The sequence below is a fragment of the Streptomyces sp. NPDC055287 genome (assembly GCF_053646035.1).
In genome coordinates, this window is sequence record NZ_JBSHNE010000042.1 from 1 (window position 1) to 46,750 (window position 46,750).

At 67.9% G+C, this 46,750-nt stretch carries 43 protein-coding genes and 6 pseudogenes; 23 read left to right on the forward strand and 26 right to left on the reverse strand.

Annotated features, from left to right (window positions below; genetic code table 11):
• Positions 1-139: 139 nt before the first annotated feature.
• From ACWIHY_RS34285 to ACWIHY_RS34315, 7 genes and pseudogenes are all read left to right on the forward strand, one after another.
• Positions 140-1,002 (forward strand): annotated as a pseudogene (locus ACWIHY_RS34285) (transposase).
• Between the two features lie 384 nt (positions 1,003-1,386).
• The gene (locus ACWIHY_RS34290; RefSeq protein ID WP_454380307.1) at positions 1,387-2,502 is read left to right on the forward strand and encodes a tyrosine-type recombinase/integrase; all 1,116 of its coding nucleotides are present in this window, start codon (positions 1,387-1,389) and stop codon (positions 2,500-2,502) included.
• Complete coding sequence (locus tag ACWIHY_RS34295; protein ID WP_454380308.1) at positions 2,499-4,979, forward strand: tyrosine-type recombinase/integrase; 2,481 nt, start codon at positions 2,499-2,501, stop codon at positions 4,977-4,979. Before ACWIHY_RS34290 ends, ACWIHY_RS34295 begins: the two co-directional genes overlap by 4 nt.
• An 8-nt stretch (positions 4,980-4,987) precedes the next feature.
• Positions 4,988-5,518: a DUF6262 family protein gene (locus tag ACWIHY_RS34300; RefSeq protein WP_454380309.1), complete on the forward strand. Its 531-nt coding sequence runs from the start codon at positions 4,988-4,990 to the stop codon at positions 5,516-5,518.
• Positions 5,519-5,687: 169 nt separating this feature from the next.
• Positions 5,688-6,518 carry a cutinase family protein gene (locus tag ACWIHY_RS34305; RefSeq protein WP_454380310.1) on the forward strand — a complete coding sequence of 277 codons (831 nt, stop codon included), beginning with the start codon at positions 5,688-5,690 and terminating at the stop codon, positions 6,516-6,518.
• 144 nt (positions 6,519-6,662) lie between these two features.
• On the forward strand, positions 6,663-7,313 hold the full coding sequence (locus ACWIHY_RS34310; protein ID WP_454380311.1) for a hypothetical protein: 651 nt from the start codon (positions 6,663-6,665) through the stop codon (positions 7,311-7,313).
• Positions 7,314-7,555: 242 nt separating this feature from the next.
• The gene (locus tag ACWIHY_RS34315) at positions 7,556-7,939 is read left to right on the forward strand and encodes a hypothetical protein (protein WP_454380312.1); all 384 of its coding nucleotides are present in this window, start codon (positions 7,556-7,558) and stop codon (positions 7,937-7,939) included.
• Between the two features lie 130 nt (positions 7,940-8,069).
• On the opposite strand, the gene ACWIHY_RS34320 is transcribed toward ACWIHY_RS34315, so the two are convergent.
• The gene (locus tag ACWIHY_RS34320) at positions 8,070-8,510 is read right to left on the reverse strand and encodes a transposase (RefSeq protein ID WP_454380347.1); all 441 of its coding nucleotides are present in this window, start codon (positions 8,508-8,510) and stop codon (positions 8,070-8,072) included.
• A gap of 478 nt (positions 8,511-8,988) precedes the next feature.
• Complete coding sequence (locus tag ACWIHY_RS34325; protein ID WP_454380313.1) at positions 8,989-9,291, reverse strand: hypothetical protein; 303 nt, start codon at positions 9,289-9,291, stop codon at positions 8,989-8,991.
• A gap of 359 nt (positions 9,292-9,650) precedes the next feature.
• Here ACWIHY_RS34325 and ACWIHY_RS34330 point away from each other — a divergent pair, with 359 nt between their 5' ends.
• Positions 9,651-9,788 carry a hypothetical protein gene (locus tag ACWIHY_RS34330; RefSeq protein ID WP_454380314.1) on the forward strand — a complete coding sequence of 46 codons (138 nt, stop codon included), beginning with the start codon at positions 9,651-9,653 and terminating at the stop codon, positions 9,786-9,788.
• A gap of 330 nt (positions 9,789-10,118) precedes the next feature.
• On the opposite strand, the gene ACWIHY_RS34335 is transcribed toward ACWIHY_RS34330, so the two are convergent.
• On the reverse strand, positions 10,119-10,811 hold the full coding sequence (locus ACWIHY_RS34335; RefSeq protein WP_454380315.1) for a hypothetical protein: 693 nt from the start codon (positions 10,809-10,811) through the stop codon (positions 10,119-10,121).
• A gap of 237 nt (positions 10,812-11,048) precedes the next feature.
• A pseudogene (istB, locus tag ACWIHY_RS34340) lies at positions 11,049-11,812 on the reverse strand (IS21-like element helper ATPase IstB); the annotation flags it as partial.
• 58 nt (positions 11,813-11,870) lie between these two features.
• Here istB and ACWIHY_RS34345 point away from each other — a divergent pair.
• Positions 11,871-12,152 (forward strand): hypothetical protein, encoded by a 282-nt coding sequence (locus ACWIHY_RS34345; protein WP_454380348.1) that lies wholly within the window; start codon positions 11,871-11,873, stop codon positions 12,150-12,152.
• Positions 12,153-12,189: 37 nt separating this feature from the next.
• On the opposite strand, the gene ACWIHY_RS34350 is transcribed toward ACWIHY_RS34345, so the two are convergent.
• Positions 12,190-12,555 carry a hypothetical protein gene (locus ACWIHY_RS34350; protein WP_454380316.1) on the reverse strand — a complete coding sequence of 122 codons (366 nt, stop codon included), beginning with the start codon at positions 12,553-12,555 and terminating at the stop codon, positions 12,190-12,192.
• On the opposite strand from ACWIHY_RS34350, the gene ACWIHY_RS34355 reads away from it, so the two are divergent.
• From ACWIHY_RS34355 to ACWIHY_RS34375, 5 genes are all read left to right on the forward strand, one after another.
• Positions 12,548-12,691, forward strand: a complete 144-nt coding sequence (locus ACWIHY_RS34355; RefSeq protein WP_454380317.1) for a hypothetical protein — start codon at positions 12,548-12,550, stop codon at positions 12,689-12,691. The two genes, ACWIHY_RS34350 and ACWIHY_RS34355, sit on opposite strands and share 8 nt — an antisense overlap.
• Before the next feature lie 891 nt (positions 12,692-13,582).
• Positions 13,583-14,116 carry an EF-hand domain-containing protein gene (locus tag ACWIHY_RS34360; protein WP_454380318.1) on the forward strand — a complete coding sequence of 178 codons (534 nt, stop codon included), beginning with the start codon at positions 13,583-13,585 and terminating at the stop codon, positions 14,114-14,116.
• Positions 14,117-14,141: 25 nt separating this feature from the next.
• Positions 14,142-15,230, forward strand: coding sequence for an isocitrate/isopropylmalate family dehydrogenase (locus ACWIHY_RS34365; RefSeq protein WP_454380319.1), 1,089 nt, complete (start codon positions 14,142-14,144; stop codon positions 15,228-15,230).
• A complete protein-coding gene (locus tag ACWIHY_RS34370) occupies positions 15,227-15,892 on the forward strand; it encodes a cysteine hydrolase family protein (RefSeq protein WP_454380320.1) in 666 nt (221 codons plus the stop codon). The genes ACWIHY_RS34365 and ACWIHY_RS34370 overlap by 4 nt, the downstream gene beginning before the upstream one ends.
• Positions 15,841-16,734, forward strand: a complete 894-nt coding sequence (locus tag ACWIHY_RS34375) for a class I SAM-dependent methyltransferase (RefSeq protein ID WP_454380321.1) — start codon at positions 15,841-15,843, stop codon at positions 16,732-16,734. The genes ACWIHY_RS34370 and ACWIHY_RS34375 overlap by 52 nt, the downstream gene beginning before the upstream one ends.
• Before the next feature lie 142 nt (positions 16,735-16,876).
• Here the strand turns inward: ACWIHY_RS34375 and ACWIHY_RS34380 are convergent, their stop codons facing one another.
• A complete protein-coding gene (locus ACWIHY_RS34380) occupies positions 16,877-17,218 on the reverse strand; it encodes a helix-turn-helix domain-containing protein (protein ID WP_454380322.1) in 342 nt (113 codons plus the stop codon).
• Between the two features lie 808 nt (positions 17,219-18,026).
• Positions 18,027-18,671 (reverse strand): annotated as a pseudogene (locus tag ACWIHY_RS34385) (glucosylceramidase); the annotation flags it as partial.
• A 277-nt stretch (positions 18,672-18,948) separates the two neighbouring features.
• On the opposite strand from ACWIHY_RS34385, the gene ACWIHY_RS34390 reads away from it, so the two are divergent.
• The 3 genes from ACWIHY_RS34390 (at position 18,949) to ACWIHY_RS34400 (ending at position 24,458) form a co-directional block, all read left to right on the forward strand.
• On the forward strand, positions 18,949-19,929 hold the full coding sequence (locus ACWIHY_RS34390) for a LacI family DNA-binding transcriptional regulator (protein ID WP_454380323.1): 981 nt from the start codon (positions 18,949-18,951) through the stop codon (positions 19,927-19,929).
• 80 nt (positions 19,930-20,009) lie between these two features.
• Positions 20,010-23,087: a glycoside hydrolase family 3 protein gene (locus ACWIHY_RS34395; RefSeq protein WP_454380324.1), complete on the forward strand. Its 3,078-nt coding sequence runs from the start codon at positions 20,010-20,012 to the stop codon at positions 23,085-23,087.
• A 180-nt stretch (positions 23,088-23,267) separates the two neighbouring features.
• The gene (locus ACWIHY_RS34400) at positions 23,268-24,458 is read left to right on the forward strand and encodes an MFS transporter (RefSeq protein WP_454380325.1); all 1,191 of its coding nucleotides are present in this window, start codon (positions 23,268-23,270) and stop codon (positions 24,456-24,458) included.
• A 67-nt stretch (positions 24,459-24,525) separates the two neighbouring features.
• Here ACWIHY_RS34400 and ACWIHY_RS34405 read toward each other — a convergent pair whose 3' ends face one another.
• The 4 genes from ACWIHY_RS34405 to ACWIHY_RS34420 all read right to left on the reverse strand — a co-directional run bounded on the left by ACWIHY_RS34405 (position 24,526) and on the right by ACWIHY_RS34420 (position 28,661).
• Entirely contained in the window at positions 24,526-25,407 is an 882-nt protein-coding gene (locus ACWIHY_RS34405; RefSeq protein WP_454380326.1) for a GAF and ANTAR domain-containing protein, read from the reverse strand.
• A gap of 220 nt (positions 25,408-25,627) precedes the next feature.
• Entirely contained in the window at positions 25,628-25,936 is a 309-nt protein-coding gene (locus ACWIHY_RS34410; RefSeq protein WP_454380327.1) for a hypothetical protein, read from the reverse strand.
• Positions 25,937-26,066: 130 nt separating this feature from the next.
• Positions 26,067-26,540, reverse strand: coding sequence for a GNAT family N-acetyltransferase (locus tag ACWIHY_RS34415; protein ID WP_454380328.1), 474 nt, complete (start codon positions 26,538-26,540; stop codon positions 26,067-26,069).
• A gap of 27 nt (positions 26,541-26,567) precedes the next feature.
• Positions 26,568-28,661 carry a SpoIIE family protein phosphatase gene (locus tag ACWIHY_RS34420; protein ID WP_454380329.1) on the reverse strand — a complete coding sequence of 698 codons (2,094 nt, stop codon included), beginning with the start codon at positions 28,659-28,661 and terminating at the stop codon, positions 26,568-26,570.
• A 386-nt stretch (positions 28,662-29,047) separates the two neighbouring features.
• On the opposite strand from ACWIHY_RS34420, the gene ACWIHY_RS34425 reads away from it, so the two are divergent.
• On the forward strand, positions 29,048-29,458 hold the full coding sequence (locus ACWIHY_RS34425) for a cupin domain-containing protein (protein ID WP_454380330.1): 411 nt from the start codon (positions 29,048-29,050) through the stop codon (positions 29,456-29,458).
• A gap of 151 nt (positions 29,459-29,609) precedes the next feature.
• On the opposite strand, the gene ACWIHY_RS34430 is transcribed toward ACWIHY_RS34425, so the two are convergent.
• The 9 genes and pseudogenes from ACWIHY_RS34430 to ACWIHY_RS34470 all read right to left on the reverse strand — a co-directional run bounded on the left by ACWIHY_RS34430 (position 29,610) and on the right by ACWIHY_RS34470 (position 37,308).
• Complete coding sequence (locus tag ACWIHY_RS34430) at positions 29,610-29,951, reverse strand: DUF5713 family protein (protein ID WP_454380331.1); 342 nt, start codon at positions 29,949-29,951, stop codon at positions 29,610-29,612.
• A gap of 341 nt (positions 29,952-30,292) precedes the next feature.
• On the reverse strand, positions 30,293-30,547 hold the full coding sequence (locus ACWIHY_RS34435; protein WP_454380332.1) for a DUF6213 family protein: 255 nt from the start codon (positions 30,545-30,547) through the stop codon (positions 30,293-30,295).
• Positions 30,548-31,415: 868 nt separating this feature from the next.
• Positions 31,416-31,583: a hypothetical protein gene (locus tag ACWIHY_RS34440; RefSeq protein WP_454380333.1), complete on the reverse strand. Its 168-nt coding sequence runs from the start codon at positions 31,581-31,583 to the stop codon at positions 31,416-31,418.
• A gap of 48 nt (positions 31,584-31,631) precedes the next feature.
• Positions 31,632-32,621 (reverse strand): alpha/beta fold hydrolase, encoded by a 990-nt coding sequence (locus ACWIHY_RS34445; RefSeq protein WP_454380334.1) that lies wholly within the window; start codon positions 32,619-32,621, stop codon positions 31,632-31,634.
• Positions 32,622-32,783: 162 nt separating this feature from the next.
• Positions 32,784-33,269: a VOC family protein gene (locus ACWIHY_RS34450; RefSeq protein ID WP_454380335.1), complete on the reverse strand. Its 486-nt coding sequence runs from the start codon at positions 33,267-33,269 to the stop codon at positions 32,784-32,786.
• 13 nt (positions 33,270-33,282) lie between these two features.
• On the reverse strand, positions 33,283-33,474 hold the full coding sequence (locus tag ACWIHY_RS34455; protein WP_454380336.1) for a hypothetical protein: 192 nt from the start codon (positions 33,472-33,474) through the stop codon (positions 33,283-33,285).
• Between the two features lie 181 nt (positions 33,475-33,655).
• Positions 33,656-35,272 carry a phospholipase D family protein gene (locus tag ACWIHY_RS34460; RefSeq protein ID WP_454380337.1) on the reverse strand — a complete coding sequence of 539 codons (1,617 nt, stop codon included), beginning with the start codon at positions 35,270-35,272 and terminating at the stop codon, positions 33,656-33,658.
• Positions 35,273-35,717: 445 nt separating this feature from the next.
• Positions 35,718-36,002 (reverse strand): annotated as a pseudogene (locus tag ACWIHY_RS34465) (sigma factor); the annotation flags it as partial.
• 106 nt (positions 36,003-36,108) lie between these two features.
• Positions 36,109-37,308, reverse strand: coding sequence for an NAD(P)/FAD-dependent oxidoreductase (locus ACWIHY_RS34470; RefSeq protein WP_454380338.1), 1,200 nt, complete (start codon positions 37,306-37,308; stop codon positions 36,109-36,111).
• Positions 37,309-37,598: 290 nt separating this feature from the next.
• On the opposite strand from ACWIHY_RS34470, the gene ACWIHY_RS34475 reads away from it, so the two are divergent.
• A complete protein-coding gene (locus tag ACWIHY_RS34475; RefSeq protein ID WP_454380339.1) occupies positions 37,599-38,240 on the forward strand; it encodes a class I SAM-dependent methyltransferase in 642 nt (213 codons plus the stop codon).
• Positions 38,241-38,313: 73 nt separating this feature from the next.
• Here ACWIHY_RS34475 and ACWIHY_RS34480 read toward each other — a convergent pair whose 3' ends face one another.
• From ACWIHY_RS34480 to ACWIHY_RS34495, 4 genes and pseudogenes are all read right to left on the reverse strand, one after another.
• A complete protein-coding gene (locus ACWIHY_RS34480; RefSeq protein ID WP_454380340.1) occupies positions 38,314-38,616 on the reverse strand; it encodes a hypothetical protein in 303 nt (100 codons plus the stop codon).
• A 159-nt stretch (positions 38,617-38,775) separates the two neighbouring features.
• Positions 38,776-39,382 (reverse strand): annotated as a pseudogene (locus ACWIHY_RS34485) (alginate lyase family protein); the annotation flags it as partial.
• Between the two features lie 57 nt (positions 39,383-39,439).
• The gene (locus ACWIHY_RS34490) at positions 39,440-40,240 is read right to left on the reverse strand and encodes an SDR family oxidoreductase (RefSeq protein WP_454380341.1); all 801 of its coding nucleotides are present in this window, start codon (positions 40,238-40,240) and stop codon (positions 39,440-39,442) included.
• Between the two features lie 129 nt (positions 40,241-40,369).
• Positions 40,370-41,029, reverse strand: coding sequence for an NADPH-dependent FMN reductase (locus ACWIHY_RS34495; protein WP_454380342.1), 660 nt, complete (start codon positions 41,027-41,029; stop codon positions 40,370-40,372).
• 184 nt (positions 41,030-41,213) lie between these two features.
• Between ACWIHY_RS34495 and ACWIHY_RS34500 the strand changes: the two genes are divergently transcribed.
• Complete coding sequence (locus tag ACWIHY_RS34500) at positions 41,214-41,912, forward strand: 8-oxoguanine DNA glycosylase OGG fold protein (protein ID WP_454380343.1); 699 nt, start codon at positions 41,214-41,216, stop codon at positions 41,910-41,912.
• A 174-nt stretch (positions 41,913-42,086) separates the two neighbouring features.
• The gene (locus tag ACWIHY_RS34505; protein WP_454380344.1) at positions 42,087-42,419 is read left to right on the forward strand and encodes a DUF779 domain-containing protein; all 333 of its coding nucleotides are present in this window, start codon (positions 42,087-42,089) and stop codon (positions 42,417-42,419) included.
• A 47-nt stretch (positions 42,420-42,466) separates the two neighbouring features.
• On the opposite strand, the gene ACWIHY_RS34510 is transcribed toward ACWIHY_RS34505, so the two are convergent.
• Both ACWIHY_RS34510 and ACWIHY_RS34515 read right to left on the reverse strand, forming a co-directional pair.
• Positions 42,467-43,873: an FAD-binding oxidoreductase gene (locus ACWIHY_RS34510; protein ID WP_454380345.1), complete on the reverse strand. Its 1,407-nt coding sequence runs from the start codon at positions 43,871-43,873 to the stop codon at positions 42,467-42,469.
• Positions 43,874-44,094: 221 nt separating this feature from the next.
• Entirely contained in the window at positions 44,095-45,018 is a 924-nt protein-coding gene (locus ACWIHY_RS34515; RefSeq protein ID WP_454380346.1) for an alpha/beta fold hydrolase, read from the reverse strand.
• 246 nt (positions 45,019-45,264) lie between these two features.
• On the opposite strand from ACWIHY_RS34515, the gene ACWIHY_RS34520 reads away from it, so the two are divergent.
• A complete protein-coding gene (locus ACWIHY_RS34520) occupies positions 45,265-45,708 on the forward strand; it encodes a flavin reductase family protein (protein ID WP_454380349.1) in 444 nt (147 codons plus the stop codon).
• 260 nt (positions 45,709-45,968) lie between these two features.
• Positions 45,969-46,750: pseudogene (locus ACWIHY_RS34525) on the forward strand (Fe-S oxidoreductase); the annotation flags it as partial.

The following is a 46,750-nucleotide window of genomic DNA, read 5'->3' on the forward strand; positions in this document are numbered from 1 at the left end:
TCACAGCGAGTTGGTTACAAGTCTCGTCCGGAATGCTCATACCACACCAACGAGCTTCAGGACGGGAAGCAACACCTTGATTCCCTGCAAGCCCTAAGGGCTGTCCCGTAATGACTGATCTTGGTGTCATGATCTTGCCATGTCTGGTCTGATCACGTCGTCGGAACCATCCTGGACAGCCCCGTTCACCGGGCTGAACCCGCGTCAGTTCGGCAAGCTAGTCACTGCGATGCGGAGCGAAAGTACGGACCAGGTGCGCAAGGGTCGACCGTGGAGCCTGACTCTGGAGGACCGGATCCTGCTCGTAGCGGCTCACTGGCGTACGAACTTGACGCTGCGGCACCTCGCCCCACTGTTCGGGGTGTCGAGTCGGCCGCCAACCGCATCATCGGCCACCTCGGACCGTCCCTTGCGCTTCAGCCCCGTCAGCGGTTCCGTAAGGACGCCGTGCTGATCGTCGACGGCACCCTAGTGCCCACGCGGGATCATACGGTTGCCGAGCAGTCGAAGAACTACCGGTACTCGACCAACCACCAGGTCGTCATCGACGCCGATACCCGACTCGTCGTCGCCGTCGGCCGACCGGTCACGGGCAACCGCAATGATTGCAAGGCCTGGGAACCTTCCGGTGCGAAGGCCGCCGTCGGCCGGGCCACAGTCATCGCGGACGGCGGCTATCGGGGCACCGGCCTGCTCATCCCGCACCGCCGTGAACGCGGCCAGACCGAACTGCCAGCTTGGAAACAGGAGCACAACACCTCCCACCGCAAGGTCCGGGCCCGCGTCGAGCACGCCTTCGCGCGGATGAAGGCATGGAAGATCCTTCGTGACTGCCGTCTGAAAGGCGACGGCGTTCACACCGCCACGCAAGTGGCGCAAGCCACCCAGCGCCCGTCTGACTGCAGCCTGCGGCAGCACCGTCGGCACCTCTCCACCTCGGCAACAGCCCACTATCCGCACCGCCTTGAGACCACCGCTCTACCACCGAGACCACCTTCGTGATCGCGAGCGAAACGCAACAGTTCGCGAAATCGCCAGTAGTTGCTTGTGAAACTAAAGTGCGCAACGAGGAAGCGGTATGGTCACCGGTCCTGGGAGAGCTTGTACAGCTCGGCGAAGAGACCGCCGACATCAAGGAGTGTCTGGAAGTCGCCTTCTTCGAGCACGCCTGCGCCGTCGAGGACGACGACGCGATCGGCGCTACGGGCGTTCTCTGGGGGTTCTCGGGCTGTGGCGTGACGTCGTACGAAGCCTCCTCGTTGGGGAGGTTGCGACGGTTCTCAGGGGGTGCGGCTCTGCGGTGGATCGTTGGGATCGACTCGTGGAGTAGGGGTACCAGTGCGTGCATTCCCTGTACAGCTGCCGTCAGGCATCCGGTACTGGACTGTGCTAGACGACGAGTTGGAAGTGGTGGAGGAAACCGACCGCTTCCTGCGGGATCTGAGGCTGGCCCGGGGGCGGGCGGAGACAACGACGAAGGCGTACGCCGAGGCCGTCGTGCTGTTCCTGGTGTGGTGCGCTACCACCGGGCGGCAGTGGCGGACCGCCGCCCGGGACATTGGGCTGTTTATGCTCTGGCTGAAGTGGACCCCGGGGAACAGCGGTCAGCGGCGTGTGGTGGTGCCCGGGCCGGGTGCGAAGCCGGTCCGGGGCGAGCGCCGGATCAACAAGGTGCTGACTGCCGTCCGGATGTTCCTGGTACATGCCGTGGTGAACAAGGCAGCTCCCGCCTGGGTGTTGGAGCAGATCTACGAGCTCGGCGACGATCGCGACCTGCCTCAGGAGGCTCGCGGCGAGAGCGGTGCGATGCGGTATCGGATGCGGGCCCGCCACGGGCTCCAAGAGCCCGAGAACGCCATCGATCGGGCCAGTGACGAGGAGATTGTGGCCATGTTCCTGAAGTGCCGCTCCGCCCGCGACCGGCTCATCCTTTTGTTGTTGTCGCGGGTCGGACTACGCCCGGGGCAGGTCGCCGGCCTGCGCCGGTGTGATCCGCATCTGCTGATGGACTCCCGCTCGCTGGGCTGCGACGTCGAGGGCGCCCACGTCCACGTCATCCGGCGTGAGAACGAGAACCGCGCCTGGTCGAAGTCGAAGAAGTCCTGGGCCATGCCCGTCGACTTCCTCGTGGTGCAGGCATTCGACCAGTACGCGCTAGAACGGCACGAGCGCCTGGGCGCCGGTGGCAGCGACTTCCTGCTGGTCAACCTGTTCCGGCCGCCCTACGGGGCGCCGATGACGACCGACGCGATCGGCGAACTGTGTGAGTCGTTGTCCCGGCGGGCCGGGCTGGGCCGGAAGATCGGCCCTCGGATGTGTCGCCATGCGATGGCCAGCAATGTCGCCGATGCCGGCGGCAAACTGGACGAGGTCCAGGCCCTGCTCGGGCAGAAGAGCGCGGAATCGCCGCGACCCTACCTGCATCCCAAACCTTCGCGACTTCGCGAGGCCGTTGAGCGGGTGCCCCTTCCGCGTGTGAACACCAAGGAGGGCGATCGATGACGATCGCTCTGGTCGAGAACCTGCCAGCAGAGCTGGACGACGTCACCGACGCTCTCATGGGGGCAGTGACCACAGAATTCCAGCAGCTCATGAGCTGGGATCCAGAAGGTCGCCAACTGGTCTTCCCCCGTGATCACCCTCTGCTCGGCGGCCCGGAGTGCCCGGTGACGGGCTGCGACAAGGTCGTCTTCCACACGAAGGACCATGGGCTCTGTGTGGGCTGCGCGAAGCGTCTGAAGTCCAGCGGGCAGGGCTTCGAGGAGTTCGTGTCCACCGCCAAACGGCACTGGCGCTCGATCGGCGTCAGCAACTGCCGGGTCTCGGAGTGCGGGCGCCCGTCAAAGACATCACGCGTCGGGTTGTGCAGTGCCCACCTGGGCCAGAGGAAGTCGCTCGGCCTGTCGGTGGAGGAGTTCATCCGCCACCCGTCCGTCAAGCCTCTGCCCGGCTTCGGCCCCTGTGAGGTCGCTGCGTGTCCCCGATCCCGCGACGGGCACAGTCGCCGGTACTGCATGGCCCACTACCAGCGCCGTCTGCTGGAGGTAAATAAGGGCAGCACACTCGATGAGGAGATTTGGCGGCTGACGACCCCGGCCATCGCCCAGGCTGGCGTGGTGAGTCTGCTCGGCCTGCCCGACCGGGCTGTGGCCGAGATCCTCTACGGGCTCCAGGAACGCGTCGCTGCCGGCATCAGGCACAAGGACCACCACGTCCGGCCCTTCTGCGATCTCGTCCGAGCCCGGCAGATCGATTCTCTGGCCGAGTTCGACGTCTCCGGCCTGAGCAAGATGAACGCCGCGCTGGCGAAGGGGTTCCTCAAACACGTTCTTCGCTGGACCATGTCACCGGAGACCGAGCGACACAAGGACACTTGGAACGGCGCCGCGTTCGGCATGACCGGCTACCTCCACTTCGAGAAGATCAGCCAGCCGTGGCTGCGCAGAGCCACGCAGGACTGGGCCGTCGACGACGCTCCCCGGCACCGGGGCACCAACCCCCGCGGGGCGATGCAGACGCAGATCAACTGCATCGTCAGACTCTCCGAAAGCCTGCGGCTGAACCGGCCGGACAAGGGCATCGACCCACGGCTCTTGGGCCGCGACGACATCGTGGCCTTCCTCAACCGGATGCGATACCTGGTGCAGCAGGGAGAGGTCGCAGCCGCCCGCCACGTCACCGATGTCCGGCACTTGCGGCGCATGCTCCTACGCATGCGAAGCCTCGGGCTGACCCAGCCTGACCAGCCCCTGCACGGCCTGCCCGAGCGATTCACGCTCCGGCCCGAGGACATCCCGGACGACCCCGAGGACACCGCGGCCGGCCGCGATCTCCCGCCGGAGGTAATGCGCCAACTCTGCGAACACCTTGACGCCTTGGGCGCAGGCGGCCTGCAGGCCCGCACTGCCGTCGAGCTGCTCATGGACACCGGCCGCCGTCCCGACGAGATCTGCAAACTGCCCCTCGACTGCCTCGAACGGGACGGCGACGGCGAGCCCGTCCTCGTTTACGACAACCGCAAGGCGCTCAGAAACGGCCGACGGCTGCCGATCGCCAAGGCCACCGCAGCCCTCATCATCGAGCAGCAGCAGCGAGTCCGGGCCCGTTTTCCCGACACCCCGCCCAAAGACCTCGCACTACTGCCGACACCCGTCGCGAACCCTCACGGCACGAAGCCCCTGACCGCCAGCTGGCTCGGCGTCCGCCACCGAGCTTGGGTCGTCTCCCTGCCGGACCTTCTCGTCCCCGCCGTCGTCGAGGTCGCAGGCGAGCGCGTCACGAAGATGCTGCCCTTCGACAAGGCGATGATCTTCCCCTACGCCTACCGCCACACCTATGCACAGCGTCACGCAGATGCTGGCATCCCCGTCGACGCCCTCAGGGTTTTGATGGACCATCGCCAACTCGACACTACACAGCGTTACTACAGGGTCAGCGAGAAGCGCCAACGAGATGCGGTCGAGCGTGTCACAGCGATGCAGTTCGACCGGCACGGCAAACGAGTCTGGCGGCAGGTCAAGGCCGTCCTTGACTCCGAGCACGCCCGCCGGGCGATCGGCGAGACCCAGGTCCCCTACGGCACCTGCACAGAACCATCGAACGTCGCCGCCGGCGGTCATGACTGCCCGGTCCGGTTCCGCTGCGTCGGCTGCAGCCACTTTCGCACCGACGTGTCCTACCTGCCCGACCTGGAAGCCTACTTGGCCGATCTCCTGCGCAACCGCGAGCGCTTGGCCGCGTTCACCGACGCCGACGACTGGGCCAAGGGCGAGGCTATGCCCTCGGACGACGAGATCACCCGAGTGCGCCGTCTGGTCAAACGCGTTCGCGAGGAACTCGACGACCTCACCGACGAGGACCGGGCGCAGATCCAGCAGGCCGTCACCGTGGTCCGCAGAACGCGGGCGAACGTCGTCTCGCTCGGCATGCCGAAAGTGAGGCAACCCCTGCCCGACCTGCGTCCCGAGAGGACCGCATGACCCCCAGCATGATCGACGGCAAGCGAGCCGACTCCGCACGGCGCCGAGAGCGCGTGATCAAGGCCCTGGCCGCGGCCCTGCGGACCGAAGGCGACGTCACCGTCTCCGGCCTCGCCCGCGCCGCCCGAGTGGACCGCAGCTTCCTCTACCGTCACCGTGACCTGCTCGAACGCGTTCACGCCGCTGCCAACTCGCCTGTCGAGGATGGACGACTGGCTTCCGTCAGCCGAGCCTCCTTGCAGGCTGACCTGGCCAATGCGCTGGAGCGGAACACCCGTCTCGCCGCCCGAGTACGCCAGCTGGAGAAGCGGCTTTCCGAGCAGCTCGGCGAGCAGGCGTGGAACGAGTCAGGACTCGGAGCCCCAGCCGACATCGACCAACTCCAGCGACGTATCAGCATGTTGGAACAGGAACTCGCCGAGAAGAGCGGAGAACTTGAGGAAAGGACGGAAGAACTCGAAGCAGCCCGGGCCGCCAACCGTGAGCTGACCCGAGCCGTGAACCAATCACACTCCAGTGGACAACCCATCTCAAGTTAGCTCGAAGGCTCGGGCCGCGTGATGACCCTGCGTTCGTCATCAGTACCTCGAATTGCGATGACTTGTCGTTCATGCTGCCCTGGAAGAGCAACATTCTCGTCTCTCGAGACGCGCCAGACCCCACCGAGGCGCAGATGCCGAATGGCACACTCGCACTCAAGGACTCGTGATGCTCAGGAAGCTGGCTGCTTGCTTCGGGGGAGCAGCTCTCCTTATCAGCGTGACGGTCGCTCCCATAGCGATATCTCAGGCGACAGCAAGCGCCAGATCACCAATATCTGAGCATTGTCGCGATCTTTACTTCTTTGGTGGGCACGGGCTAGGTGAAGGGGGAGCGGATGACTGGGGGAGCACCGTCCAAGACGTCTACGACAACTATGTAAAGGGCATAAACAACGCCGACCCTGATGCGTCGGTCGACGGAGAGGCCATTAAATACCCAAAGACAGAGTTTCCTGGATTTGGTCCTAAAGAATTCTTGAGGGAAAGGCTGGCCGCCGAGCGGCATGAGATAGTACAAGGCGCCAAAGCGCTGAACCGGCAACTGGTCGATCGGATAGGAGATTGCCGGGGTGCGGAAAACTATGTCCTCGTTGGATTCTCGCAGGGTGCGTGGGTGATTCACCAATTTCTGAAGGATGCACCCCAGGAAATACTTGATAAGATCTCCGGGGTTGCGGTATTGGGCGATCCCCAGTTCGCAGGTACGGGAATCATCTCGAAGATATTTACAAACTATGCGATCAAACCCTACTTCCCCCCCGGGGTCAGGCATCAGAGTTTGTGTCTTTCGTATGACCTTCCGGGGGCGGGACGCGCCGTGAACGACCCGATCTGCCGATTCTCTTACACAGACCTTGCGAGAGGAGAAGACTCAGACCTAAAGAACTGTGAAATGGCCGCCAAGGGGCTAATCAACACAATTTGGTGCCCGCATCTTCGCTATATCCAGACGGGTGGAACCAAGCGTGTAGCTGACTTCCTTGTCAGTGTGAGCTGATTGGAGATCAGGTCGGTGGATTGTGTGCCGGCATCTCGACTGGAAATGATCATTTGCAGGTGATTGACGCCGCGAAATGCCTCCACGCCAGGGACTGAATGGGTCCATCGTCAAGGCCCATTGCTCAGAAGGGAAGGGTGAGTGATGGGAGATCTCAAAAACGTCAGCTTTGCCTTCTTGAGCGGTGTTGCGCGGCCGAAGGCGTTCGCCGCTTTGGGCTCGATCTTTGCGCTTCTGAGCCTCACGCTTGGATATGACGATAGTGGGCGTCCATCAAGTGGTTACGTCTCAAACACTGCGCAATCTCGGGACTCTCGCCAGTTGATTAAATGGCCGGATGCCAGACGGCTTCTCGACAGGCCTGTCGGACCTCCAGTCCTCGCGAACCCCGACGCAGTTCCCGATCTCCCCGGGTGTCCTGCTTATGCGCGGCTAGCGGATGACTTCTACCAAAGAATTGACTATGAGTCCGATGAGGGTATTTTCCTCTCGGAATTCGTGACAGAGGGGGGAGGAGATACGCAAAACTTGGAGGATCTTCAAACCTGTTCGAAGGAGCGAGGTGACGGAGCTGTTGTCGAGATCCAAGTGCATAGAGTTCCTGGGGGTCCAGGAAACGTTAATGGAGCGGTCATTACGGATGGCGACTGGGAAGTGAAGCTCCGTGCCAGGGTTGTTGCCGGGGCTAATGTACTTATCGTTACGGAAGCCAACGATAGTACGGCAGATGAAGCGATTTCCGTTGCTGTGGCTCGCTGGGGTGGTACGGCACTTCCTCAAGGTTATGGCGAGTAGAACCGACGGGAAGCTTGTCTAATGGAACTCCATATTCGTTTTGTTCCATTACGCTAACGCCGGATCGTCGCAGCTCAACACCACGTGAACACCCCGCGCGATCGTGAACTCACCCGTTCCAGCGATAGCACCACACCTGTTGCGATGGATAAGCTCAAGCACACCGGCGCTGAGCTGTATCAACCTGAGCACACCGTCACCGCGACAGGCCGAACCCCCAGAGAATTGGTGTTGTCCAGGTCGTGGGTTACGAAGACCGCGGCTTTGCCTGCCGCGAGTTCTTTGAAGCGGCGGATCACGGTGTGCTCGGCGCGGGGCTCCATCGCGGAGGTCGGCTCGTCCAGCATGAGCATGATGGCGTCGCGGCAGCGCCGACGCCCTCACCCGATCCCTCACCCGCCATATCCTCAACACCTGGGGGCGAATGTGCGGACGTGCCTATGGAGGGCGGTGAGTTCTGGGCACTGGGCGAGGACGGTGGTGAACTGATGGCGTTCTTCGTCGCAAAGGTGGTCGGGGTGACGCATCATCCAGCCGGTGACCTGCCGGACGCCTGGTGGTGCCGGGGCAACAACACGGATGCGTCGGCGGCGCCTCGACCGCAGTCATCGCTGATCGTCCGGTAGCTGTCGCGGTAGCCGAGCTCCTGGGGCTCGGCGTGGAGATGGATCGCGTGGGTAATTCCTGCTGCCCAGCGCTTGCCCAGGTGGGGCTTGTTGGGGTCGAGCTGGCTCGGCCTGGGGTGGCGAGACCCGATCAGCACTTCTTCGGGGACCGCAGCTCGTGCGGCGCGGCGGACGGTGTATTGCCGCCCATATGCGGTTCCCGGGCGACCTCGCGGATGCCGTGTCCCTGGGCCAGCAGAGCAGGGGCGGTTGCGTGCCGTTCGCGGATACGGGCCTCGATCGGCGACATTTCCTTCTCAGCATCCGCATGGCCGGCGACCGCATCGTTCGTCCGGCCACCATCCCTGACGGTCACCTTCTTCCGGCAATCATTGTGCCGTCGCACGCCGCGTTCGACAGCGGTGCCGAGGTTCTGCCAGAGATGGAAGCGGTCGGCAACCTGAATCGCGTTCGGGGCACCGGTGTGGGCGCCGTCGGCGTAAGAAACGCCCCGGTCACGGCAGATGATCTCGGAGCCGGAATGTTCACGCAGCCAGCTGGCCAGGGTCGCAGCGTCGCGGCCGGGCAGCAGGTCGAGAGGCTGGCCGGTCTCGCAGTCGCGAGCACGGTGTCGTAGTGCTGTCCACGACGGGTGGCGAAGTCATCGACGCCCAGCACCTCGGAACGGTCCGGCGGGATCGGGCAGGGCCATAACCGCCCGTAACAGTGTCGTCGGCTCACCGTGTATGCAGGGCAGCGGCAAGAGGGCTCCCAGCCCGGCCGGCGAGCGCGACGGCGACAGCTTCCAGAACCCGCCGGGCGGCAGGCGTGCGGCGGCTAAAGCGAACGGTCAGGCCGTCGACCGCTGGACCTGACAGGCGGCCCCCTCCTCGAGGGCTATGTCGACCGCTGACTCTGCGGCAACCCGCGTGGCGAACGCAGGCCGCGTGCGATGAGGGCGCCCGCTTGGCCGTGGTTGGCATCTGACGATGCATCGTCGCGGGCCCTGGCGGCGCTCCACAGACATCAAGGGTGTGCCGGGGCGCCGGTCAGAGCTCCGCGCCATTCGCTCAGCCGATCAGCCTGCTAAGCAGGCCTCCGGTTGCGCCTAGGTCAGGACTTTCTGCGGCCGGAATCTCGGGTTGGTCGGAAACGCCGCCGATTCGATTCACGCCGGGATTGGAAATCCTCGAGTTTTGCTCAGGCAACGAGCTCGGCATCTCATGTCCGGCATGCTCTGGCTGGTCATTCCCGGAAGCGGATTGAACGATGGTGCCTCTGTTCTCTTCGTCCTCGGCGGTGGCTGGGCCAATGCTGCCGAGGACTGCTGCGGCAGCCATGGCGGTTACGGTCAGGAGCTTGCGGATGCGCATGTGGGGCGTTCTCCGTTCGAGCGCGGAACATTGGGCAGGCCCATATCATCATCAATTGTGAGATTGAAGCCCAATGCGCCCATCTGTGGGCGAGGCGTCCTAAGGCAAGTTGACCGCGGCGGGGGCGTGCCGGCCGCTGTGCTCGTGCTGGGGTACTGCGGCATCCGGCATCCGGTGGGATCGACTCGGCGGTGAAGGCTGCGGCAGCGATGGCCGCCTCCCGCGGGATGACGCGAAACGTCCCGCGGGAGTACTCGGCCCTCGGCGTGAGTACGTTCAGGAGCCGGTCCACATGTGCGCCACACGCGTTCCGGTTCTCCTTCTTGCCGGTCTCCTTGTCGACGAAGAACACCGGTGTCGTGGCCCTTCACCTTGCGGTGCTCAGTCCAGAGGGTGACGCGGGCCGCCTGCGCCCGCTGCTCGGCCTCGGCGCCCTCGTGGGAGTCCCGCAGCGGATCCTCCGCGATCTCGACCCCGTAGCCCGTAGTACGTGGTGATACCCGTGAAGAACAAGCCGGCGGCGGCGGCTCCTGCGGCGACGATAGTGCCGATCGTGGCCCAGTTGGCACGGCGTGCCCAAGCGGCGATCCGCTGCCGGCGGGTGGGAGGAGCCGGAACCGGCGCCGGTGCGCGATGCCGCCTGTGCCGGCAAGGGAGGCAAGGAGGCAGGGACAGCGCCCCTAGGTGTCCGTCCAGGTCCTGGCCCCGCGCGCCTTCGGCTACGGCGAGCGCTTTGATCTTGCCGTACTTCAGCATCGCCAGGAGAACGTGCTGTTCGTAGCCGGCCTCCCTGACGGTCTGCACCACCATGCCCGGCCACAGGACCTTCAGGGCTTCTCCGTCTCACCGCATTCGATCCTGGTCACCTTTGAAAGGGCCGCCTGAAGAAGACCGGCCTCGATGTACCCGAAAGCCATGGATGCGCTGCTGAACGTCTCCGGCTCCTCCGGACGAAGAGCGCCCTCGCTGGTGCGCAACCAGTGTGTTCCTTGACTGTCGACAAAGCGCAGGTCAACGTCGTACACAGGGGGTTTCACTTCTACCCGCGAGCACGGAGGCAGCTGCCCCACGTAGCGAGCTTTCGTAACCAGGAACGCCTCCTCGAGGGAAACCTGGGTGTACGTGGGCTCCAGGGAGGTAGAATTTTCTCTATACAGCTTCTCCCAGGCGCCGCGCAGGCTTCGCTCGTTGGCGATATCAGAGAGTGAATCACCATGCGGGCGGGCCTTTGCCAACCTCGCCGTAGCTTTCGGATCAATCCATTCGTAGTCGAGCTGCACAGAAAAGATGGGCTCAGGTGATCGGTTCACCAAGACCCTGACGAGCCCCCCGGGCCTCTGCTCCATCCATGACATCACCAGGGAGGCCTGCTTCTGCACGGCCTTCTCCTGATCCTCCCGGGACTGCGCAAGCTGATCTTCAGCCGTGCGCACGTTCCAGTACGTCACCACCCCCGTGAACACCAGACCACCGGCTGCGACAACCGCCGTGACTACGGCTGTCCACTTGGCCCAGTCCAAGTGCTGACGCTGCCGAGTCGGCGGCCCGCTCCGCAAGCTGCTCCTCCTCGGTGCCGGATGACGTCGCGCCATCCTTACCCGACCCGCCTGTCAACGGTCATTGAGATGCCCAGGTGGGTGGCCGTTGGAGGCCCAGGCTGGTGGCCATCAGAAAGCCAGGCGTGTGGCCGGTGGTGTTCCCGGGGTGGGGGTCAGTTCAAGGGGACTACTCCCTTCCCGGCGAGGGCCTCGGCGGGAAGGGAGTAGTCCCCTCCCGGCGAGGGCCTCGGCGAGGCGATGCGAGTCACCGGTGGTGGTCACGAGGTGAGCGTGATGCATGAGGCGGTCGGTGCTCGCGCCCGCGAGAGTCTTCGGCGTGATCGTGTCGAAGCCCGAGGGTGAATGTTGCTGGTCACCGCGATGGACCTGCGTTCGTAGGCTGCGTCGATGATCCGGTAGAACGCCTCAGCGGCGTCTTCCCCGACGGGCAGCAGGCCGATGTCGTCGATGACGATGAGGTCCGCGCGGCAGATCCGGGCGACGGTCCGTGCGGTGGACCCGTCGACCTTCGATTTGCCGATCGCGGCGCTCAGCGTCTCCAGGGTGAACCAGGACACCCGCAGGTCCTTCTCGATCGCGGCTTGTGCCAGGCCCTCGGTGAAGTGGCTCTTGCCCGTCCCCGACGGGCCGGCGATCACCAAATTCTCGGCGCGGCCGATCCACTCCAGGGTGATCAGGGAGTTCTGGGTGGGTTCGGGGATGGTGGAGTCTTTGGCCCGCCAGGAGCCCAGAGTCTTGCCAGTGGGGAAGTTCGCCGAGTGCCGGCGAAGACGCCGGGTGGCCGCGTCGCGGCCGGTGACCTCCTCGGCTATCAGCAGCCGCAACACCTCGGCGGGGTCCCAGCGTTGGGCACGGGCGGTGGCCAGGACGTCCGGGGCCGCTTTGCGCATATAGGGCAGGCGCATGCGGCGCATGAGCTTGTCGAGCTCCTCCGGCAGAGCCGGGGCCTGGGGAAACGTCATGGTTGCAAATTCCTTCGTCGGTCTGGTTCGGCGCCGATAGGCTCGACGGGTGATCGATATGCAGGTGCGTGGTGAGAGCGGCGACGTCATAGCCCGGGCCGAGGGCGGGTTGCAGTGGATTTCCGCTTTCGGTGATCTGAATCCGGGGCGGTTCCCGATGCTCTGGGGCCTGATTCCCTATGGGGACGCGGTCTTCAACCATCGGCAGGTGTCGCTGCTGCTAGCGGAACTCGACCGGCTCCCGGCCGCTTGCGGCGGTGACTGGGTCGGGCAGGCCCGCAAGTTGTGCCAGGTCGTCGAGCAGGGGTCACACCGATATCTCTGGTTTGTCGGCGACTGACCGCAGAGTCGTGCGTCAACTTCCCTGAAGTCGTCGCCTACTGGCCCAGGGCTTGCCAGCCGATGGTTCCGTTCTGGACGGAGTGGGCCTCGTCCGCGCGGACGACCTCGCCGACGGGCTTGCTGTCCGCGATGTGTCCCAGGATCGAGAGCAGGTCCTCGTCAGCGAAGCGCCCGGCCGTGGCCGCCAGACCGAGGGCCTGATCGACTTTGTCGTTGCCCAAGACGGTGGCCAGCTCGACCGCGCGGGCCGTCTTGGCGCGGATACGAACCGCGCCGGCGGGTCCGGCCTCCTTGAGCAAGCGTCCCGCCCCGGGGCCGATGCCCACGAACGCGATCTCCGCCTCCGAGCGCGGCTGCAGCCTCGGCTGGAGGACGCTACGGCCGTCGGGAGCAATGGCCAACACCGCTTTCACCACACCCGACGACCTCGACCGCAAGCTCCGCAGCGAGTTACGCAGGATCCAACTCCGGCCCTGTCTCATCGACGGCTGTCTCACCGCCAAAAGACTGGCCGTCAACCCGCCGACTCCACCCTGAAATCCTCAGTAAGCAACGCCGGGCTTTGACGCCTCGTTGTAGACCGCGCGGCATTCGACACCTGCTGGGTCTTCACCACCGGCACCTATAGCTGGTGGTCGCGTGGGCGCTGGGCGGATGCCTGTGCCTGACCGGGCCTCGTTGCCTTTCCGTAGATCGAGCACAGCTCGGCACCCCGCGGTCGCCACTACCGAGAACACGATCTGGCTGGCCACGTGGGTGCCGAACGGGCGCCTTTTGCCTACCGGGTCCGGAGGCCTCAGCCCAGACAGCACGGCGTCCGGCGCCTTCGTGACCAGCCAGATCGTGCTTCGTGGTGTGCTGCGCGGGCGCCGGCGCCTGTCCATCGCCTGGTCCCGATGCCTCGTCGTAGATCGCGCGATGCCCGGTGTCCTCGCAGCACACCACGAGCCGTCAACACCCTTACCTAGATCACTCGTTGGTGTTGGTGGTGCGAGCCCGCTGCATGGTGACCTCTTGTGAAGCCCGAGCCGTCTGAGCTCCCTCATTCCCGTTGTCGCTAACCGGCGATCACCGTTGTGTACGCAGCCGGGAAGCAGGGTTCACTGCGCCTTCGCGTAGGGGCGCATGTAGTCGTAGTCGGGCACTCGCTCAGGAGTCACTGGCGTCGTCGGCGTCAGGTCATGCCCCGTGCACGGCCGCACCGGCCCGGCACTGCCCATCCGCATCCCAACTGATGCTGATGCCGGGGCAGTTCCGTCTCTTCGAGTGAACATAGATCAAATACCGCCGTATGCGCAGGCCGTCGACCGGATATTGAGCACGTCGGCCGGACACGAAGCTCCGGTCGCAGACGGAAAGCGGCGGTTGTTCACACCTTCCGCCCAACCGCCCCTCACGGGAGACGGTCATAAGAAAGGTGACATGTTCATGAACGCAGAGGCCACCAAGCGGGTCGCGCTCGTCTTCTCCCTGTTCGACACCAACGGCAACGGCGTGCTCGAAGCCGACGACTTCGAGCTCATGGCGGGCCGTGTCGTCGAGGCGGCGCCCGATTCGGACAAGGTCGCGAAGGACGCTATGTGCGAGGCCTTCCGCCAGTACTGGACGACTCTGCGCACGGAGCTGGACGCCAACGGCGACGGCGAGATCAGCTTGGAGGAGTACACCGCCTGCGTGCTGTCGCCCGAGCGCTTCGACGCGACGATCGACGAGTTCGCCCGGACGCTCGCCGCGCTCGGGGACCCGGACGGTGACGGGCTCATCGAACGCCCCGCATTCGTGGCGCTGATGAGGGCGATCGGCTTCGAGCGCGCAAACATCGACGCCCTCTTCGACGCCTTCAGCCCCTCGGACGAGGACCGGATCCAGGTGGCGACCTGGATCACCGGGATCAAGGACTACTACGCACCGGACAAGGCGGGAATCCCCGGCGACCACCTGGTCACGAGCACAGCGGTCTGACCACGGGAACCGACGACGAAGGAGCATGGTGAAACCGGTCATCGGACTTGCTGTCGGCCGTGGAACGGGCACCGAGGTCGCGGCCGTCTTCGAACGCGTCCTGAGCCGCATCGGCCAGTTGCACTCGACCGCGATCGGCGTGGTGCGTTCCCCGCGGACCTACCACTCGTACGTATCGCTGAAGGCGGAGGGAGAGATCGATGAGATCGGCCGGCTGACGCAGGAGGACGCCGAGCACTACGAGGGGTTTTGCCGTGCGCAGGCGGAGCAAAACACCTCGGTGATCTTCCGCACGGCGATCAACGCTCAGTCCCTGTACCTCGTACGGCAGCGCCTGCAGGCGGTCAAGGTGGACGCCATCGCCGCCGGGGACGCGGCGCTGCTGCTGGTCAGGGACGAGGCGCAGGGCTTCTACACCGGCGAGAACCAGCACTCCCCCGGTGTGGTCCGGCGCACCATGGAGTTCAGCCGAGAGATCACCGAGAAGGTCGTCTCGTACGCCGTGCGCCGTGCGTGGCAGGAGTGGCCGGACGACGGCCCCGAACGGGTCGTCATGGCGTACAAGTTCCACCTGCTGGACGGTGTCCTCGACGCGTGGGTGGCGGAGATCTCCGAGCGGCTAGGAGTGGATGTCCGGTTGTTCCAGCCGGACACGGTGAACCGCAACCTGATCACGCACGGGTTATCGGACCGCACCGTCATCGTCGCGGGCAACGAATGGGCCGACATCATGCACGTGGTCCTGCTCGACCGGTTCGGCTCCGACCGGCAGGAGAACCGCTGCACGCAGAACGTCCATCTCCATCCCGACGTGCACGGACTGGTCGAGTACCAGACCGTGCACGGCTCTGCCGACGACCTGGAGGGGCAGGACAGGGTCAACCCGGTGGCGACCGTGCGGGCGGCCGCGGCCGTCGCCGAGCACCACGCGGGTTGCGCGGGAGCGGTGCAGGCCGTGGAGCGGGCGCTGGCGTCCGTCTTGGAGCAGGGCATCTGCACTCCCGACCTTGGCGGGCGGCACTCCACCACCGCGGTCGTGGAGGCCCTGCTCGAGGCGCTGGAGCCGCACGGGACCGAGGCGGCGCTGGCCGCCACGGCGGTCTCCACGTCATGACGGCAGCGAGCGGGACCGTGCTGGTCGTCGTCGATGTGCAGAACGACTTCTGCGCGGGCCCGCTCGCCGCCTCCCGGTATCCCGGCGCCCCTGGGAGGCTGGAGGCGGTGACGGCGAGCACCGCCCGGGCCGTCGATGCGGCGCGGGGCCTTGGTACGGAAGTCCTCTTCGTGCGGTTCCTCGGCGATGTCCGCCATCAGGGGGAGAGCTGGCGGCGGCGGGACGCGGTGCTGGGCAAGCGGCCCAAGTGCCTCGAAGGCTCCTGGGGCGCCCAGTTCCCCGCCGCACTGGCACCGGCTCCCGGTGAGAGCATCTTCACCAAGCGGGCGTGCTTCGACGCCTTCCTCAGCGACGGCTTCGAGCAGCACCTCATCCGCAGCGGAACGGGCCATCTCGTGTTCGCCGGACTGTTCGCCGACGTCTGCGTGGACTCCACGGCTCGCACGGCGTTCCAGAAGGGTTTCCATGTGACGGTGCTGGAGGACTGCACCACCGGCCTGCATCTGCCGGACAAAGAGATCCTGCGGTTCATGAGCCGGGTCTACGGCGCCCGCGTCACAACCCACGACCAGGTGGCCGCGTGGTCACGGCACCCCGCAGCGGAGGACACATGGCCAGCACCGCCCGAGAGAACATCGGTGTGGAAGGAGGCATCGGGCTGACCGCCCTCATGGTTGCCGCAGCACGGGCGATCGAGGCCCACCGCCCCGACGCGCTCGCGCGGGACCTCTACGCGAAACACTTCGTTGAGGCCGCGCGAGTATCCGCAAACTGGCCGGTGCGGCTGGAGCAAGTGCCGGGCGGGGACGCTGATCCCCTCTGGGGGCGGCTGGGCCGCTACTTCGGCCTGCGGACAAGGGTTCTCGATGACTTCCTCCTGCGCCAGGCGCGCGCGGGCACCCGCCAGGTGGTCCTGCTGGGGGCCGGTCTGGACTCGCGGGCCTACCGACTTGACTGGCCGGCCGACTGCACGGTCTTCGAGATCGACCAGGACAGTGTCCTCGCGTACAAACACAAGGTGCTCGACGAGCTGCGCGCCGTGCAACGCGCACAGCGGGTCACCATCGCAGCCGATCTGCGCCTCGACTGGGCCGGGGCGCTGACCGCCGCCGGCTTCGATCCGGCCCGGCCGACCGCCTGGCTGGCCGAGGGACTCCTGCTCTACCTCCCGAGCACCGCCGAGCAGGGTCTCGTCAACACGGTGGACCGACTGAGTGCGGCGGGGAGCGCGCTGGCGTACGAAGTCAAGCTCGGCACGGAGCCAGCGGCAGTCCGCGACAGCCCAGTCTATTCGGCCGCCCGGCGCCGGATCGGTGTCGACCTGCTCGCCCTGTTCGACAGCGAGCCCCGCCCCGACTCCGCCGGAGACCTGACCAACCGAGGCTGGTCCACGACGGTCCGCACCCCGTTCGACTTCACCCGCCACTACGGGCGCGGCCCGCACCCCGAACCGCACGACGCCCTGGCCGCCAACCGCTGGGTTTTTTGCGAACGGACCGGGTAGAACACGGCCGGAGGGCTGGAAGGGGCTTGACGTACGGGGGAAGGGGCCACAACCTCCGGCAGCGTTGCTATCTCTCATCGACATTTCCGAACCCTGTGATCGCTAAGTGCTGCCCAAAGGCGTCGACAACCGTTGCCTGCCCTCAGCAGGCCGCGGCCGTTGGGTTCGCCGCTTCGGCGGTGCGGCGGTGTTCGGCGTTGATGCGCTGGGCTTCTTCGAGCTGGTCTTCGAGGATGACGATGCGGCAGGCGGCGTCGATGGGGGTGCCCTGGTCGACGAGTTCCCGGGCGCGGGCGGCGATGCGCAGCTGGTAGCGGGAGTAGCGGCGGTGTCCGCCCTCCGAGCGGAGCGGGGTGATGAGGCGGGCTTCGCCGATGGCGCGGAGGAAGTTCGGGGTGGTGCCGAGCATGTCGGCGGCCCGGCCCATGGTGTAGGCGGGGTAGTCATCGTCGTCGAGACGGCCGTACGAGTCGTCTGCTGTCATTGCACCTCTCTGTGGAACGCGTGGAGGGGCCCTGGTGCCGTACTGGCACCAGGGCCCCGAAGGAACTGCTACACCATCTGCCGGCCCTGGTACTGCGCCGACCTTCTGTGTCCGCAGACCCGACCGAGATGCTGTCGGGGGTGCGGGGATCGCGGTTGCTTGACCGGAGACCACCTCACTATCGATGTCCTGCGGTACCCGGGCTCAAGACTCCTCCCGGGCGATCCTGATGGCGCCTGGTTCCTCCGTTCTTCCCTCGGTGATCAACTGCTTACCAAGCGGGACACTGCGTACTGCTGGTGATGCGAATTGCTCAGTGGCCTGCGATAGCGCCACTCTTCGGCAGCCAGCCCCGTCGCCCGCCTTGCCTCTGCTCTGGCTTAGAACCCCACTGCCGAACCTCCCGGTGCGCGCGCCCGCAGCCGACGCCTTCACCGAGGTGCTGCTCACTGACTTCACTGCTGGGTACTGCGAACTGCACTTGCGGGTACTGCCACTGCGTTAACTGCGGTACTCCTCACGGCGGCCCCTGATCACTGCGGGCCACCCGGTCCGGTGGTCAGCCCCGTCGCCGTCCTGCAACAACCCTGGCTTCGAAACTCCACCACCGCACCGCCCTGCAACTGCGGTACTGCTGCCCGGCAGTTCGTCTCTGCCAGGCCCTTCGGTCTCGCTGGGCTACGAGAGAAACCATAACCACACCACTGACTAATGTCTACTCCAGCCAACATAGATTTTCGCGTGTTCGGCAGTGAGGTAATAGACCTCGAACAGTGATGGGGGCGGAGCAAGCCGGGTTGACGGGCCGCCAGCCGCCATTGAGCTGCCCGTTGTCCTTCATCCAGGCCGGGGCGGTCCACGGGGAGGCGACTGTGGTGAGCGCCGGGTTGAGCTGCTCGGCCTGCTTGGTCAGGGGCAGCACGTCCTGGAGATCGTGTGCGATCGAGAACTTCGACAGCGCGGGGTCGGTCTACCCGGCGGGCAGATCGTCGTACGTGTAGCCGGACCGGGCGAGGTCGGAGCCGCCCATGGGGTTGCGGACGAAGGAGAGACCGATGCCCTCGGTGGGCGAGAAGAGCTTCTTCATCGTCGCGTCGCGCGTCGCCTGAGTCAGCGCCCCGGAGCCCTTCATCAGCCAGGCCGCTGTGTCCGTGAAGGACGCGCCGCCTCCGGCGAAGGTCTGGTAGCGGGTGTTCTCGTCGACCGTGAGGTTGGTGCCACCGCCGCCGTTGCCTTCCTGGAAGTCGAGGGCGCTCTGCTGCTGGAGGCCGCGGGTGACATGGCGGCCTCCGCTGTCGTCGGTCGTGGTGAGCCACACGTCGACCTGCTCGCCGGCCGCCTGGGCGGTTCCCTCGGAGAGGCCGGTGAGTCCCGCGGTGGCGAGCAGTCCCGCGAGGAGCACTCTCGTCAGCCGGGAGGCTCCCCCGGCCGGCTTGGCTGTCGTTCTCTTCATGATCGGCTGCTCTTCTCGGCACGCGCTGTGGGGGTGGTGGGGATGATGCCGTGGACGAGCCGTGAGTGAACTGCCAATGGGGACAGCCGTCAAGGCCTTGCGTATTCATTCCTTGAACACACAACGCCCCACCACTGCACGGAACTTGGGGTTCTGTTGTTCTCGGCGTGATGTATTGACGGCAGTACCCACTGCATGTTGACTCTCCGCAGCACGCCGGAACCGGTTCCGGAACCGGTTCCGGAACCTCTTCAACACCTCGACGCGGAGGCCCTCGATGCGAGTCACCATCGCCGATGTCGCACGTGAGGCCGCGGTCAGCAAGACAACGGTCTCCCGTGTGCTCAATACGCGGGCCGACGTCGACGCCAGTACGGCCGCCCGCGTTCGTGAAGTGATCGATGCGCTCGGCTATGTGCCCAGCTCCGGAGCCGTCGGCCTGGCCCGTGGCACCAGCCGCACAGTCGCCATGCTGACGCCGCCGCTCACCTGGCCGTGGATGGGCGAGGTCCTCCAGGGCGTCGTGGACACCGTCGAAGCCGCCGGTTACGGCCTGTTGCTGTTCACCTGCAACCGGGGCGCCGAGTCCGTCAGCCACTTCACGAGTCAGGTCTCCGCCCGCGCCTTCGACGGACTCCTGGTGGTCGAGCCGGAGAACACCCTGGACACCATCACGGCGATGCACCGCCGCGGACTGCCCGTCGTACTCATCGACGACCGCGGCCACCACCCGGCGTTCCCCTCCGTGGCCACCACCAACCGCGAGGGCGGCGCGTCCGCCGCCCGCCACCTGCTCACCACCGGCCGCACCAGGCCCCTCGTACTCACCGGCCCCCGTGGCTTCGGCTGTGTACGCGACCGGCTGGCGGGATTTCTCGGCGTCATGCCCGCGGATCCGGTCATCGAGGGCGAGTTCACCGAGGCCACCGGCCGGAACGGCGTCGAGCGGGCCCTCGCCGAAGGCCGTGGCTTCGACTGCGTCTTCGCGCACAACGACCTCATCGCGGCGGGCGCGCTGCGTGCCCTGCGCGAGGCAGGCCGCAGTGTCCCCGACGACGTCGCCGTCGTCGGTTTCGACGACATCCCCATGGCCCAGCACACCGAACCCCCACTCACCACGGTCCGCCAGCCCATGCGGCGGATGGGCGAGACGGCGGCCCGCCTGCTGCTAGCCCGGCTCGCCGGTGACGTGATCTCCGACGAGCCGGTCGTCCTGCCCACCGAACTCGTCGTCCGCCGCTCCGCGCCCGCTCTCTGAGGCACGCACGGTCCCCGGACGGCGTGCCGCTCACGCACGCCCCCTCCCCCGCACACCCCTGTCCCACCGAAGGAGCCGCAATGCCACGACCTCGTTTCAGGAGCAGAACGAGTACGGCGGTGATCGCAGCAACCGCCGTACTCGGCAGTCTGCTCACCGGCGCACTGCCGAGCGCCGCCGCCGACGAGCCCGCCCCGGCCCCCGTTTCCGTCGACCGGTTCGAAGGTGAGGTCCCCTTCGCGAACCCGCCCGCGGAAGGCCTCTTCACCTGGGGCAGCGACGCCGACGACCAGCCGAGGCTGGAGATCAAGGAGCGTGCCGACGCTCCCGAGGGCAGCAAGGTCCTCGAAGGCAGCTACGACATCAGCGGCTGGGGCGGTGTCAGCCACGACTTCGCCTTCGACAAACCGGCCCACGACTGGACCGCGCACAAGGGCGTCCGCTTCTGGTGGTACGGACAGAACACCGCGCCCCTGCCGCCCGGTTCGGGCAAGCGCATCAGCTTCGAGATCAAGGACGGCGGAGCGAACGGCGAGGCGTCCGAGCTGTGGACCACGTCGTTCACCGACGACTGGGAGGGCTGGCACCTCGTCGAGATCCCGTTCTCCGACTTCCAGTACCGCGCCGACTACCAGCCGGTCGGCGGTATCGACCAGGTCCTCGGCCTGGACAGGATGTGGGGTTACGCCCTCACACTGCCCACCGGCGCGCCCGGCTCCTTCGCCATCGACGGCATGGAGCTGTACGGCAAGGCCGAACCGGCCCTGAACGCCAAGGTCATCACCGACGCCGCCGTCTACCCGGTCGCCGAGGGCGGCGCGGCCCAGGTGAAGCTGTCCGTCGCCACCACCGGCTCCGGCCCGATCGACGAGCCGGTCACCGTCGAGTACGCCACCGAGGGCGGCAGCGCCGAGTCCGGCAAGGACTACGCGCCCGTCACCGGCAGCGTCACCTTCCCGGCCGGTACGGCCTCCGGCGAGACCCGCTCGATCGCCGTAGCCACCAAGAAGGACGGCTCCGCCGAGTCCGCAGAGACCATCCCGCTCGCCTTGACCGTCACCGGCGCCAAGGCCCCCGCCGAAACCCCCCAGGTGGTGGTGGACGCCCACGGCCTGTCGTATCTCGACAAGAAGCTTCCGCTCAAGAAGCGCGTCGCCGACCTCCTTTCGAGGATGTCCCTCGACGAGAAGGCCGGCCAGATGACGCAGGCCGAGCGCAACGCCCTCAAGTCGCAGGGCGACATCGCCTCCTACGACCTGGGCTCGCTGCTCTCCGGCGGTGGCTCGGTGCCGACCCCGAACGCGCCCGAGGCGTGGGCGAAGATGGTCGACTCGTACCAACTGCGCGCACAGGCGACCCGCTTCCAGATCCCGCTGATCTACGGCGTGGACGCGGTGCACGGCCACAACAACGTCATCGGATCGACGATCATGCCGCACAACATCGGCATCGGGGCGGGCCGTGATCCGGAGGTCGCCGAGAAGACGGGCGCCGTCACCGCCACCGAGGTACGCGCCACCGGCATCCCGTGGGACTTCGCACCGTGCCTGTGCGTGACCCGCGACGAACGCTGGGGCCGTTCCTACGAGGCGTTCGGTGAGGACCCGGCGCTGGTCACCGCCATGGAGACCGTGATCAACGGCATGCAGGGGGCACGCAGCGGCAAGGACCTCGACCGAAACGACAAGGTGCTCACCAGCGCCAAGCACTTCGTCGGCGACGGTGGCACCGAGTTCGGTTCGTCGTCCACCGGGTCGTACACGATCGACCAGGGCATCACCAAGGTCACCCGCAAGGAGCTGGAGGCGGTGCATCTCGCCCCGTTCGCCGAGGCGGTCGAGCGCGGCGCCGGCACGGTCATGCCGTCGTACTCCTCGCTGGACATCCTGGGCGACGACCAGGGCCCGGTGAAGATGCACGCCAACGCCGAGATGATCAACGGGGTCCTCAAGGACCGCATGGGCTTCGACGGCTTCGTGATCAGCGACTGGCAGGCCATCGACCAGATCCCCGGTGACTACCCGAGCGACGTACGCACGTCGGTCAATGCCGGCCTCGACATGATCATGGTGCCGACCAACTACCAGGACTTCACGAAGACGTTGAAGGAGGAGGTGTCCGCCGGGCGTATCAGCGAGGCGCGTGTCGACGACGCGGTGTCCCGGATCCTGACGCAGAAGTTCAAGCTGGGCCTGTTCGAGCAGCCGTACGCCGATACCGCCAACCTCGGCAGGGTCGGCTCCGCCGGGCACCGGGCCGTGGCCCGGGAGGCCGCCGCCAAGTCGCAGGTGCTGCTGAAGAACGACGGCGCGGTGCTGCCGCTGAAGAGATCGCAGAAGGTGTACGTCGCCGGGTCCAACGCCGACGACCTCGGCAACCAGGCCGGCGGCTGGACGATCAGCTGGCAGGGCTCGTCCGGCAGGATCACCACCGGGACCACCATCCTCGAAGGCATGAAGAAGGCTGCCCCCGACGCGGAGATCTCGTACTCCAAGGACGCGTCCGCCGCCACCGGCGGCTACGACGTCGGTGTGGTCGTCGTCGGCGAGACGCCGTACGCCGAGGGATTCGGGGACGTGGGCAACGGCAACGACCTGGAGCTGACCGCCGCGGACAAGGCGGCCGTCGACAAGGTGTGCGCCGCGATGGAGTGCGCGGTGCTGGTCGTGTCCGGCCGCCCGCAGCTCATCGGCGACCGGCTCGGCGACATCGACGCGCTCGTCGCGTCGTGGCTGCCCGGCACCGAGGGCGACGGCGTCGCCGACGCCCTGTACGGCAAGCGTCCCTTCACCGGACAGCTGCCGGTCACCTGGCCGAAGTCGCAGGCGCAGCTGCCGATCAACGTCGGCGACGCGGCGTACGACGCGCAGTTCCCGTACGGCTGGGGGCTGACCACCCTGACGCGGCCCCCCGCCGGCGGGGAGTCCGCTCTGAAGGCGCTCGGCCTCGCGGCCAGGGTGCTCCAGGCGACCGGCCACGGCGACTCCGAGCAGGGCAGGGAACTGGCCGCCAAGGCCCGGCTGATCGTGCAACAGAAGATCGGCCAGAACATCACCGAGGCTTCGGCGAAGCCCTTCGCCGAGGCGGACCATCTGTTGCTCACCGGCGACCTGAGGGGCGCGGTCGCCCGACTGACCGCCGCCTACCGGGCCGCCTGAGCCGGACGCGGGGTGCGGGGACCGTCCCCTCGCACCCCGCGCTTGTCCGCGCGGACGCGTGCTCGGCTCCCCGGCACATGACTGCCTGTCACATGAGTGCGGGACGGTTCGCCCCGTCCCGGCGGCGCGCCGGGAACGTTGCCCCGCTCCTGGGCGGCGGGCGGGGTTTACCGTCGGGGCATGGACGGTGATCGCCGAGGGTGGCGCCAGTGTTTGCTCAGCGGGGCGGTGTTCGCCGTGTGCATGGCCGGCACCACGCTGCCGACCCCGCTCTACGGCCTCTACCAGGAGAAGTTCGGCTTCTCGGAGCTGACCGTGACCGTCGTGTACGCCGTGTACGCCTTCGGGGTCATCGGCGTGCTGCTGCTGGCAGGCAATGCCTCGGACGCCGTGGGCAGGCGGCCGGTGCTGCTGTGGGGCCTGGGGTTCGCGGCGGCGAGCGCCGTCTGTTTCCTGTGCGCCACCGGGCTGGAGTGGCTGTACGCGGGGCGGCTGCTGTCGGGCCTGTCCGCCGGCCTGTTCACCGGGGCCGCCACGGCGTACGTGATGGAGCAGGCGCCGTACGGTGGTGGCTCCCGGGCCACGTTCATCGCGACGGCCGCCAACATGGGCGGGCTCGGCTGCGGTCCGCTGCTCGCGGGCCTGCTCGCGCAGTACGCCCCCTGGCCGCTGTACCTCCCGTTCGCCGTGCACCTCGCCCTCGTGGCCTGCTCGGCCGCCGTCCTGCTGTGGCTTGCGGAGACCGTACGGGAGCGGCGGCCGCTGAGTGCCGTACGGCCGCAACGGCCCGGCCTGCCCGCGCCGGTGCGCACAGTGTTCGCGCCCGCGGCGATCGCGTCGTTCGTGGGATTCGCGCTGTTCGGGGTGTTCACTTCGGTCAGTCCGGCCTTCCTCGCGCAGTCCCTGAACGTGCACAACCACGCGGTGAGCGGGCTGGTCGTGGCGCTGGCCTTCTTCGCCTCGGTCGGCGGGCAGCTGGCAGTGACCCGGGTCGGTGCGGGGCGGTCTCTGCCGCTGGGCTGCGCCGGTCTCTTCGCCGGGCTGGCGCTGCTCGCGGGCGCGTTGCGATGGGACCTGCTGGCGCTGGTCGTGCTGAGCGCGCTCGTCGGCGGAGCCGGGCAGGGGCTGGCGTTTCGCGGGGCGATGTCCGCGGTGGCCGAGGCGTCTCCCACGGACAGGCGTGCGGCGGTGATCTCGGCGCTGTTCGTAGTGGCGTACGCGGGGATCTCGGTGCCGGTGATCGGTGTGGGGGTGCTGGCGGATCCGATCGGGCTGGAGGGGGCGGGGCTGGTGTTCATCGCCTGCATGGCCGTACTCGTCTCGACCGCTGCCGTGTACCTGCTCCGGCGGCCGGTGCGGGCGAGGGCGTGAGCGCGTACGGGCTCCGATTGCCGAACCGCGCGGGGGCGGCTGGTGCAGCGGCCCCGGCCCGGAGGCTTCAGCCCGTGGTGCGGGCGAGTCGGTGCAGGTCCTCGAGGGCGTCGAACACGACGGTGTCCCGGTGCCAGGAGAGCCACCGGCCCACGGCGAGCCCGGTGGTGTGCAGCGCTTGCAGTTGAAGCCGGGTGAAGCCGGCGAGGGGCCGGGCGTGGTGGGACGAGACCATGCCCCGGACTGTCTGCTGGTGGTCGATGAGCGGCACGCTGTGGCAGGCGCGGCTGCCCGCCTCGAGGATCGTGCGGCGAGATTCCTCGTCGAACACCTCGGCCGTGGCCACGTCCTTGACGGTGACTTGCTGCTGCTTCGCGGCTGCCTGCGAGCACGACGTCGTCGGTCCGTCGACGAACGCGAAGAATTCCGTGAATTCCCGCGGATGGCCTGTGTGCTTCTCCAGGCGCAGACCCGACCGATCGGCCAGCTGCACGTTGCCCATGTCCGTACCGGCGATCGTCAGGACCCGTCTCAGAGCTCCGCCCAGTACCGCGCCCTGGTTGGCACGGGCACCTGGCTCCACGTTCACCCCGGGCAGGGGCGGAGGGGTGTTACGGGCGCGGTGCGGGAACCACAGCTGCGCGTCCGGGTCGGGTCCGGGCACGTCGGTCAGGACTTCGGCGAGGTGATGCATCTTGATGTTGGCGCGCTGCGACACGTGCCGCATGAGGGCGAACGCCGCTTCGAACTCGCGGAGCCGGTATCGCTCCATGAGGACGCCCTGGGCCAGCGCGATCGCCGGGTGCGACCGTACGCGTCCTTGCAGATCCGCCTTCTGCCGACGCAGGCGCGCCACCTCGGCACGGAGTACATCGACGCGTTCCTCCACGTGCGCGGCCGGACCGGCCGACGCAGGACCGTGCGACACGGCCGTGCTCTCCTGCGACATGTCCAACCTCCTGGCAGCAGGCCCCAATAGCCGATCTCGCAACGGCGCACCAGCGGAGCAGGTGCGCGGCAGCATCCACTGACGTGTCTCCCGCGTGCCCACCCGTGCCACTGCGCTTCGAGGCGTGCCTGCTTCCCAAGCACCCGCCAGAGCCTACCGAAGGGCTGATTGCCGACGTCAGTGACCTGCCCGCCCCCCGGTCGCCGCCCGCCCCGGGGCTTCACGCCATGGCCATGGCCATGGCCAGCATCGCCGGTACGACGGTGCACACGGTCACGGAGAGCATGACCATCCACAGCCGAAGAGCCAGTCGGCTGTCCCCGGGAGCGAGGGACAGGCCGGGCACCGTACCGTTCGCCGGGAATCCGGGCCTGTCGACCACGGAATTGTCGGGCTCCGGGGCACTGTCCTGGAGCATGCGCGCACACCAGACGCAGTCGTCGCCTGCCTCCAGGGCTGAGTCCAGCCAGTACGCACCCGGCAGCGAAGCGTCAGATGCCGGTACGAGGTCGTTTCCGAATGCCTCCATGCGCGGCTTAACGTTTCACCTCGGCCCCCGGGACCGTCCGGCATCCGTTCCGCAACGTCACTGTCACCGAGCCGTTAGCTCGACGACGGTTTTCGGTCTCTCGCGGCAGGCCCGGCGCAGCGGGCGCCTGTCACGGACGCCAGTACAGCGAGGGGTCCGGGTGATCGGTGAACCCGAGCGCACGGTACAGCGGTTCCCCCTCGGGCGAGGCGTACAAGTCCACTCGGGCGGCACCACGTTCCCGGAACCATTCGAGCAGGCCCTGCATGATCGCGCTGCTGTGGCCGCGCCGTCGGTGCGCCGGATCAGTGACCACGCCGATGACGTGTCCGATCAGGCCGTTGCGCAGATGGGGGCCCGGCAGGCGTTGCTCGAGGGTGCCGATGCCACAGGCAGCGAGACCGTCGTCACCGCGCACAACGAGGATCCGCACGGCGTCCGCCGTCACTTGTTCCTTCAGCACGGCGGCCAGGGCGTTCCGCCAGTCACCGTCTTCCTCCAGTGAGGGATGGAAGAAATCACCCCCTAGCGTCTCGAACAGCATCGCCCGCAGGCGTACGAGCTCTGCGACGTCGTCCTCCGCTGCCTTCTGCACACGTGACATGTAATAAGCGTATAGCGAGTTGGGCACTTACGTCGATGCAGGCGGCGCAGGCGGTGCACTGCCGATTCGGGCGGCGAGCAGGGCGATGTCGTCGTCGGCGGATGCCGGGACCAAGCGGGTGATCAGCGAGTCGCACAGGTGGTCGAGCGGTCGCTGGGGTTCGGTGAGCAGGCGGGTCAGGTCGGCGAGGCGTTCGTCGATGTCGCGGCCGCGGGCTTCGATCAGGCCGTCGGTGTACAGCACAAGGACACTGCCGGGCGGCAGGGTGATGTCGCTCGTGGTGAAGTCGATGCCGCCGACGCCGAGGGGAACGCCCGGCGGGCTCTTGATGAGGTGGACGGCGCCGTCGGGCTCGGCAGCGGCGGGCGGGGGGTGCCCGGCGCGGGTGACGGTGCAGTGACCGGTGACGGGGTCGCACACGACGTACAGGAATGTGGCGAGCATCGGCTCGGCTAGGTCGGCGAGGGTCGTTTCCAGCTGGTGCAGCAGTGCAATGGGCGACATGTCGAGGCGGGCCAGGGCCCGGACGGTGGCGGAGAGTCGTCCCATGACCGCGGCAGCAGCGATGCCGTGACCCATGACGTCCCCGATGAGCAGCGCCGCTTCGCCGTTCGGGAGGCGCAGTACGTCGTACCAGTCGCCACCCACTTCGTTGATGTCGCTGGCGGGCAGGTAGCGGTGGGCTATGTCGATGCCGGGGGGCGGGGTGACGTGCTGGGGCAGCATGCTGCGCTGGAGGACGACCGCGGTCTCGTGTTCACGGTGGTAGAGACGCGCGTTGTCGATGCTGACGGCGGCGCGGGCGGCGAGTTCGCCGGCGAGGGTGACGTCGTCGGAACCGAAGGATCCGACCGGCCGGGTGCGGTAGAAGGTGGCGACGCCGAGCACCAGGTCCCGCGCGACGAGCGGCACCATCATGAACGAGTGCACGCCCGCTTCGACGAGGTGGGCCGGTGCGGTGGAGTGGCGGGCCGCGGGGGCGACGGCCTGCTCGTCGAGGTGGGCGATCAGGAAGGGCTGGCGGGCGGCGAGAGCCTGGCTGTACGGGGCGGCCGAGGGGAAGACGAGAGTTCTGCCCAGCGGGGCGAGGATGTCGGTGACGGTGGAGCCGGCGAGCGGGGCTTTGCCCAGTCGCCGCAGGGCCACGCCCCCAGCCAGCCCCATGCCCGGCTCGTCGCCGTGGGCAAGGGTGTCCAGGACGTCCACGGTGACGGCGTCGGCAAGGTCCGGAACGGCGAGGTCGGCCAGCTCCTGAGCCGTGCGCTCCAGCTCGAGGCTTGCGCCCATGCGGGCACTGGCTTCGCTGAGCAGGGCGAGCCTGCGGCGGCCCGCCTCGGCCTCGATGTGCGCGCGCTGCTGCTCGGTGATGTCCAGCAAGGAGGCGATCACGCCGATCGGCCGTCCGCCGGGATCCTCCACCCGCACGTACGAGCACGACCAGACCCGGTCGTGCTCGGGATCCGCTGGGGTACGCCCAATGCGTCGCCGGTCAAGGACCGGCTCCCCGGTGTTCAGTACCTGCTCCATCGCCTCCTCCATCTCGCCCGCGTTCACCTCAGGCAGCAACTCGGCCAGCCGACGGCCTACATGAGCGGATTCCGCGAGCCCGTTCATCGCCTCGAGTGCCGGGTTGACCTGCAAGAACCGCAGTTGGGTGTCGAGGACCGCGATACCGACCGGTGAGCGGGAGAACAGCCCGTCCCACACCGCCGACGCCCCTCTGATGCGGCGTACCGCGTGGGCGTCGGCAGCGAACACCAGTACCGCCGAGGCACCGTGGCGCCCACCGTGCACCGGACAGGCCCAGATCTCCAGCTCCAGCGGGTGCCCGTCGCGGTGCCAGGCGGTCACCGTTCCCATCACACCCCGCCCGGCGGCCGCCGTCTCCCACAACGACCGGCCGAGGCTGCGGTCCGCTCCGGGGTGCAGAAGGTCAGCGATGTGCCGCCCGATCACGTCCGGTGGGGCGTAGCCAAGCAGTTCCTGCGCGGCATGGTTCCACCGCACGACCGTCCCGTCGGCGCTGGTGGCCACCTGCGCCACCGACAGAGCGCCCAGCCACCCTCCGGCATCCTGGGCGGCACCGCTGATCAGCTCACCGATCGGCGTCTGCTCGTCCATCCGCACCCCGCCCCCTTTCAGGCGGTCCGCAGTTTGCGTTCCGGCATCCGCACCGCATTCACCGTCGTCCGGCCGTGCGCGTCCGGGCGGAACGCTTCGGCGGCGGATTCCTCCACGTACCCATCGTGACCCTGCCGGCACCGGATCGCTCCCCGGCGGGCACGGCTCCTGCGCCGCCACCGCGCGGTACGCCGGATCGGCTGGTGGGCACGGCCGACCGGGGCTGGATTCCGTTGATCCGCGTGGGCTCGGAGGCGCGCGTATCGTTGAAACGGTCGTCTGCCGAGTCCTCCCGAAGGGCGGTGTGCGCAGTGGTTGAGCATCGGATATTGGGTCCTGAGGACGGCGAGCTCTACCAGCCGGCCCGGGCGTGTGGAGACCGGTTCTTGATCGACAGCCGCGAGTCGGGCGGCCGCTTCTCCCTTGTCGAGCATCGTCTGCCTCCGATGGTGCTTGCGGCCCCGGTGCACAAGCACACCCGCGAGGACGAGTTCAGTTTCATCCTCGAAGGATCGGTTGGTGCGAGGTTCGGTGACCAGGAAGTCGTGGCCGGGCCCGGTGATCTCGTATTCAAGCCGCGCGGCGAGTGGCACACCTTCTGGAATGCAGGCGGGACGTCGGCCCGGCTGCTGGAAATCATCTCTCCGGGAGGCCTGGAGGAATTGTTCCGGATGCTTGATCAGCTGAGCGAAGACGTGAGCCCTGCGGAGTTGCAGCAGAGGGTCGAGCCGTACGGCTGCTCGGCGGACATGGAGGCGACCATGGCACTCGTCGCGAAGCACGGGTTGGTCTTCTGACTTCCGTCCCTCACACCTGACTGCCGGTCACGCCATAGCCGACGCGCAGTGTTGGGCCTCATGCGCACCCGTGCGCACGCCGCACAGCGGTTCCGGCCTCAGCGGCCCCCCTGCCCGAAGGCAGGAACCGTGCGCTCTTCGCCGCGTCGGGTCACCAGTCGCGCGTGGCGATGAGTTCCTCCACATCTGCCTCCGCGAACCCGTACGCCGACGCCACGAACCAGAAGTCCTCAGCTATCTCTTCCCGGGCAACGGTCTCGATTCCGCTCCCGGCCGCCTCGAACTCCGACTCCAGGGCGTTGAATTCCTCCGTCGCCGCCTGCGTGAGCACATACAGGGCGGCCAGGTCCGCGGGCTGTTCGGCCTCGATCCGCTCGCACAGGCGCAGCAGGATCGCCTTGCCCTGGTTCAGGACGTGATCGGGAAAGTACGTGTCCGCGTACAGCCCTCGTAGAAACGCACGCCCCGCGACCTTTTCGTTGACTACGGACATGATGATCCCCCGCCTGTTTACACCTTCAGAAGTTCTGATACCCCCATGCTGCACCACGCCACTGACAACGCCCGGAGCGCGAGAGTACGACCTGCTCGGAGGCCAACTCCCCTGGGGCTCCCGGGACTGGGGAAATGAGGAGGGCAACGCGCCGAGCTGGTTGCCTGGCTGATCCGCCACGCCGCTCCCCGGCTGCGTGCCCAGTGAGCATCCGAGGAACTCCTGCACCGGATACGGCTGCTCGGCCTCACCGGCCGCGACCGTGGGGAAGACCCGCACTGGCCCGGCCACCGATGCCGACCACACCGATGCGGTGACCGATGAGGTGCGGGCGACCAGGGTCACCGGCCCCGGTCCTTGGGGCTCGTACTGCTCGTACTGTGGGCAATGCACTCCACATCGATTCGGTCGGCGAGCTTGGCCAGCTCGATGGCCAGCAACGCGACGGTTTCCTCATCGAGACCCGCCACACCGGCGCGTACCGCGGTGAGCCACGTGCCGCCGAGTGTCCGAAGCAACCGGGCGACCTCTGCCGCCGCCATGTGCAGCCCGCCCTCCCCGTCCGGTACGAGGGCCACGGTCACCTCCCGGTTCACGAACCCACCTCGGCTGCCAAGCCCTGGCGGTCAAAGGTCTGCAGCACGTAGGACTCCTCATGGTGGACGAGCGTTCGTTGTTCCCCATCCATACGCTCTTCCAGCAGGGAATCACCCGCATTCGGCGAGCGAATTCGTGGCGTTTCGCCGAGTGAATAGGTGCGACGGGTCTCACGGAACGCGAGGTGACCTGGTGTCCCCGACCGCGCTGCGGATTCAGAGGTTGGTCAGTGTCGCGCCTTGGCCGCCCTACGAGCGCCGCGGGGGCACCGCCTCGTGGTGGAGAGGAGCGGCATTCGTAACAGCTGCTGGACATGGAGGACGGGGAAGACATGTCGACCGGTGGTGGTGGGCGGGTGCTGCGGCCCTGCAGGTGGTGTGGCCGTTCTTTCCGGCCGGCCGGTGGGCGGTGGTCCAGGCCGTACTGCCGGCGGGCGCACCTGTGGAGGAGCCGCCTGTCCGATCTCGTCGAGCTGTTTTTCGAGCGCCGCCTGAGCGCGCAGTCCAAGGGCTGGTGCGCGCGAGGGTCATCCGTCTCCGCGGAACGCCCTCGCCTTCCCTTCACTGTCGGCGCGACTAGGCTGAAGGTGTACGTATACATCGTAAATTCAGTTCGACGTGCGCTTCCGCTGGCCCCTCAATGTGGTGGGCCGGGGCCTGGAGAAGCAGCTCAGCAGGCAGGTGTATCACTGACGTCCGGTGGTCGTCGTCTCACCGTCCACGAGGGAGGGTACGCGGCGCGAACTCGGCTTCCACAACCCGATCTACATCGTTCCCAACGGGCGTCCGGAACGGGAAAGTGCAGGAATCCCAGGGCGAGGGTCTGACCCTCCCGGACCGCGGCGCGCTGCTCGCCGACCCCGCCGGATCAGTCGGCTTCGAGGTGGGCGCCAGGGCCCGCTGCCGACCAGCCGGAGACCGCCGAGCAAAAGCCGCCCGGCATGCCCCAGAACCCGAGTGCGCCGCCGTCGGATTTGTCGGCCACCACATCGAAGCAGGAGTCGGCTATCGGCAGCAGCGACGCGGTTCGTTGCACGCCTGCTGCCACCGTCGGCAGTCGAGTACCGGCGGACGATGGAGACGTTCACCGACTCCGGACGGGCAGTGCGGCAAGCCAGTCGGTCAGGAGCCGGTTGATCTCCTCGGGGCGCTCCTGCTGGATCCAGTGGCCGCAGCCGTCGAGGATGTGGGAGGCGACCAGGCCGGGCAGAGTGGTGGGGTACGCCTTGATCGCATCGGCCATCCACGTGGTGGACGCGTCCAGGCCGCCACCGACGAACAGGGACGGCTGGGCGATGGGGGCGCCGTCGAAGCCGGCCAGGTCTTCCCAGTCCCGGTCCATGTTCCGGTAGCGGTTGAGCGCCCCGCTCATGCCGGTCCGCTCGAACTCCCCCGCGTACACGTCGAGGTCGTGCTCGCTGAGCCAGGCGGGTCGCGGCCCGGTGGGAAAGCGGTCACGCAGCGTCCCGCCCTTGCCGACGAAGTGCGGTCCGGTTGCGTCGGGCGGGGACATGGTGTCGGCGGACAGGGCGGCGTAGAAGCCGGCGAGCCAGCCGCGTACGTCGGGCTCGATCTCGGCCTCGGCCCGGCCGGGCTCCTGGAAGTAGGAGACGTAGAACTCCTCTTCTCCACCCATCCGTGCGAAGACCTCGCTGGGCCTGGGTCCGCCGCGCGGGGCGTACGGAACGCTGAGCAGGCCCACCGCGCGGAAGACGTCCGGCCTGGCCAGTGCGGAGTTGGCGGCGATGGTCGCTCCCCAGTCGTGACCGACGATCACCGCGGACCGTTCGCCGAGGGCATGCACCACCGCGGCGTTGTCCTCCACCAGCTCGAGCATCCGGTACGCGTCCGTGCCGCCGGGCTTGGAGGACCGGCCGTAGCCGCGGACATCGATGGCGACCGCGCGGTACCCGGCCGCGGCCAGTGCGGGCAGTTGGTGCCGCCAGGAGTACCAGGACTCGGGGAAGCCGTGCACGAGCAGCACCAGCGGCCCGGCGCCCTGTTCCACCAGGTGGATCCGGCCGGCCGGTGCGGAGACCAGCTGGTGGCTGACGTCCATGGGCTGCTGCGTCATGAATCCTCCAAGGGGCCCGAGCTGCCCTGCCCTGCGCGGGGGTCGGAGCTCGATCATGCGGGGCACGGCGCGGCCGTCGCGAGTCTTGTTGCCGCTTCGGCAAACGACTCCGGTGGCTCATCTCGCCGAGCGGGTGGGAGCCCTTGGCGTCCGGATCGGCCGTCAGCGGCCGTGGACCTGGGACGCGCGTTTGGCGCGGACGCAGAACAGGTTGTCCTCGGGGTCGGCCAGGATCACGTAGTCGTCATCGGGGTCGTCCGTCACGTGCCGGACGAGTCGTGCGCCGAGGCCGACGAACCGGTCGACCTGGGCTTGCTGGTCGTCGCTGTAGAGGTCCGGGTGCATCTGATCCCGCGCGGTCACGGGTGTGAGCGTGCGCTGCAGCGATACGTTGCCCCGATCGCCCCGTAGAAGCCGGAAGTGGTCACCCGGCTCTGTCGAGGACGGCTCCAGCCCGAGTGCCTCACACCAGAAACGCGTCATGACGTCGATGTCCGCACAGTTGATCACCGTGCTGCCCAGCCGGATGCCCACAACAGTCCAGCTTTCAGCCCGACCCCGCGAAACCCGGCAGCGTTGCCGCTGAGGTCGGACTTCGCCGACAAGGGACTTCGCCGACGAGCGGCAGGACTCGCTGTCACGGGACATGTGCCGAGGCCGCTCAGGCGTTGCCCGAGTCGTCGCGGTGGGGGTCCTCTTCAAGGGGCGGCAATCCCGCGTGGACCCGGGCCAGCTGTCGGCGTACTGAACTCACGGCGGTGGACACGGCGTCCGCGACGTCCTCCACGGCCTGGTCACCGCCGGTCCGCCCGGCTCCCGCATCGTCGCCGGCACGTTCCTGGTCCCCGTTCATGGCAGGCGTATGCCCCGCCTGATCACCTGTACTCACCGCGGCCAAACCCAGTTGAGTGCCCACCATGACCATGGCCAGTCACACGAAGGACGGAAAACCGGAGTCCGTCAGGTCACGGACGTCGACGTCATGCCGTGAACGCAGCGCCCAGGGCAAGGATGGAACCACGTCCCGCGACGGCTCAGAACGTGTGGTGGCGGCGCATCCCGAAGGGCCGGCCGTCGGGGTCGACGAGAAGGCGGTACAGGGGCGTGGAGAGCGCCTTCGCCGGTTGCGAGAGGACCGGGGGGCGGTACGTACGAAGGCGCCCCGGGGGCCGGTCCCCTTCACGACCGCTGTCGTGCCAGGCGTCCAGCGCGGCGGCACTCGCCGCGAAGGTGTCGAAGGCGGTTACCGGGTCGCACAGGAGGTCCGGCGCGTCGGGGGCTTCCGGTTCCTCCCTGTCCAAGTGCTCGCGCGAGAGCTCCAGTCGCAGGTTCCTGGCGTAGCTGCGCGCGCGATCCCCGAGTCCTCCCGGGTCGTGCGGCTCACGGGGGTCGGCCCTCTCGTCCACGACGGTGCAGTCGAGTTCCGAGTCGTGGGTCCAGGAGCGGAGGTTGATGTTGTCGGACCCCACCGAGGCCCAGACATCGTCGATCACACACACCTTGGCGTGCACGTACACCGGTGTCCCGGCATGATTCTCCAGCCCGTACACCGCGACACGCCCGCCACCCCCGCGCCGCAGGTTCTCCAGGGCCGTGATCCGGCCGACCAGGTTCATCGGCAGCGTGAACCGGCCGTCCTGCTCCGGGACGGACGGGATGACCGCGACAAGGCGCAGGCCGGGATTGGCGGCCAGCGCATCGGCGAAGCACTTCACCACATGCGGAGACCACAGGTACTGGTCCTCCAGGTAAATCAGCGCACGGGCCCGTCGCAGCGCCTTGAGGTACCCACGCGCGATGCTGCGCTCACCATCGGGCGCGAAGGCGTAGCCGCGCAGCAGCCGGTTCGGATAGGTACGCAGTACCTGGACGGTGTGCGTGCCGCAGGGCAGGGGGTCGGGCAACTGGGGTGGCAGCCGGTCGGCGTCGGTGTCCTCGCGGTGCGCACGCTCTCGCAGGCGGGTGACGGGGCTGCGGCTGAGCGGGGAAGGGTCGTCCCAGCGCTCGCGGAAGCACGCCTCGATGTCGCCGACGACCGGTCCGCGCAGGGCCATCTGGATGTCGTGCCACGGGGGGTGAGGGCCGTACGCTGCGGAGATGGGCTGTGCCTGCGGGTCGCCGCGATGGGCGGCGTCGTCGTGGCGGTTGTGGCACAGATCGGTGCCACCGACGAACGCGACGTCGAGCTCCGGGCGGCCGGGATGCCGGAGTACGACGGACTTCTGGTGGTGGGAGCCTCCTGGCCGTACCCGCATGTCGAGCAGGCACTCGCCGCCTGCGGCTTCGATCTCCTCGCCGAGGTGGCGGTTCTCCGTCTCGCTGAACTGGAAGCGGTCCAGGTGCGAGCGCCAGACCAGCCCTTTGACGATCACACCGCGCTGCGCGGCCTCGCTCAGTACGGTGCCGATTTCGGTGCCGGGGCCCGCGAGCCGCTCGTCCGGATCGCCCCGCCAGTCGGTGAACAGGAGCAGGTCGCCGGAGCGCTGCGAGCGGATCGCGGCAAGGAGCTCCCCGAAGTACGCAGCACCATGGACCAGGGGCCGTGCCTGATTGCCGTCCGACCAGGCCGCTCGGTCCGGTCGGCGGCTGTCCAGGCGGGTCGCGGAGTTGCCGCGTTCGCTGGTTGTCAGCAGCCAGTCGGTGAGTTCCACGGCATGGGTCCTCCCGCGCGGTGTGGCTCTCTTCATTACGGCTACCCGGATCACGCCCGCTCATCCGGCGGGGCTCTGAATGCCGCGCCACGTCACGCTGGTGCGGCCCCCACCAGGCCGCTGACACGTCGAGCGACCACACGTCGCCCGTCTGATGCTCGTCCGGGTCGCCCGCGTTGTGGTCGGCAGGGCCATACGGGTCAGGATCACCGATCAGGAAGAAGCGGGTACCGGATCCCGGTACCCCGTACCGGTGTACGTCGCCTGACCCGTCGTCGACTTCCACCGTGTGCCCCAGGGACTGGATGGCGGTCCGCAGGTCCTCGAACCGGACTCGGGGAGCGAAGATTCCGTACTCCTGCGAGAGAGGCGGCGGCACGGCGTCCGGCAAGGGGCGGTGGATCAACCTGTGGGTCTTCACGCCGAAGCGGACCGCACGTCGCAGCGGGTGGCGAAGCAGCGGCTCGGGCAACCAGGAGCCGACGTACGCCTCCTTGCGGCGGCTCATGGTGCGCAGCCGGTTGAGCGCCTGCCGGGTCGTGATCCGGACCAGGTAGGCGCGGTGGTCGCGCACCGGCGCCAAGTCGACCTTGACCCACCGCAGCCAGGTCTCCTGGAGGACGTCTTCGGCATCGGCCGCCGATCCGAGCATCTCGTAGGCGACGGTGAAGAGCAGGTTGCGGTGGGCGACGAACGTCTCGGTCGCCGGGTCAGCGGTGTGATCGCTCATATCTCGACCCCTCTCCTTCGCGGCCGGCCCTGGTGGGCGAAACCCTTCAAGCGTGCATCCACAGCAAAGTCCTCACCCTCGGCCGGACCGGCCACCGGTACGTGGCTCAGGTTGCCCGTGCAGGGGCGGCCGGGGCCTCGCCGCGCTTGGCCTGCAGCAGCTGCCGGCGCTTGTCATCCTTGATCCACCAGGTGCGCGAACCGGGCTTGCGTGCCTCGTACGCCAGCTGCCAGACGGTGGCCTTGCAAATGGACTCCTTGAGCTTCGCGCCCGGGCGGCCGCCGAAGTAGTACCTCTTGGCGGTGTCATCCCTGCCGGCGAACTGAAGGATGCCGGCGCGACGCCCCAGGCTGATGCACTGGCTGACGAACCCCACATTGATGAGCGCGGGTTGCTCACCGGCGATACGGCTGAGCACTGTCTCTGCGGCCTGCGGGCCCAGCTGAACCGCGGCCTGGCAGCTCATCCGGAACGGCAGGTCCGACGGTGCCGCCGAGTCCCCGGCCGCGACGATGCGTACGTCGTCCACGCTCGTCAACGTCTCGTCCGTGAGCAGGCGGCCCAAGGCGTCGGTACGCAGCCCGCTGCGCACGGCCAGGTCCGGCACACCGAATCCGGCCGTCCAGATGGTCACCGCGCTCGGCAGCTCGCGGCCGCCACTGAGCCGCACGGCGTCGCGCGTCACCGCCGTCACCTTCGCGTCGGCGCCTTCAAGCACGGTCACACCGAGTTCGGCCAGCCGCTTGGCGACCGAGCGTCGACCCCGAGGATGAAGGTACGGGCCGAGCACCTCGCCGCAGACCAGGGTCACGGCGCGGCCGTTCTCCGCCAGCTCGGCGGCGGTCTCGATGCCGGTCGGACCAGCTCCGACCACCGTCACCGCGGCTGTCGTCGACGCGGCGTCGACGACCGGCCGCAGCCGCTCCGCCTCCTCCAGGCCGGCAATCGGGTAGGCGAACTCGGCCGCTCCGGGCACGCGCGGGTCGGCGCTGCCACTGCCCACCGCGTAGACCAGGTAGTCGTAGCCGACCGTGCCCCCCGTCGCCAACGTCACGCTGCGCCCGGCCGCGTCGATCCGTGCCACGGTGTCGACCACCAGCCGGACGCCCTCGGCCAGGACCTTTCGGTAGTCGACGACCGCGTCGTGGGAACCGCCCACCAGTTGGTGCAGGCGGATCCGCTCGACGAAGGCCGGGCGCGGGTTGATCAGCGTCACTGTCACGTCGTCGCGCTGCGTCAGGCGATTGGCCGCCATGACGCCGGCGTATCCGCCGCCGATCACGACAACATCGGTGTTCTCAGCCATGGTGTCTCCTCCGGTTCCAAGGGGTTCGGGCACAAGACACCGCGTGAAGGACCGTTGTGACAGCATGTGAGGCAGATCACCCGGCAGTCGGCCTCGTGGGCTCGGCACGCGGAGTCCTCGCTGTCGCAGCGGCGGACACGCCGGACACCCGCACGTGCTGCGGACCCGCGACCCGAACAGCCACTGAGTCCGTAGCGGACAGGTGGTGTGCCGAGCGGGTCGCCGGTGTTCTCGAGACGTCCAACTGGCCGCAGGCGGAGGCGCAGTTGGTCCATGGCATTCTGGCGCGTATGAGTGATCGCGAACATCACAACTCCGTACGCCGAAGCTATGACACCGTCGCTGAGGAGTACGCCGCCCGGTTGCACGACGAGCTCGCCGGGAAGCCGCTCGACCGGGCACTCCTCGCCTCTCTCCTGGAATCGACAGAGCCGGGGACCGCGATCGCCGACCTCGGCTGTGGCCCTGGGCACGTGGCAGCCTGGCTGGCCGAGAAGGGCGTGCGTACGGTCGGGATCGATCTGTCGGCGGGCATGGTCGAGGCCGGCCGCCACCGGTTTTCGGACGTGGAGTTCCGACAAGGCGATCTGTTGGAACTACCTGCTGGAGATGGTGAGTTCGGCTCCGCAGTCGCCTTCTACACGATCATCCACCTCGACCCCGGTGATCTGCACCGCGCCTTCGAGGAGGCAAGCCGGGTACTGCGCCCCTCCGGGCTTCTCCTCCTCTCCTTCCACGTCGGTGAGGAGGTCCGGCACCTGGACGAGTGGTGGGGGCACGGCGTGGACGTCGACTTCCGTTTCCTCGAGCCCGCGCACATCACCGGACTTCTCGAAGCGGCCGGGTTCACCGTCGAGATGCACATGGAGCGCACGCACTACGCCCACGAGGTCGAGACCCGCAGGGCCTACCTTCTGGCGCGCCGCACCTGACCATGCGGCTGCCACCTCGCCCGTACTGGACGAGTCACATCCCCTACGGGACAGCTCTAGGCTCTGGTCGCACTCAGACTGGTGCCCCCTCCCGAACCGCAGCCCGTCGGTTGCCCTTGGAACACGCACGCCCCAACTGCTCGAGCCGCAAGGCGGTCTGATGGCGCCACAGCCACCAGGACGTCATCGAGAGCAGTCCTGTGAAGACCACCAGGAACAGTACGAAGACCCACATCTCCCGGCTGCCCGGATGCTGCCAGCCCTCAAGTCCCGCACCCGCCGCCCACACGGCGATGCCGGCCACATAGATGGAACGCGTCCGGCGCAGTTGCCGTACTGCCCACGGGGCCAGAGGTTCGCGCGTTTTCGATGCCATGCCCGCTCCGGTACCCCCGGTAGCGCTCTTCTCACCGGCTCACGGGACCTCTTCGGGGTGAAGTGTTGTACGCACGGACTACGCGGCCTGTCCCCCGGGCCTCCGCCCATGTGCCACCTGGAGGCCGGAGGAGAACGGACGCCTGCCCGTTCGGCTCTTGATCGAGTCCAGCTGCTCGGGCGCCGCCGCAGCGCCCAGAGGTCGCCGGTGGGCGGCTTCTGCGTACGAGGCAGCGCGGCCCGGGCCTTGCGGCCACCGGCGTCCGCCGCGGCGTGCACGAGGCCGCTTGCCGCGTAGGCGCGGAAGTCCACCACCGGATGCGCCACGGAGCGGCGCCGGTCGCGGCGGGAAGGAGCTCGTGCACCGCGTCGAGCAGGGGCCTGCCCCGTCTGCCCCTTCGTACGTCCAGAGATTGACGCCCACGTGACGGCCGATGGGGGCGAGCCGGGTGACCGCGACCAGGTTGAAGGTCGAGTAGTGCCCAACTGCGGTTGCGGCTGATCTCGTTGGGCTGGCTTCCGTCCGCAGCGATCTGGGTGTCGATGCGGACGCGGGCACTGAGGACGGTGCGCCGGGCAAGTTGCCGGTCCCCCCGTGGCCAGGGCCAGCGCGGCGACCTGCATGTCGTGGAAAGTGCCGTGGTTGTTCACGGCTGCGGCTTCCCGCCTGCCGAAATCGCTGGTGACGAGCCAGTCGCCTGCGAGAAGTCGATGACGCCGATGGCGCGGCCGTCGTACTTGCACGGGATGGACTGGGCGTGTTCGACCTACGCGCTCGGCGGCCGCCCCGGGAACGTCCGGCCGGCGGGCACTGTCCCCCGGTGTCACTCCTGCTCGTGAGTGCGCAGCCAGTCCGACCAGGTGGTCCGGCCGAGGCGAGCGTTCGGCGCAGTCATGGCACTGGCCTCTTGCCGGAGGCGAGCGGGCGTGGGTGCGTTCAGCAGCCGGAACTTCCGGCCACGGGCCTGCTGCCATTGCCTGACAAGGTCACGCAGCTCCAGCAGCTCAGGGCCACCGAAGTCCCGGCAATCGCCACCCGGCCCGTCCTGCACGCGGCCCGCCAGGTACACGGCGAAGTCGTACGAATCCACGGGCTGCGTCACCAGGGCTCCGGGAACGGCCAGCACCGGCATCCTGGACATCTTGCCCAGCATGCGGTCGGTCAGCCAGTGAAACTGCGTGGCCCGGAGGATCGACCACGGGACTCCGCCGTCCCGGACCAGTTCCTCGGCGGTGCACTTCACCCGCATGTACGGAAGCCGGGAGCGGTCGACGCCGACGATCGAGACGTAGGCGAAATGCGCGACACCCGCCCTGCGGGCCTCCCGCAACAATCGACGGGTGCCGTCCACATCGACCTCGCGAGGGCTGCGCCAGAAGTCCGCGGGGAGGAGATATCCGCGCCGCGCCGCCGGGGACATCGTCGCAGCGTGAACCACGATCCGCACTCCCGCGAAGGACTCCGCGACTCCGGCGCCGGTGGCGAGATCACCCTTGACCCACTCCACCTCGGGGTCCCGCCCCGGGGACCGGGCGAGCACACGCACCCGGAAGCGGGACTTCAGCGCATCCACCACATCACGCCCGAGGTGGCCGGTTCCACCAGTGATCAGGACTGTGTCCACGAACAGCACCTCCGGGTTGGACAAGCACGCTCTGCGACTCTGCCACCGGTACGACCTCACGGCACGCGCAGACGGACCGCTCGCATCAGCCGAGGGCCGGCCGGGCCGGTGCTCCACCCGCTGGGCGGGCTAGTCCTCCGCCCGCTGGGTGACGGGTGCCTCGGTCCGGTCTCCCAGGAACTCGTACCAACGACGCTGGAGGCAGACGTACCGCACATCGGCCTCGACGAGACGGAGGAACGCCGCGACGGTCTCGGTCAGGCGGTCCTGCAGTCCGGAGTCGGCGAGCAGCCCGTCCTCGGTGAACCCCTGGTGAGACCTGGCGAGGCTGAACATGTCCGGATAGACGCGGGTGCCGAGGTGCTCGAGGGGAATCCGGAGCGCCCATAGCCCGCGGTTGCCGCCGACCAGGGACGGGGAGGCGGAGACGAGCAGCGCGTGTTTGGTCTTGAACGGCTGCGGCCGCACGCGGGAGACCCAGTCGATGGCGTTCTTCAGTACACCGGGCGTGGAGGCGTTGTACTCCGGTGAGGAGATCACGAAGGCGTCGCACCGCTCCAGCCGGTCGCGCAGCGCGAGAGCGCCGTCCGGCACCCCTTCGGCGGCCTCGCGGTCGCCGTCGTACAGGGGCATGTCGAAGTCGCGCATGGCGGCGAGGTCGGCAGCGGCTCCGGTGTCGGCGACCAGGCGTGCCACGAGAGAGGCGAGGCGGGCGTTGGTCGACGCGGCCCGCAGCGCCCCACCGATGACGAGTACGCGCAGGGGGGCGGGGTGAGTGTCAGTGGGCATGGGCAGCGTCCTTCCGGCGTGCTGGACCGCCCGGCCAGGGCGCTGTGCGCACCAGTGTCGTCTCAGCGCACCCGTTTGACGTGCGGGACGCGCCACAGCAACCACGCCTTGGGCGAAGAAGGGCTCACTGTCAGACCCACGGTGCATCATCGACTCTGCGAGACAACCCGACCGAGGAGTCGCTGTGGCCAGCCCTGAAGACCTGTTCCGCGACCCTCCACCGGACCGCGAGTCGTACGTCCTGAGCCAGGCCATTCCCTTCAGCCCTCAGCATTGGCTCACGCGGCTTCCCGTCCAGGACTGGTGGCCGAAGGCCTTGGACATCGTCCCGGCTCCGAACCGGTGGCCGACCGTGGACAGACGGACCGTCTTCCGCATGGCCGAGCAGACCGGCACCTTGCGGCAGCGGCGTGACCTCCTGATAGCCGCCCTGGTGTGGGGCACAGGCACCAGTGCCCAACGGGTCGCCCGCCGCACGCGGATCCTGCACGACAACGACGCGAAGTGGCTTGACGAGCGGCTCTGCGAGGCGTTCGCCAAGCTGCACGACGGAGATCCTGTAGCGGCCTACCTGGTGATGAACGACCGGGACGAACGGGTGAAGCACCTCGGCCCCGCGTTCTTCAGCAAGGTCCTGTACTTCGCGACGGCAGACCGCCCTGTCGGCGTGCGGTGGCCGCTCATCATCGACAGCAACGTCGCATTGGCCCTTGACGATCTGACCTCGGACAAATGGGACGCCGGCATGCGGTGGGACTCGGGCGTGTACACGAAGTACCTGGAGCTTGCGCACTCTTGGGCGCGGCAGTGGGAGGCTGAACCGGATGTCGTGGAGCGGAAGCTGTTCGAGTACGGGAAACGGCTGAGGAACGGGAGCACGTAGGCCGCGACGGGGACCGGGGCGGTGGCGACGCCGGCTGGAGCGCGACGGCTCGTGCGTGCAACCGGCTCGCAACGTTGAGGGGAGTTGGCTGGGCAGTGCCCGATCGACTCGTCGAGGGAGGAGCGGCACGTGTACCCGCATGATGCCTCTGGGCCGCGAACAGACCGACCGCGCGTGGAGTTCACCCCCGCCGCCGCCGCTCTCGTGCGCCGACTGCGGGAGTTCCACGGCCCGTTGATGTTCCATCAGTCGGGCGGCTGCTGCGACGGCAGTGCGCCCATGTGCTATCCGGACGGCGAGTTCCGTACAGGCGGCTCCGACGTGCTCCTGGAATCCCTCGTGGTCGAGGGTGTCGAGGAGGCCGTTCCCTTCTGGATGTCGGTCTCGCAGTACGGCGTATGGCGGCACACCCGCCTGATCGTCGACGTGGTGGAAGGGCGCGGCAGCGGCTTCTCGCTGGAAGCTCCGGAAGGGGTGCGGTTCCTGATCAGGTCGCAACTGATCTGAGTACGCGCCGGTGGAGCGCCGATGGCCCGCCACCAGCCGCCGTGACGTCAGCTTTCCGGAGCGATGTTCTGGTTGGAGCGGAAGACGTTGGCCGGGTCGTAGTGCTGCTTGAGCGCGCGCAGCCGGCGGAGCTTGTCCTCCCCGTACGCCTGCCGGACGCGCTCCGCCCCCTCGTCCATGAGGAAGTTGACGTACACACCGGCCTGATACGGCTCCAGCGCGGACCAGGAGTCGCGTACCCACTGACGCTCCTCGGCGAAACCTATGGCGGTCTCGCAGTTGCCGTTGATGTTGAAGGTGTGGCCGGTGGCGCGGCCGCTGAAGGCAGTCTCGTCTTCACCGACGCGGGCGACGGCGCCGCCGAGGTGGAAGATCCCGCAGGTCGAGAGCGGAGAGTCGATCCGCAAGGCGTGCTCGGCGGTGATGTCGACGACGTCGTCGGTGAGCCGGCCGACGTCGCAGGCCCGGAAGTAGTACCACCAGCCGGGACGGAAGGACGGGTCGAACATGGCCTGATGCTGCACGAACGGCTTGGGTGCGCACAGGTCGAGAAGCGGGGTTCCGAAGGAGCGCATGGGCCGCAGGACTTCCTGACCGGCCTCGATGTCCCCGGCGTAACAGCTGATCACTGCCACAACGGGCCTGCCGTGCAGCTCCGCAGGGATGGCCGGGAGCGGCGGGGCCTTGCGGTGCACGACTATGGTCGTCAGCTCATCCGGTACGTCGGTGATCCAGTCCCGGTAGAAGCGCAGGACGTCGGGCGCCTCCTCCATGGGCCACAGGATCGGTCCGGCGAGCACCGTGGGGCCCACCGGGTTGAGCCGGAACTCGAACGCGGTGATCACGCCGAAGTTGCTTCCCGCACCGCGCACGGCCCAGAACAGTTCGGGTTCGCGCGTCTCACTCACCGTGACGAACGCGCCGTCCGCGGTGACCATGTCGACCGACAACAGCTGGTCGACCGTGAGCCCGTACTTGCGCATCAGCCAGCCGATCCCGCCGCCGAGCGTCAGTCCGGCGAGACCGGTGTGCGTCACGATGCCGGAGGGCACGGCCATCGCGAAGTGCTGTGTCTCCCGGTCGAGCGCTCCGAGCAGCACCCCGGCCTGGGCCCTGACCGTACGGCTCTCCGGATCGACGCGTATCCCGTTCATCGCCGACAGGTCGATGACGAGTCCGCCCTCGCTGAGCGACTGCCCGGGGAAGCTGTGGCCTCCGCTGCGCACTGCGACAGGCAGCCCCGTGCTCGTCGCGCACCGCAGCGCCGCGACGACGTCGGCGACGCCGGTGCAGTACGCGATGAGGGCGGGAAACTTGCTGATCGAGCCGTTCCAGATGCTACGGGCCTGGTCGTAGGCGGGGTCGCCGGCCCGGATGAGCCCGCCTACGAAGGAACGCTCCAGCTCCTGGACGGCGGTCCCGTCCAGTTGTGCGGCTGCGGTCGCTGCGCCCACGGGCCCACTCCTCACCCATTCGGCCTCTCCTGCAAGCCTCCCACCAGTGCGGAACAGCTGCCACCGCACCGGGCTGGAAGCCTGCTTCTCAGAATTGATCTTTGCCACATAGGCGTCGTGCAGGAGCGCTGCTCGCGCTTGCCGGTCCTCGCCGGCGTCGAAGAATTGTGCGAGCGACTGGGGGGGCGGGCGGGGCTGGTCGCTGACGGCGGTTGGTCGGTTCACCACGCTCCAGGAATCGGCTGACCGACATCGAGCCGGCCTCGCCCGGGCGCCGCCCCGACGGTGTGGTTCAAAATCGCGGCGGTGAGCGGGCCAAGGACCTCTCGGGGCAATGCGTGGCCCATGCCGGGTACCTCGACGACGCGGGCGCCTCGGATCGCCTGGGCCAGGTGCTGGGGGTGTGGGGGCGGGAAGACCGGTTCGGCGGGGGCGGAGACGACGAGGGTGGGCACATCGGTCTTCGCGAGTACTTCGGTTCGGTCCATGCCGGAGACGTCGGCACGGCCGTGCGCGGTGCTCACGGCGTAGTGCCCGGTGTGTGCGACGATCTTCCGCTCGAGGGCACGGAAGTACTCGGCGTCGAAGGGCAGTTGACCTCCGCCCAGCACCCGCCAGTGTTCGACCCGTCGGTCCAGTTCGGCCTCGAGGCCCTGGTCGTCGAAGGGGCGAGCCCACATCTCCAGCACATGGGGAGCGATACCGGGGAGTTCTTCCGGCGGGGTGCGGGTCCCGTCCGCGTGCATGTACGGGACGGTGCTGAGCGAGCAGGTTCCCATCAGGGTCGCGCTGAGCACGCGGTCGGGGTGATCGGCCATCAGGAGCTGCGCCAGCATGCCGCCCAGGGACAGGCCCACGACGTGGGCGCGCCGGACAGCGAGGCCGTCCAGCACCGCGATCGCGTCCTCGGCGAGATCGGTGATCGCGTAGGGCCGTTCATCGAAGGGCCAAGTGGAACGGCCGGTGTCGCGGTGGTCGTAGCGGATCACGCGGTGCCGGGCGGCGAGCGCGTCCACCATGGCGTCCGGCCAGCCCATGCCGGAGGCCTGCGCGCCCATGATCAGCAGCAGCGGCGGGGCATCGACGGCGCCGCGCTCCTCGACCCACAGGCTTGTACCGGGTGCCACGTCGATGAAGTGTTCCATGCCGCTCCTCTCACGAGCGAGATAACAAGACGAACCGTTGCGTCTCGTCCCTCATAGCGTACCACTTCGACCGTCGGGGGGATTGCGCGTCCAACGACAGCGAGGGTCACCGAAGAGAGGAGAGCAGGCCCCGGAGGGCGATCGGCCGGCGGCGCCGCGTGCACCCCGTTCGCCCGACTCGACCCTTGCTCGCGGTACGGTCCCCTCGTGGAGCTCGACACGTTCACCGATCTGCTCGACTATCCGATGTACCTGGTGACAGCCGCGTCGGCAGACTCACGGGCGGGATGCCTGGTGGGCTTCGCCTCGCAGTGCTCGATCCAGCCGCCCCGGTTCACCGTGTGGCTGTCCAAGGCCAATCGCACGTACCGCGTCGCCCAACAGGCCTCACATGTCGGTGTGCACGTGCTGCGCCGCGAGGACAAGGCTCTGGCCGAGTTGTTCGGCAGCGAGACCGGCGACAGCATCGACAAGTTCGAGCGCGTCGCGTGGCAGCCACAGTACGGCGGGACACCGGTGCTCACCGAAGCGTGCGCCTGGTTCGTCGGGCGCGTAATCGACCGCTTCGACGGCGGAGACCATGTGGGTTTCCTCCTGGAGCCGGTGGCCGTATCCCCGCAAATGCCCGGACACCCCCGGCCGCTCAGCTTTTCCGACGTCGCGGACCTGACGCCGGGCCACCCCGCCTGACACAGGGCTTCCCAGCCGACGCACCAGCTCCGGACCGACGGACCGCCGCCGACGAACCGGCTCAACTCCTCAGCTGATGCAGGAACTCGCCCCTCTGCCACCAAGCGCCGATGCCAGCCCGTCCCGCCGCCCAGCGACGCAGATCACCAGCCATGCCACTTCATGGAGCCAGTGATCATGGGTAGTGTCCGACGAGCACACAAAGCTACCGCTTAGTAGCTCCACTGCACATCCCGTTCCCGCAGGCCCGAGGAGCCCTCATGCAACTCGCCGCGATCATCGTGTCGCTGACCCTGACGGTGGTCGGCGTCGCTCTCATCGCCCGCGCCTTCGCACAGATCTACCGGTTCATAAGACTGGGCCGGCCCGTCCCCCCGGGCAGCCGTACCCATGACCCCGTGGCGCGCAGCCTGACCCTGGCCAAGGAGTTCGTCGGCCACACGAGGATGAACCGGTGGGGCATCGTCGGCGTCGCGCACTGGTTCGTCGCCGTCGGGTTCCTGACGCTCGGACTCACGATCGTCACCGCCTATGGCCAACTGTTCAAGGCCGACTGGATACTTCCGGTCGTCGGCGGCTGGCTGCCGTACGAGGTGTACACCGAATTCATCGCGCTCGCGACGACCGTCGGCATCCTCGTACTGATGGCGATCCGGCTGATGAACCTGCCTTCGCGGGCCGGCCGCAAGTCGCGCTTCGCCGGTTCGAAGGCCTGGCAGGCGTACTTCGTCGAATACATCATCCTCATCATCGGCGTCTGCATCCTGGCCCTGCGCGGCCTCGAAGGCGCGATCCACCACGTCGACGGCTACGACGCCGCGTACTTCGCCTCGTATCCGCTCGTCCTCGCCTTCAAGGGCCTGAGCCTCCCGGCGCTGCAGAACCTCGTCTACCTCTTCGCCATGGTCAAGCTGGGCGTGACCATGACCTGGGCCATCACCATCGGCCTCAACACCAACATGGGTGTGGCGTGGCACCGTTTCCTGGGCTTCCCGAACATCTGGTTCAAGCGTGAGGCGGACGGCGGTACGGCGCTGGGTGC

Coding starts and splice junctions, on each gene's coding strand:
- ACWIHY_RS34295 (WP_454380308.1), top strand. CDS start 2,499: ATGACGATCGCTCTGGTCGAGAACCTGCCAGCAGAGCTGGACGACGTC.
- ACWIHY_RS34300 (WP_454380309.1), top strand. CDS start 4,988: ATGATCGACGGCAAGCGAGCCGACTCCGCACGGCGCCGAGAGCGCGTG.
- ACWIHY_RS34305 (WP_454380310.1), top strand. CDS start 5,688: ATGCTCAGGAAGCTGGCTGCTTGCTTCGGGGGAGCAGCTCTCCTTATC.
- ACWIHY_RS34310 (WP_454380311.1), top strand. CDS start 6,663: ATGGGAGATCTCAAAAACGTCAGCTTTGCCTTCTTGAGCGGTGTTGCG.
- ACWIHY_RS34325 (WP_454380313.1), bottom strand. CDS start 9,291: ATGCGCATCCGCAAGCTCCTGACCGTAACCGCCATGGCTGCCGCAGCA.
- ACWIHY_RS34345 (WP_454380348.1), top strand. CDS start 11,871: ATGCAGGTGCGTGGTGAGAGCGGCGACGTCATAGCCCGGGCCGAGGGC.
- ACWIHY_RS34355 (WP_454380317.1), top strand. CDS start 12,548: ATGGCCAACACCGCTTTCACCACACCCGACGACCTCGACCGCAAGCTC.
- ACWIHY_RS34360 (WP_454380318.1), top strand. CDS start 13,583: ATGAACGCAGAGGCCACCAAGCGGGTCGCGCTCGTCTTCTCCCTGTTC.
- ACWIHY_RS34365 (WP_454380319.1), top strand. CDS start 14,142: ATGGTGAAACCGGTCATCGGACTTGCTGTCGGCCGTGGAACGGGCACC.
- ACWIHY_RS34370 (WP_454380320.1), top strand. CDS start 15,227: ATGACGGCAGCGAGCGGGACCGTGCTGGTCGTCGTCGATGTGCAGAAC.
- ACWIHY_RS34375 (WP_454380321.1), top strand. CDS start 15,841: ATGGCCAGCACCGCCCGAGAGAACATCGGTGTGGAAGGAGGCATCGGG.
- ACWIHY_RS34380 (WP_454380322.1), bottom strand. CDS start 17,218: ATGACAGCAGACGACTCGTACGGCCGTCTCGACGACGATGACTACCCC.
- ACWIHY_RS34390 (WP_454380323.1), top strand. CDS start 18,949: ATGCGAGTCACCATCGCCGATGTCGCACGTGAGGCCGCGGTCAGCAAG.
- ACWIHY_RS34395 (WP_454380324.1), top strand. CDS start 20,010: ATGCCACGACCTCGTTTCAGGAGCAGAACGAGTACGGCGGTGATCGCA.
- ACWIHY_RS34400 (WP_454380325.1), top strand. CDS start 23,268: ATGGACGGTGATCGCCGAGGGTGGCGCCAGTGTTTGCTCAGCGGGGCG.
- ACWIHY_RS34405 (WP_454380326.1), bottom strand. CDS start 25,407: ATGTCGCAGGAGAGCACGGCCGTGTCGCACGGTCCTGCGTCGGCCGGT.
- ACWIHY_RS34410 (WP_454380327.1), bottom strand. CDS start 25,936: ATGGAGGCATTCGGAAACGACCTCGTACCGGCATCTGACGCTTCGCTG.
- ACWIHY_RS34415 (WP_454380328.1), bottom strand. CDS start 26,540: ATGTCACGTGTGCAGAAGGCAGCGGAGGACGACGTCGCAGAGCTCGTA.
- ACWIHY_RS34420 (WP_454380329.1), bottom strand. CDS start 28,661: ATGGACGAGCAGACGCCGATCGGTGAGCTGATCAGCGGTGCCGCCCAG.
- ACWIHY_RS34430 (WP_454380331.1), bottom strand. CDS start 29,951: ATGTCCGTAGTCAACGAAAAGGTCGCGGGGCGTGCGTTTCTACGAGGG.
- ACWIHY_RS34445 (WP_454380334.1), bottom strand. CDS start 32,621: ATGACGCAGCAGCCCATGGACGTCAGCCACCAGCTGGTCTCCGCACCG.
- ACWIHY_RS34450 (WP_454380335.1), bottom strand. CDS start 33,269: ATGTCCCGTGACAGCGAGTCCTGCCGCTCGTCGGCGAAGTCCCTTGTC.
- ACWIHY_RS34455 (WP_454380336.1), bottom strand. CDS start 33,474: ATGAACGGGGACCAGGAACGTGCCGGCGACGATGCGGGAGCCGGGCGG.
- ACWIHY_RS34470 (WP_454380338.1), bottom strand. CDS start 37,308: ATGGCTGAGAACACCGATGTTGTCGTGATCGGCGGCGGATACGCCGGC.
- ACWIHY_RS34475 (WP_454380339.1), top strand. CDS start 37,599: ATGAGTGATCGCGAACATCACAACTCCGTACGCCGAAGCTATGACACC.
- ACWIHY_RS34480 (WP_454380340.1), bottom strand. CDS start 38,616: ATGGCATCGAAAACGCGCGAACCTCTGGCCCCGTGGGCAGTACGGCAA.
- ACWIHY_RS34495 (WP_454380342.1), bottom strand. CDS start 41,029: ATGCCCACTGACACTCACCCCGCCCCCCTGCGCGTACTCGTCATCGGT.
- ACWIHY_RS34515 (WP_454380346.1), bottom strand. CDS start 45,018: ATGGAACACTTCATCGACGTGGCACCCGGTACAAGCCTGTGGGTCGAG.
- ACWIHY_RS34520 (WP_454380349.1), top strand. CDS start 45,265: ATGTACCTGGTGACAGCCGCGTCGGCAGACTCACGGGCGGGATGCCTG.